The sequence below is a fragment of the Klebsiella ornithinolytica genome (assembly GCF_030505655.1).
GTDB lineage: Bacteria > Pseudomonadota > Gammaproteobacteria > Enterobacterales > Enterobacteriaceae > Klebsiella > Klebsiella ornithinolytica.
Genome location: NZ_CP130153.1, coordinates 3,187,971 through 3,244,355 on the forward strand (window position 1 = coordinate 3,187,971; position 56,385 = coordinate 3,244,355).

Annotated in this window: 53 protein-coding genes, 2 pseudogenes and 1 other annotated feature (2 of these 56 running past the window's edge); of the genes and pseudogenes, 27 read left to right on the top strand and 28 right to left on the bottom strand. The window is 56.3% G+C overall.

Translation table 11 applies throughout. The features are described from left to right. The 5 genes in view from sapA to sapF are tightly spaced (at most 1 nt apart) and all read left to right on the top strand, a layout consistent with a single transcriptional unit that may run on beyond the window. A protein-coding gene (gene sapA, locus Q1L34_RS15245) for an ABC transporter substrate-binding protein SapA (RefSeq protein ID WP_004861123.1) crosses the window boundary here: on the top strand, nucleotides 1-1,426 show its 3' portion. It extends 218 nt beyond the left edge of the window; the window shows 1,426 of its 1,644 coding nt (coding positions 219-1,644); the start codon falls outside the window, past its left edge; its stop codon occupies nucleotides 1,424-1,426. Then, nucleotides 1,423-2,388, top strand: a complete 966-nt coding sequence (gene sapB / locus Q1L34_RS15250) for a putrescine export ABC transporter permease SapB (protein ID WP_004861121.1) — start codon at nucleotides 1,423-1,425, stop codon at nucleotides 2,386-2,388. Before sapA ends, sapB begins: the two co-directional genes overlap by 4 nt. Further along, the gene (sapC, locus tag Q1L34_RS15255; RefSeq protein ID WP_004861118.1) at nucleotides 2,375-3,265 is read left to right on the top strand and encodes a putrescine export ABC transporter permease SapC; all 891 of its coding nucleotides are present in this window, start codon (nucleotides 2,375-2,377) and stop codon (nucleotides 3,263-3,265) included. Before sapB ends, sapC begins: the two co-directional genes overlap by 14 nt. Further along, nucleotides 3,265-4,257 (top strand): putrescine export ABC transporter ATP-binding protein SapD, encoded by a 993-nt coding sequence (sapD, locus tag Q1L34_RS15260; protein WP_004861115.1) that lies wholly within the window; start codon nucleotides 3,265-3,267, stop codon nucleotides 4,255-4,257. Before sapC ends, sapD begins: the two co-directional genes overlap by 1 nt. A 1-nt stretch (nucleotide 4,258) precedes the next feature. Next, nucleotides 4,259-5,068 carry a peptide ABC transporter ATP-binding protein SapF gene (gene sapF / locus Q1L34_RS15265; protein WP_004861112.1) on the top strand — a complete coding sequence of 270 codons (810 nt, stop codon included), beginning with the start codon at nucleotides 4,259-4,261 and terminating at the stop codon, nucleotides 5,066-5,068. A 30-nt stretch (nucleotides 5,069-5,098) separates the two neighbouring features. Here the strand turns inward: sapF and Q1L34_RS15270 are convergent, their stop codons facing one another. Genes Q1L34_RS15270 through Q1L34_RS15295 form a run of 6 tightly spaced genes read right to left on the bottom strand, consistent with a single transcriptional unit; the run spans nucleotide 5,099 to nucleotide 11,225 of the window. After that, complete coding sequence (locus Q1L34_RS15270) at nucleotides 5,099-6,526, bottom strand: purine-cytosine permease family protein (protein ID WP_004861109.1); 1,428 nt, start codon at nucleotides 6,524-6,526, stop codon at nucleotides 5,099-5,101. A 55-nt stretch (nucleotides 6,527-6,581) separates the two neighbouring features. Then, on the bottom strand, nucleotides 6,582-8,102 hold the full coding sequence (locus Q1L34_RS15275) for an HAL/PAL/TAL family ammonia-lyase (RefSeq protein ID WP_015584559.1): 1,521 nt from the start codon (nucleotides 8,100-8,102) through the stop codon (nucleotides 6,582-6,584). After that, nucleotides 8,099-8,893 carry an ABC transporter ATP-binding protein gene (locus Q1L34_RS15280; RefSeq protein WP_004861098.1) on the bottom strand — a complete coding sequence of 265 codons (795 nt, stop codon included), beginning with the start codon at nucleotides 8,891-8,893 and terminating at the stop codon, nucleotides 8,099-8,101. The genes Q1L34_RS15275 and Q1L34_RS15280 overlap by 4 nt, the downstream gene beginning before the upstream one ends. 1 nt (nucleotide 8,894) lies before the next feature. Further along, on the bottom strand, nucleotides 8,895-9,626 hold the full coding sequence (locus Q1L34_RS15285) for an ABC transporter permease (protein WP_004861096.1): 732 nt from the start codon (nucleotides 9,624-9,626) through the stop codon (nucleotides 8,895-8,897). A gap of 9 nt (nucleotides 9,627-9,635) precedes the next feature. Further along, entirely contained in the window at nucleotides 9,636-10,355 is a 720-nt protein-coding gene (locus Q1L34_RS15290) for an ABC transporter permease (RefSeq protein WP_032717294.1), read from the bottom strand. 12 nt (nucleotides 10,356-10,367) lie between these two features. Then, nucleotides 10,368-11,225 carry a transporter substrate-binding domain-containing protein gene (locus tag Q1L34_RS15295; protein ID WP_015584562.1) on the bottom strand — a complete coding sequence of 286 codons (858 nt, stop codon included), beginning with the start codon at nucleotides 11,223-11,225 and terminating at the stop codon, nucleotides 10,368-10,370. A gap of 216 nt (nucleotides 11,226-11,441) precedes the next feature. Between Q1L34_RS15295 and Q1L34_RS15300 the strand changes: the two genes are divergently transcribed. The 7 genes from Q1L34_RS15300 to osmB all read left to right on the top strand — a co-directional run bounded on the left by Q1L34_RS15300 (nucleotide 11,442) and on the right by osmB (nucleotide 18,141). Then, a complete protein-coding gene (locus Q1L34_RS15300; protein ID WP_015584563.1) occupies nucleotides 11,442-11,990 on the top strand; it encodes a HutD/Ves family protein in 549 nt (182 codons plus the stop codon). A gap of 220 nt (nucleotides 11,991-12,210) precedes the next feature. Next, nucleotides 12,211-12,999, top strand: coding sequence for an enoyl-ACP reductase FabI (gene fabI, locus Q1L34_RS15305; protein ID WP_004861084.1), 789 nt, complete (start codon nucleotides 12,211-12,213; stop codon nucleotides 12,997-12,999). Nucleotides 13,000-13,248: 249 nt separating this feature from the next. After that, the gene (locus Q1L34_RS15310) at nucleotides 13,249-14,406 is read left to right on the top strand and encodes a carboxymuconolactone decarboxylase family protein (RefSeq protein ID WP_004861081.1); all 1,158 of its coding nucleotides are present in this window, start codon (nucleotides 13,249-13,251) and stop codon (nucleotides 14,404-14,406) included. A gap of 80 nt (nucleotides 14,407-14,486) precedes the next feature. Continuing rightward, the gene (locus tag Q1L34_RS15315) at nucleotides 14,487-16,421 is read left to right on the top strand and encodes an exoribonuclease II (protein WP_004861077.1); all 1,935 of its coding nucleotides are present in this window, start codon (nucleotides 14,487-14,489) and stop codon (nucleotides 16,419-16,421) included. A 192-nt stretch (nucleotides 16,422-16,613) separates the two neighbouring features. Continuing rightward, the gene (locus Q1L34_RS15320; RefSeq protein ID WP_004861074.1) at nucleotides 16,614-16,796 is read left to right on the top strand and encodes a YciZ family protein; all 183 of its coding nucleotides are present in this window, start codon (nucleotides 16,614-16,616) and stop codon (nucleotides 16,794-16,796) included. A 72-nt stretch (nucleotides 16,797-16,868) separates the two neighbouring features. After that, nucleotides 16,869-17,618: a DNA-binding transcriptional regulator YciT gene (gene yciT, locus Q1L34_RS15325; protein WP_004861071.1), complete on the top strand. Its 750-nt coding sequence runs from the start codon at nucleotides 16,869-16,871 to the stop codon at nucleotides 17,616-17,618. Nucleotides 17,619-17,922: 304 nt separating this feature from the next. After that, entirely contained in the window at nucleotides 17,923-18,141 is a 219-nt protein-coding gene (osmB, locus tag Q1L34_RS15330; RefSeq protein WP_015584565.1) for an osmotically-inducible lipoprotein OsmB, read from the top strand. Nucleotides 18,142-18,248: 107 nt separating this feature from the next. Here osmB and yciH read toward each other — a convergent pair whose 3' ends face one another. The 5 genes from yciH to pgpB all read right to left on the bottom strand — a co-directional run bounded on the left by yciH (nucleotide 18,249) and on the right by pgpB (nucleotide 21,890). Then, the gene (gene yciH / locus Q1L34_RS15335; protein ID WP_004861065.1) at nucleotides 18,249-18,575 is read right to left on the bottom strand and encodes a stress response translation initiation inhibitor YciH; all 327 of its coding nucleotides are present in this window, start codon (nucleotides 18,573-18,575) and stop codon (nucleotides 18,249-18,251) included. After that, nucleotides 18,575-19,312 carry an orotidine-5'-phosphate decarboxylase gene (gene pyrF, locus Q1L34_RS15340; RefSeq protein ID WP_004861062.1) on the bottom strand — a complete coding sequence of 246 codons (738 nt, stop codon included), beginning with the start codon at nucleotides 19,310-19,312 and terminating at the stop codon, nucleotides 18,575-18,577. Before pyrF ends, yciH begins: the two co-directional genes overlap by 1 nt. A gap of 190 nt (nucleotides 19,313-19,502) precedes the next feature. Further along, complete coding sequence (gene lapB / locus Q1L34_RS15345; RefSeq protein ID WP_004861056.1) at nucleotides 19,503-20,672, bottom strand: lipopolysaccharide assembly protein LapB; 1,170 nt, start codon at nucleotides 20,670-20,672, stop codon at nucleotides 19,503-19,505. A 6-nt stretch (nucleotides 20,673-20,678) separates the two neighbouring features. Continuing rightward, a complete protein-coding gene (locus tag Q1L34_RS15350; protein ID WP_004861050.1) occupies nucleotides 20,679-20,987 on the bottom strand; it encodes a LapA family protein in 309 nt (102 codons plus the stop codon). 135 nt (nucleotides 20,988-21,122) lie between these two features. Continuing rightward, nucleotides 21,123-21,890: a phosphatidylglycerophosphatase B gene (gene pgpB / locus Q1L34_RS15355; protein ID WP_004861047.1), complete on the bottom strand. Its 768-nt coding sequence runs from the start codon at nucleotides 21,888-21,890 to the stop codon at nucleotides 21,123-21,125. Nucleotides 21,891-22,053: 163 nt separating this feature from the next. Here pgpB and ribA point away from each other — a divergent pair, with 163 nt between their 5' ends. Next, on the top strand, nucleotides 22,054-22,644 hold the full coding sequence (ribA, locus tag Q1L34_RS15360) for a GTP cyclohydrolase II (protein WP_004861045.1): 591 nt from the start codon (nucleotides 22,054-22,056) through the stop codon (nucleotides 22,642-22,644). A 43-nt stretch (nucleotides 22,645-22,687) separates the two neighbouring features. On the opposite strand, the gene acnA is transcribed toward ribA, so the two are convergent. The 4 genes from acnA to topA form a co-directional block, all read right to left on the bottom strand. Further along, entirely contained in the window at nucleotides 22,688-25,360 is a 2,673-nt protein-coding gene (acnA, locus tag Q1L34_RS15365; RefSeq protein WP_048024423.1) for an aconitate hydratase AcnA, read from the bottom strand. Nucleotides 25,361-25,751: 391 nt separating this feature from the next. Continuing rightward, the gene (locus tag Q1L34_RS15370; protein WP_004861039.1) at nucleotides 25,752-25,919 is read right to left on the bottom strand and encodes a YmiA family putative membrane protein; all 168 of its coding nucleotides are present in this window, start codon (nucleotides 25,917-25,919) and stop codon (nucleotides 25,752-25,754) included. 244 nt (nucleotides 25,920-26,163) lie between these two features. Beyond that, entirely contained in the window at nucleotides 26,164-27,138 is a 975-nt protein-coding gene (gene cysB, locus Q1L34_RS15375) for an HTH-type transcriptional regulator CysB (RefSeq protein WP_004861036.1), read from the bottom strand. Between the two features lie 327 nt (nucleotides 27,139-27,465). After that, nucleotides 27,466-30,063: a type I DNA topoisomerase gene (gene topA / locus Q1L34_RS15380; protein WP_004861033.1), complete on the bottom strand. Its 2,598-nt coding sequence runs from the start codon at nucleotides 30,061-30,063 to the stop codon at nucleotides 27,466-27,468. A gap of 413 nt (nucleotides 30,064-30,476) precedes the next feature. On the opposite strand from topA, the gene Q1L34_RS15385 reads away from it, so the two are divergent. After that, the gene (locus Q1L34_RS15385; protein ID WP_004861030.1) at nucleotides 30,477-30,728 is read left to right on the top strand and encodes a YciN family protein; all 252 of its coding nucleotides are present in this window, start codon (nucleotides 30,477-30,479) and stop codon (nucleotides 30,726-30,728) included. Nucleotides 30,729-30,822: 94 nt separating this feature from the next. Here the strand turns inward: Q1L34_RS15385 and sohB are convergent, their stop codons facing one another. Then, nucleotides 30,823-31,869 (bottom strand): protease SohB, encoded by a 1,047-nt coding sequence (sohB, locus tag Q1L34_RS15390; protein ID WP_015584568.1) that lies wholly within the window; start codon nucleotides 31,867-31,869, stop codon nucleotides 30,823-30,825. A gap of 254 nt (nucleotides 31,870-32,123) precedes the next feature. On the opposite strand from sohB, the gene Q1L34_RS15395 reads away from it, so the two are divergent. Both Q1L34_RS15395 and cobO read left to right on the top strand, forming a co-directional pair. Beyond that, nucleotides 32,124-32,885: a YciK family oxidoreductase gene (locus Q1L34_RS15395; RefSeq protein WP_004861022.1), complete on the top strand. Its 762-nt coding sequence runs from the start codon at nucleotides 32,124-32,126 to the stop codon at nucleotides 32,883-32,885. Next, a complete protein-coding gene (cobO, locus tag Q1L34_RS15400) occupies nucleotides 32,882-33,472 on the top strand; it encodes a cob(I)yrinic acid a,c-diamide adenosyltransferase (protein ID WP_004861019.1) in 591 nt (196 codons plus the stop codon). The genes Q1L34_RS15395 and cobO overlap by 4 nt, the downstream gene beginning before the upstream one ends. Here the strand turns inward: cobO and Q1L34_RS15405 are convergent. The 7 genes from Q1L34_RS15405 to rnm all read right to left on the bottom strand — a co-directional run bounded on the left by Q1L34_RS15405 (nucleotide 33,444) and on the right by rnm (nucleotide 41,405). Further along, on the bottom strand, nucleotides 33,444-34,418 hold the full coding sequence (locus Q1L34_RS15405; protein ID WP_015584569.1) for a helix-turn-helix transcriptional regulator: 975 nt from the start codon (nucleotides 34,416-34,418) through the stop codon (nucleotides 33,444-33,446). The two genes, cobO and Q1L34_RS15405, sit on opposite strands and share 29 nt — an antisense overlap. A 24-nt stretch (nucleotides 34,419-34,442) precedes the next feature. Next, on the bottom strand, nucleotides 34,443-36,794 hold the full coding sequence (locus tag Q1L34_RS15410) for a beta-glucosidase (RefSeq protein WP_327204140.1): 2,352 nt from the start codon (nucleotides 36,792-36,794) through the stop codon (nucleotides 34,443-34,445). Between the two features lie 16 nt (nucleotides 36,795-36,810). After that, nucleotides 36,811-38,172, bottom strand: a complete 1,362-nt coding sequence (locus Q1L34_RS15415) for an MFS transporter (protein WP_032717284.1) — start codon at nucleotides 38,170-38,172, stop codon at nucleotides 36,811-36,813. 180 nt (nucleotides 38,173-38,352) lie between these two features. Further along, on the bottom strand, nucleotides 38,353-39,234 hold the full coding sequence (gene rluB, locus Q1L34_RS15420; RefSeq protein ID WP_004861010.1) for a 23S rRNA pseudouridine(2605) synthase RluB: 882 nt from the start codon (nucleotides 39,232-39,234) through the stop codon (nucleotides 38,353-38,355). 284 nt (nucleotides 39,235-39,518) lie between these two features. Beyond that, nucleotides 39,519-39,704, bottom strand: a complete 186-nt coding sequence (locus Q1L34_RS15425) for a diguanylate cyclase (protein ID WP_048024428.1) — start codon at nucleotides 39,702-39,704, stop codon at nucleotides 39,519-39,521. Nucleotides 39,705-39,905: 201 nt separating this feature from the next. After that, nucleotides 39,906-40,526, bottom strand: a complete 621-nt coding sequence (locus Q1L34_RS15430; RefSeq protein WP_004861005.1) for an L-threonylcarbamoyladenylate synthase — start codon at nucleotides 40,524-40,526, stop codon at nucleotides 39,906-39,908. Between the two features lie 15 nt (nucleotides 40,527-40,541). Then, nucleotides 40,542-41,405 (bottom strand): RNase RNM, encoded by an 864-nt coding sequence (gene rnm, locus Q1L34_RS15435; protein WP_004861003.1) that lies wholly within the window; start codon nucleotides 41,403-41,405, stop codon nucleotides 40,542-40,544. A gap of 159 nt (nucleotides 41,406-41,564) precedes the next feature. Next, nucleotides 41,565-41,660 (top strand) — a sequence feature (Trp leader region). 34 nt (nucleotides 41,661-41,694) lie between these two features. Between rnm and Q1L34_RS15440 the strand changes: the two genes are divergently transcribed. From Q1L34_RS15440 to trpA, 5 genes are read left to right on the top strand one after another with little or no spacing between them, the layout of a single operon-like run. Further along, a complete protein-coding gene (locus tag Q1L34_RS15440) occupies nucleotides 41,695-43,257 on the top strand; it encodes an anthranilate synthase component 1 (RefSeq protein WP_004861001.1) in 1,563 nt (520 codons plus the stop codon). Further along, nucleotides 43,257-44,852: a bifunctional anthranilate synthase glutamate amidotransferase component TrpG/anthranilate phosphoribosyltransferase TrpD gene (gene trpD / locus Q1L34_RS15445; protein ID WP_004860999.1), complete on the top strand. Its 1,596-nt coding sequence runs from the start codon at nucleotides 43,257-43,259 to the stop codon at nucleotides 44,850-44,852. Before Q1L34_RS15440 ends, trpD begins: the two co-directional genes overlap by 1 nt. Before the next feature lie 3 nt (nucleotides 44,853-44,855). Next, nucleotides 44,856-46,214, top strand: a complete 1,359-nt coding sequence (trpCF, locus tag Q1L34_RS15450) for a bifunctional indole-3-glycerol-phosphate synthase TrpC/phosphoribosylanthranilate isomerase TrpF (protein WP_327204141.1) — start codon at nucleotides 44,856-44,858, stop codon at nucleotides 46,212-46,214. Between the two features lie 9 nt (nucleotides 46,215-46,223). Next, complete coding sequence (gene trpB / locus Q1L34_RS15455; protein ID WP_004860995.1) at nucleotides 46,224-47,417, top strand: tryptophan synthase subunit beta; 1,194 nt, start codon at nucleotides 46,224-46,226, stop codon at nucleotides 47,415-47,417. Further along, nucleotides 47,417-48,226 (top strand): tryptophan synthase subunit alpha, encoded by an 810-nt coding sequence (trpA, locus tag Q1L34_RS15460; protein WP_032724694.1) that lies wholly within the window; start codon nucleotides 47,417-47,419, stop codon nucleotides 48,224-48,226. Before trpB ends, trpA begins: the two co-directional genes overlap by 1 nt. Before the next feature lie 34 nt (nucleotides 48,227-48,260). Here trpA and Q1L34_RS15465 read toward each other — a convergent pair whose 3' ends face one another. After that, nucleotides 48,261-48,716 (bottom strand): MarR family winged helix-turn-helix transcriptional regulator, encoded by a 456-nt coding sequence (locus Q1L34_RS15465; RefSeq protein ID WP_032717281.1) that lies wholly within the window; start codon nucleotides 48,714-48,716, stop codon nucleotides 48,261-48,263. 75 nt (nucleotides 48,717-48,791) lie between these two features. Between Q1L34_RS15465 and Q1L34_RS15470 the strand changes: the two genes are divergently transcribed. Further along, nucleotides 48,792-49,739, top strand: a complete 948-nt coding sequence (locus Q1L34_RS15470) for a quinone oxidoreductase family protein (protein WP_327204142.1) — start codon at nucleotides 48,792-48,794, stop codon at nucleotides 49,737-49,739. Between the two features lie 164 nt (nucleotides 49,740-49,903). Here the strand turns inward: Q1L34_RS15470 and Q1L34_RS15475 are convergent. Further along, nucleotides 49,904-50,796 (bottom strand): annotated as a pseudogene (locus Q1L34_RS15475) (LysR family transcriptional regulator). Between the two features lie 120 nt (nucleotides 50,797-50,916). Here Q1L34_RS15475 and Q1L34_RS15480 point away from each other — a divergent pair. Beyond that, nucleotides 50,917-51,618, top strand: a complete 702-nt coding sequence (locus Q1L34_RS15480; RefSeq protein WP_151333762.1) for an SDR family NAD(P)-dependent oxidoreductase — start codon at nucleotides 50,917-50,919, stop codon at nucleotides 51,616-51,618. 89 nt (nucleotides 51,619-51,707) lie between these two features. Here the strand turns inward: Q1L34_RS15480 and rcnR are convergent, their stop codons facing one another. Next, a complete protein-coding gene (rcnR, locus tag Q1L34_RS15485; protein ID WP_004860981.1) occupies nucleotides 51,708-51,980 on the bottom strand; it encodes a Ni(II)/Co(II)-binding transcriptional repressor RcnR in 273 nt (90 codons plus the stop codon). Nucleotides 51,981-52,099: 119 nt separating this feature from the next. Here rcnR and Q1L34_RS15490 point away from each other — a divergent pair, with 119 nt between their 5' ends. Next, on the top strand, nucleotides 52,100-53,215 hold the full coding sequence (locus tag Q1L34_RS15490) for a nickel/cobalt efflux protein RcnA (RefSeq protein ID WP_004860978.1): 1,116 nt from the start codon (nucleotides 52,100-52,102) through the stop codon (nucleotides 53,213-53,215). Nucleotides 53,216-53,400: 185 nt separating this feature from the next. Here the strand turns inward: Q1L34_RS15490 and Q1L34_RS15495 are convergent. Further along, a pseudogene (locus Q1L34_RS15495) lies at nucleotides 53,401-53,569 on the bottom strand (ISL3 family transposase); the annotation flags it as partial. Between the two features lie 555 nt (nucleotides 53,570-54,124). Between Q1L34_RS15495 and Q1L34_RS15500 the strand changes: the two are divergent. Beyond that, nucleotides 54,125-54,298, top strand: a complete 174-nt coding sequence (locus Q1L34_RS15500; RefSeq protein ID WP_155117242.1) for a hypothetical protein — start codon at nucleotides 54,125-54,127, stop codon at nucleotides 54,296-54,298. 319 nt (nucleotides 54,299-54,617) lie between these two features. On the opposite strand, the gene ompW is transcribed toward Q1L34_RS15500, so the two are convergent. Beyond that, on the bottom strand, nucleotides 54,618-55,253 hold the full coding sequence (gene ompW, locus Q1L34_RS15505; RefSeq protein ID WP_015584581.1) for an outer membrane protein OmpW: 636 nt from the start codon (nucleotides 55,251-55,253) through the stop codon (nucleotides 54,618-54,620). Between the two features lie 271 nt (nucleotides 55,254-55,524). Between ompW and Q1L34_RS15510 the strand changes: the two genes are divergently transcribed. Continuing rightward, nucleotides 55,525-55,938: a YkgJ family cysteine cluster protein gene (locus Q1L34_RS15510; protein WP_004860973.1), complete on the top strand. Its 414-nt coding sequence runs from the start codon at nucleotides 55,525-55,527 to the stop codon at nucleotides 55,936-55,938. Nucleotides 55,939-55,963: 25 nt separating this feature from the next. After that, a protein-coding gene (locus Q1L34_RS15515) for a YciC family protein (RefSeq protein ID WP_004860970.1) crosses the window boundary here: on the top strand, nucleotides 55,964-56,385 show its 5' portion. It continues 322 nt past the right edge of the window; 422 of the gene's 744 nt are visible here — the first part of the coding sequence; it begins with the start codon at nucleotides 55,964-55,966; the stop codon falls past the right edge of the window.

The window sequence follows — 56,385 nt, forward strand, 5'->3', positions numbered from 1 at the left end:
TCCCTATACCTACCGTCTGGTCCCTGAGCTGGCCGAAAGCTGGGAAGTCCTGGATAACGGCGCGACTTACCGCTTCCATCTGCGTAGCCACGTCCCTTTCCAGTCGACATCCTGGTTTAAACCCACCCGCGCCTTTAACGCTGACGATGTGATTTTCACCTTCAGTCGTATTTTTAACCGCGACGATCCGTGGCACAGCGTCAACGGCAGCAGCTTCCCCTATTTCGACAGCTTACAGTTCGCCGACAGCGTCGAAAGCGTGCGTAAGCTGGACAACCAAACCGTCGAATTTCGCCTGAAGCGCCCGGATGCCTCGTTCCTCTGGCACCTGGCCACCCACTATGCGTCGGTCATGTCTGCGGAATACGGCGCGCAGTTGACCAAAGCCGATCGTCCGGAACAGCTTGACCGTCAACCGGTCGGTACCGGTCCGTTCCAGCTGGAAGAGTACCGCGCCGGGCAATACGTGCGCCTGCAGCGCCATCCGGATTACTGGCGCGGCAAACCGCTGATGCCGCAGGTGGTGGTCGACCTCGGTTCCGGCGGTACCGGCCGCTTGTCGAAACTGCTCACCGGGGAGTGCGACGTTCTGGCCTGGCCTGCCGCCAGCCAGTTGACCATTTTACGCGACGATCCCCGTCTGCGTCTGACGCTACGCCCGGGAATGAATATCGCCTGGCTGGCGTTCAATACCGCCCGGCCGCCGCTGGATAAACCGGAAGTTCGCCATGCGCTGGCGCTGGCTATCAACAACCAACGCCTGATGCAGTCTATTTATTACGGTACGGCGGAAACCGCCGCGTCGATGTTGCCGCGCGCCTCGTGGGCCTACGATAACGACGCTAAAATTACCGAATACAATCCGAAAGAAGCGCGCGAGCGGCTCAAAGCGCTGGGGCTGGAAAAGCTGACGCTCAAGCTCTGGGTGCCCACCAGCTCACAGGCCTGGAACCCCAGCCCGCTGAAAACCGCCGAGCTGATTCAGGCGGACATGGCGCAAATTGGCGTGAAGGTGATTATTGTGCCGGTCGAAGGCCGTTTCCAGGAGGCCAGGCTGATGGACATGAACCACGATCTGACGCTCTCCGGTTGGGCCACGGACAGCAACGACCCGGATAGTTTTTTCCGCCCGCTGCTGAGCTGTGCGGCCATTGCCTCACAGACCAACTTCGCCCACTGGTGCAATCGCGAATTTGACGAGGTATTGCAAAAGGCCCTGCGCTCGCAGCAGCTGGCGTCGCGCATTGAAGCCTATAAAGAGGCGCAACATATCCTGGCCCGCGACCTGCCGGTGCTGCCGCTGGCGTCATCGCTGCGTCTGCAGGCCTACCGCTATGATATGAAAGGTCTGATACTGAGTCCGTTTGGCAACGCTTCCTTTGCGGGCGTCTCGCGGGAGAAAAAAGACGAGGTGAAAAAACCATGATTATTTTTACCCTGCGCCGCCTGCTGCTGCTGCTGGTCACCCTCTTTTTCCTGACCTTCGTCGGCTTCAGCCTGAGCTATTTTACCCCCCACGCCCCGCTGCAGGGCGCGTCGCTGTGGAACGCCTGGCAGTTTTGGTTCAGCGGGCTGTTGCACTGGGACTTCGGGGTCTCCAGCATTAACGGTCAGCTGATTTCCGAACAGCTGAAAGAGGTTTTCCCTGCCACCATGGAGCTGTGTATCCTCGCGTTTGGCTTCGCGCTGCTGGTGGGTATCCCCGTCGGTATGCTGGCGGGGATTATGCGCAACAAGTGGCCCGATACGCTGATCAGCGCCCTCGCGCTGCTTGGCTTCTCGATTCCCGTGTTCTGGCTGGCGCTGCTGCTGACGCTCTTTTTCTCTCTGACCCTCGGCTGGTTCCCGGTCTCCGGGCGCTTCGACCTGCTGTACGAAGTGAAAACGGTTACCGGTTTTGCGCTGATTGACGCCTGGCTGTCCGATTCGCCGTGGCGCCATGAGATGATCGTCAGCGCCGTTCGCCATATGGTGCTGCCGGTACTGACGCTGGCGGTCGCCCCCACCACCGAAGTGATCCGCCTGATGCGCATCAGCACCAGCGAAGTGTATGACACCAACTACGTGAAGGCGGCGGCTACCCGCGGCGTGTCGCGACGTACGATTTTACACCGCCACGTGCTGCACAACGCTCTGCCGCCGGTGATCCCACGTCTTGGGCTGCAGTTTTCAACCATGCTGACCCTGGCGATGATCACTGAAATGGTGTTCAGCTGGCCGGGGCTCGGTCGCTGGTTGATAAACGCGATTCGCCAGCAGGATTACGCCGCCATTTCGGCCGGCGTGATGGTCATTGGCGCACTGGTGATTACCGTCAACGTGATATCAGATATTCTGGGTGCGATGGCTAACCCGCTGAAACATAAGGAATGGTATGCCCTACGATAGTGTGTATCTGGAAAAGCGTCCGCCCGGGGCGCTGCGTACCGTCTGGCGAAAATTCTACGGCGACACGACTGCGATGATCGGCCTGTACGGCTGCGCGGGTCTGGTGCTGCTGTGCGTCTTCGGCGGCTGGTTTGCCCCTTATGGTATCGATCAGCAGTTTCTTGGCTACCAGCTGTTACCGCCGTCATGGTCGCGCTATGGCGAAGTGTCGTTCTTCCTCGGGACCGACGATCTCGGTCGCGATGTATTGAGCCGTCTGCTGAGCGGCGCGGCGCCGACCGTCGGCGGCGCTTTTGTCGTCACCTTCGCGGCGACGCTGTTTGGCCTGGTGCTCGGCGTCGTCGCCGGCTCAACCCATGGCCTGCTGTCGGCGATGTTGAACCATATCCTCGATACCCTGCTGTCGATTCCGTCGCTGCTGCTGGCCATTATTGTCGTGGCTTTTGCCGGGCCGCATCTGAGCCACGCGATGTTCGCCGTCTGGCTGGCGCTGCTGCCGCGTATCGTGCGTTCGGTCTACAGCATGGTGCATGATGAGCTGGAAAAAGAGTACGTCATCGCCGCCCGTCTCGACGGCGCGTCGACATTAAATATTCTCTGGTTTGCGGTGCTGCCGAATATCGCCTCCGGGCTGGTCACGGAGATCACCCGCGCATTATCCATGGCGATTCTCGATATCGCTGCCCTGGGCTTTCTCGACCTCGGCGCCCAGCTTCCCTCCCCGGAATGGGGGGCGATGCTGGGCGACGCGCTGGAGCTGATTTACGTCGCGCCATGGACGGTAATGCTGCCCGGTGCGGCGATTATGATTAGCGTCCTGTTGGTCAACCTGCTGGGCGACGGGATCCGCCGCGCCATTATCGCCGGGGTGGAATAATGCCGTTACTTGATATTCGCAACCTGACCATTGAGTTCAAAACCAACGAGGGCTGGGTCAAAGCCGTCGACCGCGTCAGCCTGACCCTTGCGGAAGGTGAGATTCGCGGCCTGGTGGGCGAATCCGGCTCCGGTAAAAGTTTAATTGCCAAAGCGATCTGTGGCGTCACCAAAGACAACTGGCGGGTCACCGCCGACCGTATGCGTTTCGATGATATCGATCTCTTACGCCTTTCCAGCCGCGAACGCCGCAAGCTGATTGGCCACAACGTGTCGATGATTTTTCAGGAGCCACAGTCCTGTCTCGATCCGTCGGAGCGTATCGGCCTGCAGTTAATGCAGAATATCCCCGGCTGGACCTTTAAAGGCCGCTGGTGGCAGCGTATCGGCTGGCGAAAACGCCGGGCCATCGAACTGCTGCATCGTGTCGGGATTAAAGATCACAAAGACGCCATGCGCAGTTTTCCCTACGAATTAACCGACGGGGAGTGTCAGAAGGTGATGATTGCCATCGCCCTCGCCAACCAGCCGCGTCTGCTGATCGCCGATGAGCCGACCAACGCCATGGAACCGACAACCCAGGCGCAAATCATCCGCCTGCTTACGCGTCTGAATCAGAACAATAACACCACCATTTTGCTGATCAGCCACGATATGCAGATGCTCAGCAAATGGGCGGATAAAATCAATGTCATGTACTGCGGACAAACGGTAGAAACGGCGCCCAGCGAAGAGCTGGTGACAACGCCTCATCATCCGTATACCCAGGCATTAATCCGCGCGATCCCGGATTTTGGCAGCGCGCTCCCGCATAAAAGCCGCCTGAATACGCTGCCGGGAGCCATCCCTCTGCTCGAGCAGCTGCCGATCGGCTGCCGTCTTGGACCGCGGTGCCCCTACGCGCAGCGTGAATGCATTGAAACGCCGCGCCTGACCGGAGCCAGAACGCATCTGTACGCCTGTCATTTCCCGCTAAACATGGAGAAAGAGTGAAATGGTCGAAACATTGCTCGAAGTCCGTAATCTGAGTAAGACCTTTCGCTACCGTACCGGCTGGTTTCGTCGTCAGATGGTGGAAGCGGTGAAACCGCTCAGTTTTACGCTGCGCGAGCGCCAGACGCTGGCGATTATCGGCGAGAACGGTTCAGGAAAATCGACCCTGGCGAAAATGCTGGCGGGCATGATCGAACCGACATCCGGCGAGCTGTTGATTGACGATCATCCGCTGACGTTTGGCGACTACTCTTTCCGCAGTCAGCGTATCCGCATGATCTTTCAGGACCCGTCGACCTCGCTGAACCCGCGGCAGCGTATTTCGCAGATCCTCGACTTCCCGCTGCGCCTGAATACCGACCTCGAACCGGAGGCGCGGGAGAAGCAGATTATTGAGACGCTGCGAATGGTCGGCCTGCTGCCGGACCACGTGAGCTACTATCCACATATGCTGGCTCCCGGCCAGAAGCAGCGTCTGGGCCTCGCGCGCGCGCTGATTCTGCGTCCGAAAGTGATCATCTGTGATGAAGCCCTGGCGTCGCTGGATATGTCGATGCGTTCGCAGCTGATCAACCTGATGCTGGAGTTACAGGAGAAACAGGGGATTTCGTATATCTACGTGACCCAGCATCTGGGGATGATGAAGCATATCAGCGACCAGGTTCTGGTGATGCATCAGGGCGAGGTCGTCGAGCGCGGCAGTACTGCCGATGTGCTGGCGTCACCGCTGCACGACCTCACCCGACGTCTGATTGCCGGCCACTTTGGCGAGGCGCTGACCGCCGATGCCTGGCGCAAAGACGGTAAATAACCGTCCGCGCCGGCAGCAGCTCCATCGGCCCTAGTCCGGGAACACGCTCTGCGTCGGCAGCACGCGACGATCAAAACGACGCAGCGCGTAGTAAAGAGCCCCGGTCCCGAACCAGCCGATAATCCAGGAGACATCGTTGCCGGCAAACAGCCACGTCAGCGAGCCGTGATACAGCGGGTTCTCAATAAACGGCAGCTGGATAAGCACGCCGGCCACATAAACGACAATCGCGTAGATGTTCCAGTATCCGTAACGCTGTTGCGGATCGGAGAGCGCGGGAATATCCACGGCGCCTGCGGAAATCAGATAGTAGTCGGTCAGACTGATGGCACTCCACGGAACGAAAAACGCCAGCAGGAAGAGCAGAAAATGGGTGAAGTTCTTTAAGAACGCCGGCTCGCTCAACAACGCAATCACGCATGAGATAGCCACCATCAGCACCACGAAGAGAATACGCGCCCGCTTCGACAGCGAAGCCTGACGGCGAAATCCGGAAACGATGGTGCTCAGCGACATAAAGCTGCCGTAGGCGTTCAGGGTGGTAAAGGTGATTTTGCCAAAGCAGATCGCAAAGTAAATCACCATCGCCATCAGCTGGCTTTTGCCTAACCCGACGATAAAGCTCACTTCATGGCCGGAAAACGCGCTGCCGGCGATAGCCGCCGTCAGAACGCCTAGCGTCATCGATGCCTGAGTCCCCAGCACCGTACCGCTGAAGACGCACAAAAACGTTTTCGCGCCCGAGACATTGCGCGGCAGATAGCGAGAGTAATCGGAAACGTAGGGGCAGAACGCAATCTGCCACGACGATGATAACGACACGGCCAGTAAAAACATCGGCAGAGAAAAATGGTTATTCTGCGCGATCGCCGGCAGATTGGCGGACAGCAGCAGCGTCACGAACAGATAGACAAACGCCAGCACCCCGACCACGCTCGCCACTTTGCCCAGCTTATGGATGACCCGATAGCCCAGCACGGCAATCACAATAATAATCGCGCTGAACAACAACATGCCGGCCACGTCAGAGATCGACAGCAGCCTTGCCATTGCCTGACCGGCCAGTACGGTACCGCTGGCCGAAAAGCCGACATACATCACGCACACCAGCACCAGCGGCACCACGGCACCAAACACGCCAAACTGCGCCCGGCTGATGATCATCTGCGGCAACCCCAGGCGCGGCCCCTGTAGCGCATGCAGGGACATCACCGCCGCGCCAAGCACCTGCCCCACCAACAGCCCAATCAGCGACCAGACAACATCGCCCCCCAGCACCACCGCCAGCGCACCGGTGACGATGGCGGTAATCTGCAGATTACCGCCGAACCACAGCGTAAACTGGCTAAAGGGATGCCCGTGGCGTTCGCGGTCAGGAATATAATCGATCGACCGCGTTTCCGTTAACCCCTGTTCGCGCTGGGTTGACTGCCGGTCGGCTGGTGAAAAAGAAGACATTATTTCCTCGCTATAGATTATTGTTATTGTTGTGTTTTATTTTCTTATTCTGTTGCTATTGACCGTTCAGGCGCGATGCCATCCAGTCAGCCCGATGGCTTTTGATGGTCGCCACCGCTTTGGCGATTTCTGGCGCCAGCCAGCGATCGTCTTCCCATGTCGCCACGCGCTGTCGCAGCAGCGCCAGCGCGTGACGCGTGCCGGCTGCCAGCATGTCCTGAGCATGAAACTCCAGCCCCTGAGCGGCCAGCAGATACTCGATCGCCATAATTTGATACAGGTTGGCCAGCAGGCGCTGTAGCTTGAGCGACGCGCCGGTCCCGAGGCTCAGGTGATCTTCCTGCAGCGCCGAGGTCACAAAATTATCAAGCACCGCCGGCTGCGCCAGCTGCTTGTTCTCCGCACAAAGCGAGGCCGCGACGTACTGGGCGATCATCATCCCGGAGTTCACTCCGGGTTTGGCCACCAGGAACGCCGGCAGGCCGCTGATTAACGGGTTGACCAGGCGATCCAGACGCCGCTCGGCAATCGCGCCCAGTTCGGCCATCGCAATCGCCAGCACATCACAGGCCATGGCGACCGATTCCCCATGCGGATGCGCCTGCGACACCACTCGCCAGTTCTCGAGGGTACCGAGAATCAAGGGATTGTCCGTACAGGCATTCAGCTCGGTGTTAATTTGCCGCTCGGCATGATCGAACTGATCGCGGCAGGCGCCGTGTACCTGCGGCATAGATCGCAGACTGAGCGCATCCTGGGTACGTATCCCCTGGCTGGCGCTCAACAGTGGACTGTCGGCCAGCAGCTGGCGTAATCGGGCGCCGCTGTGCTGCATGCCAGGACTGGCCTTCAATGCCAGGATCTCGGCGTCAAACGCCACGATCTGTCCGCGCAGCGCTTCAAAACTCATCGCACCGGTGACGTCGGCCCAGTCCAGCAGTTGGCTGGCGTCGTCGAGGGCCAGACAGGCCATTCCGGTCATACACGGCGTCCCGTTGACCAGGCTTAATCCCTCTTTTGCCCCCGGCGAAATGGCGGATAGTCCCGCCTGCGCCAGCGCTTCGGCAGCAGGAACCACCCGCCCCTGCCAGCTCACCTCGCCGATCCCCATCAGCGCCAGGCCGATATGCGCCATATGCGTCAGATAGCCCACCGAACCTTGCGAAGGCACCTGCGGCGTGATTTGCTGATTCAGGAAGGCGAGCAGCTGTTGCACGATGGCGCAGGAAATCCCGGACTTACCATGGCTGTAGTTGGCGACGGCGGCGCACATAATGGCCCGCGTCTGGGCGTCGTCCAGCAGAGGGCCGACGCCGCAGGCGTGGCTCAACAGCGTATTGCGCGATAGCTGGCTCAGCTGCTCTTCAGGCAGAGTGATATTGCACAAGGCTCCGAGGCCGGTATTAATCCCGTAGGCTATCTGCCCCGCGTCGATAATATGCTGAACAATCGCTCGCCCCTGTGCGATGCGCTCCCAGGCGCCGGCGCTGAGCGCCAGCTGCGCCTGGCCTCTGGCGACCTGCACAACCTCCTGCCAGCATAACGGGGCGTCGCCCCACAGCACCTGTTGGTTCATACGGATTGTCCTGGTTGGTGATGGCTGGAAATAAACTGTTGAAAACGCGGCGACCCATGCGCGCCGAACAGCGCCTCCGGCGCACCGTCGCAATCAATCGTGCCTTGATGCATAAACACCACGCGGTTGGAGACATGGCGGGCAAAGCCTAGCTCATGCGTGACCACCAGCATCGTGCGCCCCTCTTCCGCCAGGCTGCGCATCACTTTTAATACTTCGCCCACCAGTTCCGGATCTAACGCCGACGTCGGCTCATCAAAGAGCATCACCTCCGGATCCATCGCCAGCGCCCGGGCTATCGCCACGCGCTGTTGCTGACCTCCGGAAAGCTGGGCCGGGTAAAAATCCTTGCGGTTCAGCATGCCGACGCGGTCGAGCAGCTGCTCGGCCTGTTCAATGCACTCCTGCTTACTGCGTTTGAGGACGTAATGCGGCCCTTCAATCACGTTTTGCAGCACCGTCATATGCGACCACAGGTTAAAGCTTTGGAACACCATCCCCAGCCGCGAACGCAGACGTTCGATCTGCTTAGGGTTGGCCGCTAAACGGTGGCCGCGCGCATGGTGTTTCATCTCAATGGTTTCCCCCCCCACGCTGACCACGCCCGCATCGGGTGTTTCCAGCAGGTTGATGCAGCGCAACAGCGTACTCTTACCTGAACCGCTGGCGCCCAGAATCGAGATCACATCGCCTTTTTGCGCCTGGATAGAAATTCCCTTCAGCACATCAAGTGAACCAAAGGATTTATGGATATCGCTGACGGACAGCGTCACGGGACGGGGATCGTGCATACTATTCTCCTTTGGCGGCCGGTTTGAGTGCGACGGTGGCCGGGGTTTGCCGGGTATGCGGCGTCAGACGACGCTCAAGCAGCGCATAAAGCTGTACGATGATAAAGTTGAGCAGCAAATAGATAACCGCGGCGCAGAGAAAGACCTCCATCGTCCGGTAGGTTCTCTGGATAATTTGCTGCGCCACGCCGGTCACATCCCACACCGTCACCAGACTGGCCAGCGCGGTGGATTTCACCAGCAAAATCGCCTCGGTTGAGTAGGCCGGCAGCGCATAGCGCAGCATCACCGGGGCGATGATGCGGCGCAGCAGCAGAAAACGGGACATCCCGCATGCCTGTCCGGCTTCAATCTGGCCAGAGGGCACCGCCAGCAGCGCGCCGCGCAGGATTTCCGCGGTGTAGGCGGCGGTACACAGCGCCAGCGCCAGCACCGCGCAGATAAACGGCTCGCGCAGCAGCGGCCACAGAAAACTGTGGCGAATCACGCCAAACTGCCCCAGCCCGTAATAGATAAGAAACAGCTGGATCAGCAGCGGCGAACCGCGAAACACCAGAATGTAACCTTTGGCAACACTGCTGAGCAGCGGCCAGCGGCTCATGCGCAGCGCCAGAACCCCCACCGCCAGTACGCCGCCGCAGAGAAAGGAGCAGATAAACAGCCCCAGCGTGACCGGCAGCGCGGCACAGAGCTTGAGGAAGGTATCGCTGAGAAAGGCAACGTCGATAAACATAAATTCTCCTTAAGCCTGAGCCGCGGTACGGCGCAGCCAGGCGCGATTCAGGCGAAGTTCCGCCCGAATAAACGCCCGGTTGGACACCAGGGTGAGTATCAGGTAGCAGCCGCCGCCAATCACATAGAACAGGAAGTATTCGCGGGTGGAGCCAGCGGCGATCTGGCTGGCGCGCATTAGCTCCGCAATCCCCGTCACCGAGACCAGCGCCGAATCTTTAAGGCTCATCTGCCAGACGTTTGACAACCCAGGCAGCGAATAGCGGGCAATCTGCGGCAGCATGATGCGCTGAAAAATCCGCCAGCGCGGCATGCCGATTGCCGATGCCGCCTCGACTTCACCGGGCATCAGCGCCAGGCGCGCCGCGCGGTAAACTTCAGCCTGATAAGAGGCGGAAATTAAGCCGATAGCCAGCGAGCCAATCAGAAACGGCGGGACCTCGATAAAGCCGTCGGCGCCAAACAGCTGACCAATCGCCGAGACCAGTCCAGACCCGCCAAAATAGAACAGGTAAATGACCAGCAGCTCAGGAATGCCGCGGAATACCACCGAATAGGCGGAGCCGAACCAGCGCACGGGGGCGTGCGGCGACAGCTTTGCTGCGGCAATCATGCCGCCGACCACGGCGCCGACCGCTAACGCGGCGAGAGACAGCAGCAGCGTGGTCAGCGTCGCGCTCAGGATGAGCGTTCCCCAACCGTTCTCACCAAAACTCAGCAGACTAAGCATCTTCAACCTCACTTATGGCGTGACATCGCTTTTAAACCATTTTTCGCTCAGCTTTTTCACCGTTCCGTCCGCCAGCGCGGCCTGAATCGCGGTATCCAGCTTCGCTTTTAAATCGACATCGGCGTGACGAACGCCCATCGCTTCGCCCTCGCCCCAGATGGGGCCGCTCAGCTGCGGGCCGCTGAAGTTGAGGTTGCTGTTTTCCGGACGCGCAAGGGTGGTGTTGGCGAAGGTAATATCGTCGAAGACGGCATCAATACGTTCGGCCTGGAGATCCAAAATAGCGTCCGCTGAATTGCTGTATTCACGAATATCGGCCACATCTTTGAAGTATTTGTCGATGAACGGGGTATAAACGGTGCCGGAAGCGATACCGATCGTTTTTCCTTTCAGGGCCGCTTTTAATGGCGCAATCGCCGCCTGAATCTCTTTTTCATCATCGTTAAGCTTGATGGTGTGGTTGGCTCCGGTCGCCGGCGGCAGCAACGTGCCTTTTACCGCGATAAATGACGCCGGTGTTGCGGCATAGGGGACCGTGAAGGAGACCACCTGTTTTCTTTCCGGGGTGATGACGATGGCGTCCATAATCACATCGTATTTCCCGGCGTTGAGTCCGGCGATCATCCCGTCCCAGTTTTGCACCACCAGCTTGCACTCAATGCCCATGCGCTGGCAGAGATTAGCCATCAGTTCTGGTTCGAAGCCGCTGAGCTTGCCGCCCGGCAGCGTCAGGTTCCAGGGTTCATAACCCCCTTCCGTTGCGATGGTGATGGACTTCCACTCTTTGGCATTGACCGTACTGCCGCAGAGCAAAAGTCCTGAAAACAGGGTTGTCAGACAGACCTGGCGAAAAGTGATGCTCTGCTTCATGATAATTCTCCTGATTTCATTTAAGTCATGCCGCTCTGGCGGTGCCAGCCGGACGTAAAATTCAGATGACAGAGCATGTATATACAAGCATTGACAAATCAGCACACCCTCCTGATGATGGATTTGTGAGCTGCACTGTAAATAATTTGTAATCGAATTGAAAATTGTGTGTAGCTAAAACTTTACACAAAGCGACAAAGCGATGGTGAAACTGCGATGATAACGCCCTTTAACTTCTCTTCCCTGCCGAGGACTCCGTGGAAAAACGGCGGCGGCGAAACCCGCGAAATTGTCAGCGTGCCCTCGCCTGACGCCGATGCCCCGTTTCTGTGGCGAGCCAGCATTGCCACGCTGGAGCACGACGGACCGTTTTCCCGGTTCAGCGGCATTGACCGGATCATTACCTTAATTGAGGGCCAGCCGCTCTGGCTTCGCGGCGAGGGGATTCATCATCATCTGAGACGCTGGGAGCCGTGGGCATTTTCCGGCGAATGGGCGCTGGGTAGCGAAGGCATTTCCGCACCGGGGCTGGATTTTAACATTATGACGCAACGCACCCGCGCGGCTGCGCAGGTCAGCGTGGTCTCCGGTGAACAGCATCCCGGTAACGAAGGCATCGCCTGGGTACTTCAGGGATGCTGGCAGCTTGCCGGCGAACGCTATGACGCGCGCTCAGGGCTCTGGTGGCAGAGCCAGTCGCCCGGGGCCCTGATTCCACTCTCGCCTGATGCCCGGCTTTTGCTGACCGGTATCACCCGTCGTTAGCCCGCACAACGCCGGGCAAGAGGCGTAAAACGAGCCTGATATCCGGTGATATACTGGAGTGTGTCTGGTCGTCATTACGTGTTAAGGCACGAAAATATCGTGACACAAGGGGTCGTCAGTGGGATATAATTCTCGGCTAAATTTGAGTTATTTTGAAATAACAACCTTAACCCCATGATTGTTAAAGTAAAAATAAGCAATAACGATAAGGATTAAAGCTATGGGTTTTCTTTCCGGTAAGCGCATTCTGGTCACTGGCGTTGCCAGCAAACTGTCCATCGCCTACGGTATTGCGCAAGCAATGCACCGTGAAGGGGCTGAACTGGCGTTCACCTATCAGAACGAAAAACTGAAAGGTCGTGTGGAAGAATTTGCCGCGGCACTGGGTTCTGACATCGTACTGCCGTGCGACGTGGCTGAAGATGAGAGCATCGACTCTCTGTTCGCTGAACTGACTAAAGTCTGGCCGAAATTTGACGGCTTCGTTCACTCAATCGGTTTCGCACCGGCTGACCAGCTGGACGGCGACTACGTCAACGCGGTCACCCGCGAAGGTTTCAAAATCGCTCACGATATCAGCGCCTACAGCTTCGTGGCGATGGCGAAAGCCTGCCGCGGTATGCTGAACCCGGGTTCCGCGCTGCTGACGCTCTCCTATCTGGGCGCAGAGCGTGCGATTCCTAACTACAACGTTATGGGTCTGGCAAAAGCGTCTCTGGAAGCGAACGTGCGCTACATGGCAAACGCGATGGGTCCGGAAGGCGTGCGCGTTAACGCCATCTCTGCGGGTCCAATCCGTACGCTGGCAGCGTCCGGCATTAAAGATTTCCGTAAAATGCTGGCGCATTGCGAAGCGGTTACCCCGATTCGCCGTACCGTGACTATCGAAGACGTGGGTAACAGCGCAGCCTTCCTGTGCTCCGACCTGTCTGCCGGTATCTCCGGTGAAGTCGTTCACGTCGATGGCGGTTTCAGCATCGCGGCAATGAACGAGCTGGAACTGAAATAAGTTCCTTTCCCTCCTCACCCCGTGAGGAGGGATTGCCTTCGCGGCATCCCGTTCTTCCCTGCATTTCCTGCATTTCCTGCATTTCCTGCATTTCCTGCATTCCAGAAACCTACATTCACCCCTGTTATTCCAAACAGCTATTTGTTAGCACGTATCAATATTTTCTCCCGCTCCAGGGTTACGCCAGGATAGTTATGCATATATGGCCGACGGAAGTGCGGCTCGCCACATACCGATCAAGGAACGCCCATGGAGCAACGCCGCGTGTATGGCAAAAACCACTGGTATCATGAAACCCAGTCAACAATCTGCCCGGTGGATGTGCTGCCGCTCGTCCCTGAAGCCGCCCATGTCGAAGATCGCTTTTTACTCGATCTGACGTTACCGGAAGAGTGGCTTCACGCCCATGCGGGCTGGCTGACGCCAGCGCGATGTCTGGCCGACGCGCTCTTCCCTGCCTCCGTCGTCGTCAATCGCTTACAAACCGTTAGCGCTTATGACCGACTGAGCACCGCGCTGACCGTCGCTCAGGTGTATGGCGTGCAGCGGCTGTGTAATCACTATGCCGCCCGGCTGGCGCCGCTGCCGGGACCGGACTCTTCACGTGAGAGCAATCGCCGACTGGCGCAAATGACCCAATATGCCCGCCAGCTGGCCGGTTCGCCTTCGGTCATTAACACCCTTTCCCGCAGCCAGCTGGATGAGGTCGGGTTAACCAGCCGCGATATGATCCTCATTAATCAGATTGTCGGTTTTGTCGGTTTCCAGGCGCGCGCAATTGCCGCGTTTCACGCCGGCCTCGGCTTTCCGGTGCGCTGGATGCCGGGAATGCCGCAGCAGGAAGATGCGCCGGCAGACGATTTTACGATCGGTCAGCTGACCTGGACACCCGACATCAACGATACCGATCTCCGCTATGCCAATGACGAACGCCAGGTGCTGCTGGCCGACTGGCTACCGCATCCTGGCCTGTCCGGGCTGGCGCCGCTGCTTGCAGCCCACGAAACAATACTCAAAGCCCAACATCAATTACTCACCCAATTAAGCGTGAATCAGCCTTTTGCTTCGCTGGTGGCGCTGATGACCGCGCGCATCAACGGTAGCGCCAGCTGTTTTAACGCCTGGGCCGAAAGCGGATCCGTTTCCCCGCAGCTTGCTGATGCATTACGCCACGATGAGCGTACGCCAGAAGCCTGGGAACCAAGCCATCCCACCGAGCGCGTCATCTTGCAGGCGGTACAGCTTTTGACCCGGGCGCCCGACCGTTTCAGCGCGGCGCAATTAACGCCCCTCGCTGAACAGGGGCTTTCCCATGCGCAGATTATCGATATTCTGGCGTGGAGCGGTGCGTGTGGTTGGATGAATCGTCTGAAAATCGCCCTCGGCATCGTTCGTCAACAGACGTAAAATGCCAAACATCGCTTGCTGCAACAGGCATTATCGCGTAAAAATGTCAGCCGCTCTTTTAGCCACGAAAATACCTAATTATGTTTCAGGACAACCCGCTGCTAGCGCAGCTTAAACAGCAACTGCATTCCCAGACTCCTCGTGTTGAAGGGGTCGTGAAGGGGACGGAAAAAGGTTTTGGCTTCCTCGAAGTTGATGCGCAGAAAAGCTACTTTATTCCGCCGCCGCAAATGAAAAAAGTGATGCATGGCGACCGTATCAGCGCCGTGATCCACACTGAAAAAGAACGTGAAAGCGCCGAGCCGGAAGAGTTGATTGAACCTTTCCTGACCCGTTTCGTCGGTAAAGTGCATAAGAAAGATGACCGACTGTCCATCGTTCCCGATCATCCGCTGCTGAAAGACGCTATTCCCTGCCGCGCCGACCGTAGCGTGAGCCATGATTTTAAAGAGGGTGACTGGGCCGTTGCTGAAATGCGCCGTCATCCGCTGAAAGGCGACCGCGGTTTTTATGCCGAATTAACCCAGTTTATTACCTTCAGCGACGATCATTTCGTTCCGTGGTGGGTCACGCTGGCTCGCCACAATCTGGAAAAAGAAGCCCCGGACGGCGTGGCGACCGAATTGCTGGATGAAGGTCTGGAACGTCGTGACTTAACGGCGCTGGACTTCGTCACCATCGACAGCGCCAGCACCGAAGATATGGACGATGCGCTGTATGTCGAAGCCGCCGCCGACGGCAAGCTGCATTTGACCGTCGCTATCGCCGATCCGACCGCCTGGATTGCCGAAGGCAGCAAACTGGACAAAGCGGCAAAAATTCGCGCCTTCACCAACTATCTGCCGGGCTTTAATATCCCGATGTTGCCGCGCGAGCTGTCTGACGACCTGTGCTCTCTGCGCGCCAACGAAGTGCGTCCGGTCCTCGCCTGCCGCATGATCCTGACGGCTGACGGCACGATTGAAGACGATATCGAATTCTTCGCCGCGACTATTGAGTCAAAAGCCAAGCTGGCCTACGACAACGTCTCCGACTGGCTGGAAAATACCGGCAGCTGGCAGCCTGAGAGCGAGTCTATCGCTCAGCAGATCAAACTGCTGCAGGATGTCTGCCTGCGCCGCAGCGAATGGCGTAAAACCCATGCGCTGGTATTCAAGGACCGTCCTGACTACCGTTTCGTGCTGGGTGAGAAAGGCGAGGTGCTGGATATCGTTGCCGAACCGCGCCGCATCGCTAACCGCATTGTCGAAGAATCAATGATTGCGGCAAACATCTGCGCGGCCCGCGTTCTGCGCGACAAGCTGGGCTTTGGTGTTTATAACGTGCATACCGGCTTTGATCCGGCCAACACCGAACAGCTGGCAACGTTGCTGAAGACTCACGACGTCCACGTTGATCCGGTTGAAGTGCTGACCCTCGAGGGTTTCTGCAAACTGCGTCGCGAGCTTGATGCCCAGCCGTCGGGTTTCCTCGACAGCCGCATTCGTCGCTTCCAGTCCTACGCGGAAATCAGCACCGAACCGGGTCCGCACTTTGGCCTTGGCCTTGAAGCCTATGCCACCTGGACCTCACCGATTCGTAAATATGGCGACATGATTAACCATCGCCTGCTGAAAGCGATCATCAAAGGTGAAACGGCAACGCGTCCGCAAGATGAGATTGCCGTACAGATGGCCGAGCGCCGTCGCCTGAACCGCATGGCCGAACGCGATGTTGGTGACTGGCTGTACGCCCGTTATCTGAGCCCGCAGGCCGGTACCGATACGCGCTATGCCGCGGAAATTATCGATATCAGCCGCGGCGGGATGCGCGTTCGCCTGGTGGATAACGGCGCCGTCGCCTTTATCCCGGCACCGTTCCTGCACGCCGTTCGTGATGAGCTGGTCTGTAGCCAGGAAAACGGTACCGTGCAGATCAAAGGCGAAACCGTCTACAAAGTGACTGACGTTATCGACGTCAAGATTGCCGAAGTCCGTATGGAAACCCGCAGCGTCATCGCGCGTCCGTTCGCCTGATAGCCGTCGTCAGCGGCTCCCGTTATCGGGGGCCGCTTATTTTTTCCCCGCGTTGTCTGATATTGTCCCGTTTTTCCTCGTTTTCCTGACTATCTATCGCAGATGATTTACGTTGTGCGTTTTTTTCTCTTCTCTTTTTCATCTGTTTTTAGCATCATTGATTTCATTCGTTTTTGTAACCAGGATAATGCTATGTCTGATCTGAATGCCCGCCTGCTCGCCCAACGTATCGATACCGTGCTGGATATTCTGGTTGCCGGAGATTATCACTCTGCGATTCATAATCTGGAGATCCTCAAAGCGGAGCTTCAGGCGCTTTCTGCCGATGAGCCTGAAGCGAAACCCGGCCAACCTAAAGCGCCCTGGGAAATCTGATCGCCCACATCGCCACAATCGATCAATGATGTCGATTGTCAGCCAAAATAGTCCCCTAACTGTGATGTTGCTATGAACGCCCGACAACAAAGTATTTTGCAAACGGTCATCGATAAAGGCCGCATGAGCGTGGCCGATCTCGCGAAAATGACCGGTGTCTCTGAAGTCACGATTCGTCAGGATTTGAATTTACTGGAAAAGCAGAGCTATCTGCGCCGGACTCATGGTTTCGCCGTACCGCTGGATAGCGAAGATGTCGAAACCCGTATGATGACCCATTTCTCGATCAAACGTGAACTGGCTACGCGCGCCGCAGAGCTGGTCAACGCCGGTGAGACGGTATTTATCGAAAACGGCAGTTGCAACGCCCTTCTCGCCCGTACGCTTGCCGAGCGCGGCGATATTACCATCATCACCGTCAGCAGCTATATTGCGCATCTGCTTAAAGAGACGCCCGGGGAGGTCATTCTGCTCGGTGGAATCTACCAGAAGCGCAGCGAAAGTATGGTCGGTCCGCTCACGCGGCAGTTTATTCAGCAGGTCCACTTCAGCAAAGCGTTTATTGGCATCGATGGCTGGCAGCCGGAAACCGGGTTTACCGGCAAGGATATGATGCGCGCGGATGTAGTCAATGCCGTCCTTGAAAAGGGCTGTGAGGCGATTGTCCTGAGCGACAGTTCGAAGTTCAGCGTCGTGCACCCTTATCCGCTCGGTCCGGTAGCGCGTTTTAGCCGCATCATTACCGACAGCAGTCTGCACGATGATGCGCGCCAGCAGCTGACAGAAAGCGGGCTCACCGTCGATATTGTCAGTTTTTCCTGAACTCATCCCGACTCTCTTTTTCGCCCAGCGTTTCTCTTCCCCCGCCGCCCACTCATGTGGGCGCAGACCGCATGACTCGCTGTCTGAGAGTTTTCCGAGCCCGCAATTAAGAGTTTTTACCTGCCGGTAAAATATAAAAAAAGTAGAATTAATGTTAGCGATATAACAGGAAGTGACTATCACCCGCGTGATTAAAGTAACACCTGCGCAACTTAAGTTTCATGGAATAGCCCTTAAAACCCGGCATCACGCTATGCTTTAAGGAAGTTGTATCCATGAATAGATTATTCAGGAGAAAATTATGATGACTTCAATGAGCAAAAAAATGGCTGCAGCTGTGCTGGCCGTTACCGTAGTAATGTCTCTGAGCGCATGTTCCAACTGGTCTAAACGCGATCGTAATACCGCAATCGGTGCAGGCGCGGGCGCACTCGGCGGCGCAGTATTAACCGATGGCAGCGCGCTGGGGACCCTGGGCGGCGCAGCGGTTGGCGGGATTATCGGTCACCAGGTTGGTAAATAAGGCCTGAACCGGATCAACGATAAAAAATAATCCGCATCGGTAGACTTACAGACTTACGCACCGGCAAAGAATCAAGGCCACGGCATTTACCGTGGCCTTGTTGTTTATTAACCGCCGGCCAGCTTAACTTTCATGCCTTTGGCTTCCAGCAGTGATTTGAGCAAATCGCGCTTATCGCCCTGAATTTCAATCACGCCATCTTTCACCGACCCGCCGCAGCCGCACTTCTTTTTCAGCTCAGCGGCCAGTTTTGTCAGCGCATCATCATCCAGGTCAATACCGGCGATCAGACATACGCCCTTCCCCTTGCGGCCGCTGGTCTGACGCTGAATGCGCACCACGCCATCGCCTTTAGGCCGCTCAACCACCGCCCTGGGTTCGTCAATACGGCCGCTTTCCGTCGAGTACACCAGACGACTATTAGAATCGGTCATTATGCCCCCTTATTTAGTGACGCATTGATACTGCGTAAGGTCGCCGCCGGATCCGCAGACTGAGTCACCGGACGACCAATCACCATGTAGTCTACGCCAGCTGCCTGCGCCTGTTCCGGCGTCATGATGCGGCGCTGGTCTCCGGCATCGCTGCCCTGCGGGCGGATGCCGGGCGTCACCAGCTTAAAGGCCTGCCCCAGCTCCTGCTTGAAGCGAGCCGCTTCCTGCGCAGAACAGACCACGCCGTCCAGTCCGCAGCGCTGCGTTAATGCCGCCAGTTTTGCCGCATGATCGGCGGGAGAAAGCGTAATCCCCAGATCCTGGAGATCGCTGGCTTCCATGCTGGTCAGGACGGTCACGGCAATCAACAGCGGCGCATCCTGGCCAAACGGGAGCAACGCTTCACGTGCCGCGGTCATCATTCGCGCACCGCCAGAGGCATGAACATTGACCATCCAGACACCCAGCTCTGCCGCAGCGGCTACCGCCCGCGCGGTGGTGTTCGGGATATCATGAAATTTCAGGTCAAGGAAGACCTCAAAACCACGCTGATGCAAGTCGCGAACAAACTGTGGCCCGAGCAGCGTAAACATCTCCTTGCCCACCTTCAGGCGGCAGTCGCGTGGATCAATGCGGTCAACAAAGGCCAGCGCTTTGTCGCGGTTATCATAATCGAGCGCAACAACAACGGGAGAGGATGTGACAACGCGAGGCGAAGATGAAGCAGTAGACGTCATGACCAGACCTTAATTGTTGATGGGCGCCGTTTTGGCGCAAAAAAGGTAAACGGGCAGCATTCTACCTGCGATGAAGGGAAATTGACAGGCTGCTTTTACCGCCTGGCGGACGATGGCAGCGCTGACGTTAAAGCGGGCAAACGCTAAAAACCGATAAGTATGTTGTAACTAAAATGCGATTTTTTAAAAACTATTGTCCGTCGAGGCCGCGGATCGGTTTAATCGTTGACCACGAACGGCAGGACGGGCAGTGCCAGTACAGAGTGTGGGCGGTGAAGCCGCACTTTTGACAGCGGTAGCGCGGTTTACTGCGGACCTGCTCCCCCACCATATTGCGCAGAACGCCAAGGCTCTCCTTCGCGCGCCCCTCTTCGGCTTCATTAAGGTGGTAGTCCATCAGCTTATGGAAGACCCGCATCGTCGGATGACGCTCCAGCTGACGGGTAACATAGCTCTGCGCAGCCTCCACGCCTTCGCGCTGTTCGAGAATTTGCGCCAGCATCAGCTCCGCGGTTGCCCCGGTGTTTTCATCGACGCAACGGCGCAGGAAGAGCTCCCATTCATCGGGTTTACCCAGCTGCTGATAGCAGGTCTGCAGCATCTCGAGCGTTTCACCCACCAGCTCTTTATCCTGATTGATGACCCGTTCCAGGCTCTCTACCGCTTTCGCGTAATCGCCCTTTTCCATCCATACCCGACCCATCATAATCGACACGCGGGCGCTGTTGCGGTCAGCCGAGGCCCCTTTTTTCAGCAGCGACATCGCTTTATCCATATCGCTGTTCGCCATCTGCTGCAGCGCGAGCTCGCACCAGAAGTTGGCAATATCGCCCCGGTGTTTTTCTTTGCCCAGCTTCACTAAACGCTCGGCAACATCAATGGCGGACTGCCAGTCGCTGGTGGCCTGATAAATTTGCAGCAGCTGCTGCAGCGCGCTGAGGCGAAAATCGGTTTCATCCACCAGCTGCTTGAACATATCTTCCGCGCGATCGTAGAGACCGGCGGCCATGTAGTCGCGCCCCAGCTGCTGCACGGCCAGCAGCCGCTGATCGTAGGTCAGCGAGGCGCTTTCCATCAGGCTCTGGTGAATACGGATAGCCCGGTCAACCTCGCCACGGGAGCGGAACAGGTTTCCCAGCGTCAGGTGGGCCTCAACGGTACCGGTATCCTCTTTCAGCATGTCGAGGAACAGATCCACCGCTTTATCCTGCTGGTTGCTCAGCAGGAAGTTCACCCCGGTCACGTAGTCACGCGACAGGCGGTTAGCGTCGTCCTGTTTGGACTGTTGTGCACTTCTGCGCCCCATATACCATCCGTAAGCAGCGGCAACGGGCAAAAGCAGAAACAACAACTCCAGCATAAATGATTATTCCTTCACCGCAGGAACACCTGCGTCGGCCGGCGCGGCGTTGGTTGGCGCAATCTGATGTTCAAGACGCTTTATTTTACGTTCAGCGCGAACCAGAGAAACGCGAACCCGCAGCCAGAAAAGGCCGCAAATCAGCCAGCCAATAGCAAACCCTGCGGCAAAGAGCACTGCCAGCAACGTCGAAATACGGAATTCACCCTGCGCGAGCAAATAGTTGAACGTGACCAGTTGATCATTCTGTGCACCTAACGTCACGGAGATGACGAAGATGGCTAATACCAGTAAGAAAATCAGTAAATATTTCACACTACTTCCCGTTTTGTGGGTTGAGCGAAAAAATCCCGCGTTCAGCCCTATAAAGTATCATTTTCGCTGCAGCGGTGAAATGGAAAAGCATGACACCCTGTCAGGATATGCGTCCGTCAGGCGCGAAAATCAACGTTATCCCTGATTTATCGTCCGTGTCTTAATCTCCTGCGCCTCTTCTCCCGGCGGCGTCAGCGGGCCGCACAGCCGCTGGGTGAGCCAGGTGGCCAGCGTCACCAGCAGCCAGGAGATAAGCGTGGCGACCAGCAAATCTTGCGGCCAGTGCATGCCAAGCGCCAGCCGGCTGCCCATCACGGCCGTCGCCCACGTCAGCAGCGCGGCGATGGTGACCCAGCGTCGCCGCGGCCACAGCAGTCCGACACCCAGCAATGCCCAGCTGGCTGCAAACATCGTGTGCCCGGACGGAAAAGCAAAACCGGTCTCTTTCTGCCAGTGCTTGCGCAGGAAGCGAGGAATATCCTGCTCTTGCGCCAGCTGCTCATGCACCAGTTTAGCGCGTTCTTTGCGTTTTAACGCGTAGAATTGATCGACAGGCACCTGCCGGCTCTTTTCCAGCCAAACCACAAAAGGACGCGGCTCCTGAACCTGCTCTTTGATCCAGGACTTTATGCCCTGCCCCAGCAGAATCGCCGCCCCCAGAATCACAAACAGCATCACGGCGGCGCGCAGACGAAAACGCAGACACCACAGAAACCAGCCGCATAAAACCGTATGGGTGATGATGCCCCACGGCTGGGTCACGCTTTCAGTCACCCAGTAGAGCAGTTTTAACCATGCTTGCGGAAGGTCTGGCTGCCACTTCCAGCCGGATACCCACACCACCCCGGGCATAATCATAAGCAATGCCGCACCGATGGCGGTTCGTCTGGCGATCGACAGCATCTTATCTCCTTATCTCTTCTTCCGACTATCATAACGGAAAGTGGTACGTTTGTGCGCTTTACGCGCAGGCAGCCGTGCGTAATTAGGAGAACGTCGCGCCACTGTGGCAAAATAGCGCCAAACAGAAAGCACATTCAGGTGCTGACAGAATCTGGAGAATCACATGCAGCTTAAACGTGTGGCAGAAGCCAAACTGCCAACCCCCTGGGGCGATTTCCTGATGGTGGGATTTGAAGAACTGGCAACCGGGCAGGATCATGTCGCGCTGGTCTTCGGCGACATTTCGGGCCAGTCCCCCGTCCTTGCACGCGTACATTCTGAGTGCTTAACGGGCGACGCCCTTTTTAGTCTGCGTTGTGATTGCGGTTTTCAGCTCGAAGCGGCGCTGTCGCATATTGCCGAAGAGGGGCGCGGTATCCTGTTGTACCATCGTCAGGAAGGCCGCAACATTGGCCTGCTGAATAAAATTCGCGCCTATGCCTTGCAGGACCAGGGCTATGACACCGTGGAAGCCAACCATCAGCTGGGCTTTGCGGCAGACGAGCGCGACTTTACGCTGTGCGCAGATATGTTCAAACTGCTCCACGTCGACCAGGTGCGTCTGCTGACCAACAACCCGAAAAAAGTGGAAATTCTCAGCGAAGCCGGGATTAATATCGTTGAGCGCGTGCCGCTGATTGTCGGGCGCAACCCGAAAAACGCCCACTATCTGGACACCAAGGCCGCCAAAATGGGGCATCTGTTGAATAAATAAATCGGCAGAAAAATGAAGGGCCAGCGCTTGCTGGCCCTTTTTTTTACAGCATGTTGCGGATCACATAATGCAGAATACCGTCATTCTGATAGTAGGTCAGTTCGGTGGCGGTATCGATGCGACAACGGCAGAGGATCACCTCTTGTTTACCGTCCGCCCGCGTCAGGGTCACCGCAACCGTTGCGCCAGGCTGCAAGGCCTGCAGGTTGCTGATATCTATCCGCTCTTCCCCGTTCAGCCCCAGCGTTTTACGCGTGACGCCCTGCGGAAACTCCAGCGGCAGGATCCCCATCCCGATCAGGTTGGAACGGTGGATACGCTCGAATGATTCGGCGATCACCACCCGCACGCCCAGCAACCGCGGGCCTTTCGCCGCCCAGTCGCGGCTGGAGCCTGATCCGTACTCTTTCCCGGCCACCACCGCCAGCGGGATCCCCTCATTTTTATAGCGCATTGCCGCGTCATAAATCGCTATCGGCTCGCTGCCCGGCAGATGCCGGGTCATCCCACCTTCCACGCCCGGCACCATTTCGTTGCGAATACGGATGTTGGCAAAGGTCCCGCGCATCATCACTTCATGGTTGCCGCGGCGGGAACCGTAGGAGTTAAAATCAGCGCGCGCGACGCCGTGTTCCTGCAAATAGCGTCCGGCCGGGCTGTCCTGCTTGATACTCCCGGCCGGAGAGATGTGGTCCGTGGTGACCGAATCGCCGAGCATCGCCAGAATACGCGCGCCGTGAATATCTTCCACCGGCTCAGGCTGAACCTCCATCTGGTCAAAGAATGGCGACAGACGGATATAGGTCGAATCCTCCTGCCAGTCGTAAGTATCGGAGCGATCGACGTGAATGGCTTTCCATTCAGGCGTTCCTTCAAATACCTCCGCGTACTCTTTGTGGAACATCTCGGTCGTGACCTGCTCAACCGCCTGGGCGATCTCAAGACCGCTCGGCCAGATATCCTTCAGATAGACCGGCTGACCATTTTTGCCGGTGCCAAGCGGATCGCGGGTCAGATTGACGTTCATGTTCCCGGCCAGGGCGTAGGCCACCACCAGCGGCGGTGATGCCAGCCAGTTGGTTTTCACCAGCGGATGAATACGCCCTTCGAAGTTACGGTTACCGGACAGCACCGCGCCGACGGTTAAATCCCCTTTCTTGATCGCCTCTTCGATCGGTTCCGGCAGCGGGCCGGAGTTACCGATACAGGTGGTACACCCGTACCCGACCAGGTTGAACCCCAGCGCATCGAGATACGGCGTCAGCCCGGCGTGGGCCAGATAATCGGACACCACTTTAGATCCTGGCGCCAGAGAGGCTTTGACCCACGGTTGCGGCTTCAGGCCCAGCTCAACCGCTTTTTTGGCCAGCAGACCGGCGGCCATGAGCACGCTGGGGTTAGAGGTGTTGGTGCAGGAGGTGATGGCGGCAATCGCCACCGCGCCGTCGGGTAGCGAATAGCGATGCCCGTTCAGCGTATAGTCGACCGGCTGGCGCTGTTTTTGCGTCAGGTTGACCTCCAGCTCGCTGCTGGCGGCAAAGGCTTTCGGGACATCCCCCAGCGCAACGCGATCCTGCGGCCGTTTTGGCCCGGCGAGACTCGCTTCGACAGTTCCCATATCTAACGCCAGCGTACTGGTAAAGACCGGCTCATCGCCCGTCTGACGCCACATTCCCTGCGCTTTGGCATAGGCCTCCACCAGCGCCACCTGTTCATCGCTGCGGCCGCTCAGACGCATATAGCTGAGGGTTACCGCATCAATCGGGAAGAAGCCGCAGGTAGCACCGTACTCAGGCGACATGTTGGCGATGGTCGCGCGGTCGGCCAGCGGGAGCGAATCCAGGCCATCGCCGTAAAACTCAACAAACTTACCCACGACGCCGTGCTGCCGCAGCATCTGGGTGACGGTGAGCACGAGATCGGTGGCGGTAATGCCTTCGCGGAGTTTACCGCTCAGTTTAAAGCCCACCACATCCGGGATCAGCATCGAGACCGGCTGGCCCAGCATCGCGGCTTCCGCCTCAATGCCGCCGACGCCCCAGCCCAGTACGCCCAGGCCGTTGATCATCGTGGTATGCGAATCGGTACCGACCAGCGTGTCGGGCCAGGCAACCCATTCGCCGTTTTGCTCTTCACTCCAGACCGCTTTGCCAAGGTATTCGAGGTTAACCTGGTGGCAAATACCGGTACCCGGCGGCACGACGCTGAAGCGGCTGAACGCCTGCTGTCCCCAGCGCAGGAAAACGTAGCGCTCGTGGTTACGTTCCATCTCAAGGCGCACGTTTTCCTCAAACGCATCGTCATTGCCGAAGCGATCGACGGTGACCGAATGGTCGATAACCAGGTCCACCGGCGACAGCGGGTTAACCTTCGCCGTATCGCCTCCCAGCCGTTTGACCGCCTCACGCATTGCCGCAAGATCCACCACCGCGGGCACGCCGGTAAAATCCTGCATCAGCACGCGCGCCGGACGATAGGCAATTTCCCGGTCAGCATGAGCATGTTCAAGCCAGCCTGCCAGCGCATGAATATCTTCGGCGGTGACCGAGTCACCGTCCTGCCAGCGCAGCAGATTCTCCAGCAGGACTTTAAGCGATTTGGGCAAACGGGTCAGATCGCCCAGTTCTTTAGCGGCCAGCGGTAAGCTGTAGTAGTGGTAGGTTTTATCTTTGACCTGTAGCGTATCCTTACTGGCTGCTCGTAGGGTTGACGACATAGCTCCTCCTTTATCACAGGGATGGCATGCCCTGATCCTCCTCAGGGTTAATATTAAAGATAACACATACCAGGCATAACACTTTGATAACAACCCAAATTGCTAAAATCGGTTAAATGTTTTAAAGCAAAAAATCTGAATGATTATACGAGAAAATATCGAATGAATTTGATAGAGGGGAACTGGCAGCAGGATAACTGTACGAGTACATGAGTACAGAAAGAACTAATCGCCAGTTAATTGACGATTAGTTCACAGGAAGGGATGTTTGTTTATACACAAAGTGTCGCGAAATATATCCTCCTTGTCACCGCGGGTTATTAGCTTAAATAATTTCTCACGATTTCGCCGTCATAAAAATGACACATACAGCCATCCAGAAAATGTACGCTCAGCTGATGATCCAAACGTTACAGACTACGAGCGCGATGATACTCCAGAACATCGCCAGCCCAACGAGCACGGCACTCCAGGCGCGGCTCCTCAACACAGGATCAATCTCCGTTTTGTCACTTTCCTGTGACATCGCCAACTTCATATAATCGATATCACTAATCATTTTATCACCACCAATCGCTAAAATTATCAGGTACAGTTAAAGCTTAATTATAGCTAATGAATTAATCCAGTGAATTCTTCCCTCTGGATATTATCTTTAACTATTATTTTGATCGGAGCGGGTATATTTGCAATCGTGTTAATAGAAATAACGATTTTTGTGATTCAGGCGAGGTTTACAAATTTAATTCGGGGCCATTATAAGTATTGGCATCCCCGACAGGGATGCCAGATTGTTGGTTGAATCACTTTTCCGGTAGTTTAATATCTTTGAACATTGCCTCAATATCTTCATTCGAACGCAAAGCCACCGCGGTATCCACCACATCTCGCGTCAAATGCGGCGCAAAACGCTGAATAAAATCATACATATAGCTGCGAAGGAAGGTGCTACGGCGGAAACCTATCTTCGTGGTGCTGTGGCTGAAAATACCGTTAGCATCAAGTTTCACCAGGTCAGGATCGGAGACCGGATCCACCGCCATGCTGGCAATAACCCCAACGCCAAGGCCAAGACGGACGTAGGTTTTGATAACGTCAGCATCGGTGGCGGTGAAGACGATACGCGGCGTCAGCCCGGCGCGGTTAAAGGCGGTATCCAGCTCGGAGCGGCCGGTAAAGCCAAAGGTATAGGTGACCAGCGGGTACTGCGCCAGCTCTTCAATCGTCACCGAACCACGGGAGGCTAGCGGATGTTCAGGCGTCACGACAATCGAGCGGTTCCAGTGATAGCACGGCAGCATGACCAGATCATCATAGAGATGCAGCGCTTCGGTGGCGATGGCGAAATCAGCATTCCCCTTTGACACGGCTTCCGCAATTTGCGTCGGCGATCCCTGATGCATATGCAAAGAGACGCGCGGGTAGCGCTCAATAAAACCTTTTATCACCCCGGGCAGCGCATAGCGGGCCTGAGTATGGGTGGTGGCCACATACAGCGAGCCTTTGTCGGGCCAGGTATGTTCCCCTGCGACCGACTTAATCGCATCGACCTTCGACAGGACTTCGCGGGCGATGCGGATGATCTCCTGGCCCGCCGGCGTCACCTGAGTTAAATGTTTGCCGCTGCGGGCGAAAATCTGAATACCGAGCTCATCTTCCAGCATGCGTACCTGCTTGCTGATACCGGGCTGTGAGGTATACAGGCCTTCGGCAGTCGAGGAGACATTCAGATTATGATTAACAACCTCAACGATGTAGCGGAGCTGCTGTAGTTTCATGGCTGATATCCGTTAACGCGTAAAATGAATTCGTTCATACATTTTACGTTCAGGCCGCCTGTCGGCAAGCTGCGCGTTTGCCGTCCCTGCGACTCGCCGTTATGGCGCCACAAAGCATCCTGAACACGATGATGTATAAGACGATTTAATAATAAAAAAGAGATTAGCTATAACCACTATATCATTTATATCTACAGTGTATAGATACTAACGAAAAATAATAAGCTGGTTATAAGGCCGCCGTCCGGCGTCAAAGAATGGCGAATAAGGCAGGGAAATCAGTGAGAAAAAGGGCCGCATCGCGGCCCTTCACAGAGAGTACTACGCTTACTTCTTCGCTTCAGTCCATTTACCGTCGATATAGAAGGCGGACCAACCGGTCGCTTTGCCATCTTTCTCTGACGCGACGTACTGCTGCTTCGTTTTACGGCTAAAACGCACCAGCGTTTTGTTACCCTCGGGATCCTGCTGCGGCGCGTCGGCCAGATAACGCAGTTTCTCCGGCAGGCGATCGCGGAAGCGGTACAGCTCTTCCACCAGCGGCGCACGAGTTTCACGCGATTTCGGGAAGGTGTTTGCCGCAAGGAAAACACCTGCCGCACCATCACGCAGGACGAAAAAGGCGTCCGACTTCTCACACGGCAGCTCCGGTAACGGAACCGGATCTTCCTTCGGCGGAGCGACTTCGCCGTTACGCAGAATTTTGCGCGTATTCTTACATTCGTCGTTGGTGCAGGCCATGTACTTACCAAAACGCCCCATTTTCAGGTGCATTTCAGAACCACATTTTTCACACTCAACCACCGGGCCGTCGTAACCCTTGATGCGGAACTCGCCCTCTTCGATCTCATAGCCGTCGCAGGTCGGGTTGTTACCACATACGTGCAGCTTGCGCTTAGGATCGATAAGGTAGCTGTCCATCGCCGTGCCGCACTTCTGGCAACGACGCTTGGCACGCAGCGCGTTGGTTTCGGCATCGTCGCCTTCCAGCACGTTGAGCACTTCGTTTTCCGGCACCAGGTTAATGGTGGTCTTGCAGCGTTCTTTCGGCGGCAGCGCATAGCCTGAACAGCCCAGGAATACCCCGGTGCTGGCCGTGCGAATCCCCATCTGGCGACCGCAGGTCGGACAGTCGATGCTGGTCAGCACCATCGGGTTCGGCTGCATGCCGCCCTCTTCCGGATCCTTCTCCGCCGTTTCCAGCTGAGTCGTGAAGTCACCGAAGAAGTGGTCCAGTACCTGACGCCACTCGGCCTGATGATTCGCCACCTGATCGAGGCGATCTTCCATTTGCGCGGTAAAATCGTAGTTCATCAGATCGCGGAAGTTCTCTTCCAGGCGATCGGTGACAATCTCACCCATTTTCTCGGCGTAGAAGCGGCGGTTTTCCACCCGCACGTAGCCGCGATCCTGAATGGTCGAAATGATCGACGCATAGGTAGACGGCCGGCCGATACCCCGTTTTTCCAGCTCTTTGACCAGCGAGGCTTCGCTAAAGCGCGCAGGCGGTTTGGTAAAGTGCTGTGCCGGAGTCAGTTCGACCAGGCTCAGGCTCTCGCCCTGGTTGACGACCGGTAACGTCCGATCTTCATCGCCTTTACGCAGCGCCGGCATCACTTTGGTCCAGCCGTCAAACCGCAGGGTACGGCCGCGCGCTTTGAGTTTAAAGTCGCCGGCTTTGACGGTCAGCGTGGTGGAATCGTACTGCGCCGGCGTCATCTGACAGGCGACGAACTGGCGCCAGATCAGCTGATACAGTTTCAGCGCGTCGGCTTCCATCCCTTTAAGATCTTCGGCCATCACGTTCACGTCAGAAGGACGAATCGCTTCGTGCGCTTCCTGTGAGTTTTCTTTGCTGGCGTACTGGTTGGCGTTCTCTGGCAGATATTTTTTGCCAAAGTTATCGCCGATATAGCCGCGAACCATGCTCAGCGCATCCTGGCTCAGGTTCGTTGAATCGGTACGCATATAGGTGATGTAGCCGGCCTCATAGAGGCGCTGCGCCATCATCATGGTTTTCTTCACCCCAAAGCCCAGGCGAGTGCTGGCTGCCTGCTGCAAGGTCGAGGTAATAAACGGCGCGCCAGGCTTGCTGCTGGTCGGTTTGTCTTCACGCTCCAGCACGCTGTAGCTGGCTTTCTCCAGCAGCGCAACGGCAGCCATAGTTTCATCGCGGTTTACCGGACGGAACGGCTTGTCGTGCTTATGCGTCACCTGCAGCGGCAGAGCATCGCCGCCCGGCGTGGTAGTGCTGGCGTCGATTTCCCAGAACTCTTCCGGCACGAACGCTTTAATTTCGCGTTCACGTTCCACGACCAGGCGTACGGCAACCGACTGAACGCGGCCTGCGGACAGACCGCGGGCAATTTTTTTCCACAGCAGCGGGGAAACCATGTAGCCCACGACGCGGTCCATAAAGCGACGCGCCTGCTGGGCGTTAACACGATCGATATTCAGCTCGCCCGGCTTGTCAAAAGCCTGACGGATCGCATTTTTGGTGATTTCGTTGAACACCACGCGGCTATAGCGTTTTTCATCTCCACCGATCACTTCCCGCAGGTGCCATGCAATAGCTTCCCCTTCGCGGTCAAGGTCGGTTGCGAGATAGATGTGGTCGGCTTTTTCCGCCAACTGTTTGAGTTCTGAAACTACCTTTTCTTTACCCGGAAGTACTTCATACTGAGCATCCCAGTCATGCCATGGGTCTACACCCATACGATTGACCAGAGCGCTACGTTCATCCTTTTTAGGCTTTTTAGCCCCTTTGGTGGAGGTAGAGTCGGCGCTCTTTTTGGAAGCTGAGCCACTGGTCGGCAAATCGCGGATATGACCCACGCTGGATTTCACCACGTAGTCATTACCCAGATACTTATTGATCGTTTTGGCTTTTGCCGGGGACTCAACGATAACGAGAGCTTTACCCATATTCACCTTTACCTAATTTGATTCATCCAGGAATACATCGCACATTTTGATTCACCATCCGCTGACGACGTACGTCAAATGTTGCGACGCCGTCGATGGATATCAACCCTTTGCACGTCCAGTTTCACATCCATAAAACCAGATAGCTGAGTTTACTGACTTTTGCTCGTCAGGTGACATAGCACGAAGAATTTTTGGCCGAATGTCAAGCAAATCTGTTGCCAGATCGCCGAAAGCGTCACACTGTACCTGATAAAATTCGTTACGCAACTTTATTAGCATGCAAAAGCAAATCCCGCCAGTAAAGTCATGTTTCTTAGAGCTTTGCCATTAACCCTGTACTCTGAATGGAAAATTTGCCCCATCTCGCCGCGCGGCGTAAACTAGCGGACGAAGAATCACAGGAGTCACTTATGCAAGGTACAACCCAACCTATCGATCGCCAGTCGCTGCTTGAAATAGCCAACAAACTCATTCGTGAACATGAAGATACGCTAGCCGGGATCGAAGCTACCGACGTCGCTCAGCGTAACGGCGTGCTGGTATTCAGCGGCGAGTTTTATCTTGATGAGCAAGGCCTGCCAACGGCGAAGAGTACGGCGGTATTCAATATGTTCAAATACCTCGCGCACGCGCTGTCAGAGAAATACCATCTGACCGATTAAGCCCTCTTATTATTTAGCGGGCATCAATTATTTATCGGGCATAAAACGCCAACGCGAGGCAGTTGCCTCGCGTTGTTTTGTTCACGTACGCTGATTACATCAGCGGCTTTTCCCCTCGCTGCCACCAGCGTAGCAGCAGACGGTCGGCGCTTTCGGCGGCGCTGCCGGTAAAACGGTCGAGCATTTTTTTACGCTGCTGGTAACGAACGCCGATCACATCGTGATTGTCGATCAGCCCCAGAAGCAGTTCGTCACTGGTTTCCACCAGGTCCACCAGCCCTTTCTCCAGCGCCTGAACTCCGTACCAGTGTTCACCGGTTGCAACGGCCTCAATATCCAGCGACGGCCGCATCTCGTGGACAAAATCTTTGAACAACTGGTGAGTCTCATTCAGGTCTTCACGGAACTTACGCCGGCCTTCGTCAGTATTCTCACCCAGCATCGTTAAGGTGCGTTTGTACTGCCCGGCGGTATGCAGTTCGATATCGATATCTTTGTTCTTCAGGAAGCGATGCAGGTTAGGGATCTGCGCAACCACGCCGATAGAGCCCAGGATGGCGAACGGCGCAGCCACTATTTTGTTCGCCACGCAGGCCATCATGTAACCGCCGCTGGCCGCGACTTTATCCACCGCTACGGTTAAGGGAATTTGCTTATCACGCAGCCGCTGCAGCTGTGATGCCGCGAGGCCGTAGCCGTGAACCACACCGCCGGGGCTTTCCAGACGGAGGATTACCTGATCGCGCGGTTTTACCGCCGCCAGAACCGCGGTGATCTCTTCGCGCAGGCTGGCGACTTCGTGGGCGTCCATACTGCCTTTGAAATCCAGCACCCAGGCACGCGGCTTGCTGTTTGGCTCCGTAGACCCGAGCTTAGCCCGCGCCCTGGCCGCTTTCGCCTCCTGCTTGTGCTTTTTCTTTTGCGCTTTGTGCCACACCTTTTGCTGCGGACCATCAAGCAGCGCAACCGCCAGCTCTTCCCGCATCTCTTTGTATTGCTCGCTGAGATTGGTTACCCGCAGTTCCCCGCGCTGTTTCTTCCGCTGGGTCAGGTTAACGATGAGGGCGGTAATAACCGCAATGGCGACGACAACGGTCGCGATTTTGGCCAAAAACAGGCCATATTGAGCAAGTAATTCCACGTATTCACCTTGTGCAAACCACTGACGTTGAAGCACAGTGTACATCAGCCTGCGTGACGAAGTCTCTGCGCTTTGTGTGGTGCGCGAGGCCCCTTCCCGTTTTTTTCAGCGACGATGAAATCGTTGCAAGATGTTCATTCCGCAAAGAGTTTCCCTTTCGCTGATTGCAATGCCCGGCTGTTTCAGGCATAAAACGCAAAAGTATGAGACCGAATACAACGCGCGATCGTCAGCAGATTGCCTAAGGAGTCGCCGTGCACTATCAACCGCAGCATCATTTATTAAAAGATCGCATTATCCTGGTGACCGGCGCCAGCGACGGTATTGGCCGCGAAGCCGCATTGACCTATTCCCGCTACAGCGCAAGCGTGGTGCTGGTCGGTCGTAACGAAGAGAAACTGCGCAGCGTGGCGCAAGAAATAGACCAGGCCGGCGGGCTTCCGGCACGTTGGTTCACGCTGGATCTGTTAACCTGCACGCCGCAGGAGTGCCAGCAGCTGGCGCAGCAGATCGGCGTCCACTACCCGCGCCTCGATGGCGTACTGCACAATGCCGGTTTGCTCGGCGATGTCTGTCCGATGGATCGGCAAAAGCCGGAAGTCTGGCAGCAGGTGATGCAGGTCAACGTCAACGGCACCTTTATGCTGACCCAGGCACTGCTTCCTTTATTACTCAAGTCGGAGTCGGGGTCGCTGGTCTTCACCTCTTCCAGCGTCGGCCGCCAGGGACGCGCCAACTGGGGCGCCTATGCGGCCTCCAAGTTTGCCACGGAAGGGATGATGCAGGTGCTGGCCGAAGAGTACCAGAGCCGTCATCTGCGGGTTAACTGTATCAATCCAGGCGGAACGCGCACCAAAATGCGCGCTAACGCTTTCCCGACGGAAGATCCGCAAAAGCTCAAAACCCCCGCCGATATTATGCCGGTTTATTTATGGCTGATGGGCGATGACAGCCGTCGCAAGACGGGAATGACCTTCGATGCCCAGCCAGGGCGTAAACCAGGAATTGCACAATGAGTGATGAACGCTACCGTGAACGCCAGCAGCGGGTAAAAGACAAAGTTGATGCCCGCGTGGCGGCAGCGCAGGAAGAACGCGGTATTGTTATCGTGTTCACCGGTAACGGAAAAGGCAAAACGACGGCCGGTTTTGGTACCGTCACCCGCGCTATCGGACATGGGAAAAAAGCGGGCGTCATCCAGTTTATCAAAGGCACCTGGCCCAACGGCGAGCGTAACCTGCTGGAGCCGCACGGCGTCGAGTTTCAGGTGATGGCCACCGGATTTACCTGGAATACCCAGGATCGTGAAAGCGATACGGCGGCCTGCCTTGCCGTCTGGCAGCACGCGCAGCGGATGCTGGCCGACGAATCCCTGGATATGGTGCTGCTGGATGAGCTGACTTATATGGTGGCGTACGACTATTTGCCGCTCGAGACGGTTCTCACCGCACTGCGCAATCGCCCGCTACAGCAGACGGTGATTATCACCGGGCGCGGCTGCCACCGGGAGATCATCGAGCTGGCCGATACCGTCAGCGAACTGCGGCCGGTTAAGCACGCATTCGATGCCGGTATCAAAGCCCAGATGGGGATTGATTACTAAGCGTCAGCCGCGCCAGCAGCGCATGATTCAGCGGCAGACACAGGCAGTCCTCTCCCAACGCCAGCGCGCTTTCAATCATGTTCTGCCGCGAAACAAAGCGCTTACGGTATTCCGTCGGCGTCAGACCACAGTATTTATTGAAGGCGGCAATCAGGTACTTATGTTCCTGGAAGCCGCAGCTGTGGCTGATTTCGGTAATTGGCGTGCGGGTATCGCGCAGTAGCGTTCTCGCCTTATTCAGCCGGACCAGGGTGAGATACTCTTTGAAATTATGCCGGCTGACCTTTTTGAACAGGCGCGAAAACCACGAATAGCTCATACCGCTATGATTCGCTACCTCGCTCAGGGTCAGCGGCTGGTCGAAGTGCTGATTAATAAAATCGATCCCTTTCTTGATCATCGCCTCTTCGCGCAGTGAACTCTCCACCTGGGTGGCCGGTTCTCCGGCCTGTACCAGCGCATCGAGCAGCAAATAGGTCATCGCGATACGCTGGAACGGCGCGCGGTTATCAATCAGCTGAGCGAGCAGGTCGCAAAGGCACTGCAGGACCTGTCGGTCTGCCGCGCTCTGGCTGCGCCCCCGGGTACACCAGGTCAGAACCGGCGCCGGGTGCAGCTCATCGAACAAACCGGGGGAAAACTGGACGGTCACCAGCGAACTCCCCGCCACTTCCGCACGCAGCGAGTGCACCGCCTCGGCGTTGATGTAGAGCATGTCTCCCTCAACCATCTCCACGCTTTGCTGGCCGACGACAATAGAAAACCGCCCGCTCAGAACGGTGATAAGCTCTGGTGCCGGGTGCCAGTGAGGTTCGCAGTAGCGTACCTCGGCCGCAAAAACATTGAGCTTTTCAGCATCAAAGGCAATCAGCTCATAGCCGCTGTTCGCCGTATGCCGCCCGGTCTCTGTCGCCGAACGTGGATGTGTCACGGAAAATGGAAACACGCATCATCTCCTGTCGCGGGACGATTATTCCGTCCCTTTAAGCGCGGCATTCAGCTCATCGCGGTCAATATCAAGCGCTAAAAACTCGGTCAGCGCGATCAGCAGCCCGCAGAACAGGTCCGGCGCCAGTTGGATCAGCCGTTCGCGGATTTGCGCCGGCGGCCGCTGGCTCTTACGGGCAATCAGCGCCACCACCCGCGCGAACGCCTCCGGCTGCTGGATTAACTGCTGCAACGAGTTATCATCACTTAGCGGAACATAGCGCGGCGGACAGTCCACCTCGACCTGGGCACTCAGCGCCAGATCGCGAGAGGAGCTCCCCAGGCGAATCTGCCAGCGCCCGGGCGTTACCACCCAATCCGCCAGCCCGGGATGATAGCAGGCAAGCTCAGCGACAGGCAGCTGGAGCGTGACGCGGCGAGTTTCTCCGGCAGCGAGCGACACTTTACAGAACCCTTTCAGCGCCTGCTCTTCACGAATCAACTCCCCGACCGGCGCGCTGACGTACAGCTGCACAATCTCTTTGCCTTCGCACTCGCCGCAGTTGGTCAGTTCGAAAGAGACGGTGAGGGTCTCATCGGGCCCGACGCGCGACGCCGAAAGCTGGATATCGCGCCAGGCAAAGCGGGTGTAGCTCAGGCCGAACCCAAACGGAAACCGCGGCGTCATGCGGCGTTTATCATAATAGCGATAGCCGACAAACAGCCCTTCTCCGTAATGATGACGCAGGTTTTCCCCGGGATAATGCAGCCAGGCGGGCGTCTCTTCAAGGGTCTCAGGTACGGTGACCGTGAGCTTGCCGCAGGGATTACGTTTACCGAACAGAATCTCGGCCACGGCGCGGCCCATCCCCTGCCCGGCGAAGAAGGTTTCCAGCAGCGCTTTACATTCGGAAAGCCAGGGCATCACCACCGCATCGCTGTTCGCCAGCACCACCACGATATTGGGTTGAACCGTTGCCACTTCCCGAATCAGCTGCTCATGTACCGCCAGAATATTCAGATCCTGACGATCGCCGTTTTCACCGTCTTCGCCGACGGCGGTACTGACAAAGATAATCGCCACGTCCGCCGCCTGAGCCACCGCTCGCGCTTCTGCCAGCGCCTGCGGATCGCTGCGCAGGTCGTCCGGGGCGCCAATGGCCCAGGAGACGCTGAACTCATCCCCGGCGAGGTCAAAAATTTCATCGAGCGGGCGATCCAGCAGCCAGGGTACCGTGGTCGCGCAGCCCGATCCTTGAATCACCGGCTCCTGCGCCGGTTTGCCGAGAACGGCAATCCGGCGGGTACATTCCGCCCGCAGCGGCAGCAGGTTATCGTCATTCTTCAGCAGAACGATAGATTCCGCCGCCAGCTGCTGCGCCAGCGCGTGATGCGCCGGGAAATCGGCCTGCGTCTGCGGACGACGATGGCGCTGAACCTTATCCAGCAGCGTCAACATCCGCAGACAGGCGCGATCGACTACCGCCATCGGCACTTCACCGGCGTGAATCGCCGCCATCAGCGTCTGCTTATCGCGGCGGGTTTCCGGCATGGCCAGATCGTTCCCCGCCAGCAGGGATGCCGGCCGGTCCTTAATGCCATACCAGTCGGACATCACCACTCCATCGTAGCCCCACTCATCGCGTAATACCTGAGTGAGTAAAAAAGGATCCTGCGATGTCTGCACGCCATTAAGCCGGTTATAAGAGGACATCACCGTCCACGGACGGGATTTGGCGATGGCCCGCTGAAAACCGGCCAGATAGATTTCGCGTAACGCCCGTTCGTCGATGATCGAATCCATTTCGGTGCGCCGGTATTCGGAATTATTCGCCGCAAAGTGTTTCAGACTGGCGCCAACCCCTTCCTGCTGCAGACCGTTGATTAGCGCTGCGGCAATATCCCCGCTGACTACCGGGTCCTCAGCATAGTATTCGTAGCCTCGTCCGGCCAGCGGCGTACGGCGAATATTGATTCCCGGCCCCAGCAGAATCCCTACGCCCATTTGCTGGCATTCACGCCCCAGCGCCTGCCCCATCTGATACACTAGATCGACGTCCCAGCAGCAGGCCAGGCTGGATCCGTTGGGAAAACAGGTCGCCGGCAACGACGAACTGAACAGCGCTTCGCTGCCGCCCTTTGCCGCGGGTTCTTCCCCGTTGACCCGGTCGGCGGTCTGCGTGATCACCGAGATAAAGTCGTCCATACTCCATTTTTCGTCGCCGTCGATCTGCGCGCTGCTGTAGCGCACGCCGTAGGTACCGTCGGTCATCACGATATCAGCGATGCCGTGCTGTGGCAGGGATGCCGTCCGCCACAGCCCGCTCCCGGTCAACAGCGCAACTTTCTCTTCTGCGGTCATCGCCGCGATAAGGGTATTCAATTCGGTATTCATCTCTGGCTCCCTGAGGTTAAAGCGCATTCTGTTTACGCAGGCTAATTTTCTGAACAATCTCGCGATACGTTTTTTCATCCAGCGAGTAACATCCGACAAATATCGCGCTGATGGCAAACATTGCGCCTGGGAATAACGTCATCAGAATATTAATCCCGTTAATTGCGCTGGCGCTAATATTGCCGGCATCATATTGATAGTAGTCCAGCATCCAGCCCGCACAGCCGCCGCCGATCGCCATCGCAATTTTGGTAATAAAGTTGAAAAAACCATAAATTGCGCCTTCTGTACGCACACCATGATGCCACTCGGCATATTCCACGGTATCTGCAATCATTGACCACATAGCGACAAATCCCATCCCCAGCGTAATACTGTAGAGACACACCCCGGTCATAATCAGCCACAGGTTATGCCCGGCAACAAAATATTGCATCAGCACCCCCAACGTACCGATCAGCAGTGCCACCAGCGTCATTCTCTTTTTGCCCATCAGCGCTATCGCTTTTTCTGAAATAACGGTACCGACAATATAGGCCCCTGACTGAATCAGGAAAAAGGTGGCGGTATAGCCTTCACTACCGATAATGTACTTAATAAAATAGATCGCAATCGCCATCCACACGGTATAGGCAATATAGAAGAACACGGTGAACAGCGATAAATTAAGCAGCGGCGCATTGCCCATCACCGCCCGCAGCATTTCCCGCAGCGATGGCGCCGGAGTCTCCTCCTCTTCGCCCACCCGTTCACGGGTCATGCCGAAACAGGCGAGGAACAAAAAGGTTGCCAGCAGCGCAAAGCAAGAGACCGCGAAGACATACCCTGATTGCTTATCCGTAAAGGGCGAGATCAGCATATCAGCGGTGGTTGAAACAATGAGATAACCGACAATCGCCAGCACAAACCGGTATACCGACAGCGATGAACGAGAAGCTTCATGTTGCGTCAGACGATTAGTTAGCGCCGAATAGGGGGTATTGACCGAGGTATACGCCAGGCAATAGAGCGTATAAGAGATCAGCGCAAAGTAAAATTTCGCCTCACCGCCAAAGGGGACAAAACACAACACCGTTAAAAACCCTAAAGGTATTGCTCCATATAATAACCAGGGACGTAGTTTGCCATACCGACTGTGCGTTTTATCAATAGCAAAACCGATCAGAATATTAAAAATGGCATCAATAACCCGGGCTATAACAAATATCAGACTGGCCTGCACCGCACTGATGCCGTAAATATTAGTATAAAAAAACAGTAAGAACAGAGAGACAAAACCGAAAGATAAATTGGAAGCAAAGTCACCAAAGCCGTAACCTATTTTCTCTTTCACGCCGATAACGACATAGCTTGCCGATAACTTTCCTGCTGTATCCATTTTTTGGCTACCTGTTTTTGTAATCAGTGTCGACAGTATATGGCGATAGCAGAAACCGTACTTTGCGTTATTTGTCCGGGCGTTTCCTGTTTTTTGTCTTTATGCAGAAGTGTGAAAGGAATCACATGCAAGGAGGGTAGCGCAGAGAAATCCGGCGGGTGCCCGCCGGATTTAATCAGATTAGCCGTTGCTACGACTTCCGCCCGAACGGCGGTTGTTGCTGTTCCCCACCTGAGAATGGCGTTTCACCGCGCGACGAATCTGATTCGCCTTCATACGGCGGCGATCTTTCTCTACCGCGACTTTCGAGGTGGTTTCTGCAGGCAGCTCAACCAGCTCACGCAGGTAGTTGGTTTGCGCCAGATCCAGCTCGGTATAACCACCGCGCGGCAGGCCTTTCGGCAGCGGAATATCGCCGTAGCGAACGCGAATCAGGCGACTGACCTGCACGCCAACCGCTTCCCACAGGCGGCGCACTTCACGGTTGCGCCCTTCGGTCAGCGTGACGTTGTACCACTGGTTAATCCCTTCGCCACCGGCAAACTTAATCGTTTTAAACGCCGCCGGGCCATCTTCCAGTTGCACGCCGCGCGACAGCTGACGCAGTTTGTCGTCATCAACCTGACCGAATACACGCACGGCGTACTCACGTTCCACTTCGCGGCTCGGGTGCATCAGACGGTTTGCCAGTTCGCCATCGGTCGTGAACAGCAGCAGACCGCAGGTGTTGACGTCCAGACGCCCCACCGCAATCCAGCGCGCGCCGCGCAGTTTCGGCAAACGGTCAAACACCGTCGGGCGACCTTCAGGATCGTTACGCGTACAGAGTTCGCCTTCCGGCTTGTAATAGGCCAGGACGCGGCAAATCTGCTCAGCGGACTCTTTCACCGAAATCAGATGACCATCGATACGAATTTTTAAACCAGGAACCACTTCTACACGATCGCCGAGGGTGGCGACTTTACCATCGACGCTGACCCGGCCAGCTTCGATTTTAGATTCAATTTCACGGCGGGAGCCGTGGCCAGCGCGGGCCAGCACTTTCTGTAATTTCTCGCTCATTGAGCTTCCTTAAGGTGTCGCCTTCCCAGGCGTCTGGTATACTTTATAAAACAACAGGTTAATATTTATAACCTATTGTTCTGTAGCTACTTTTTGCATCAAAGGCCGTCGCTATCTTCCGCAGAAGCCGGACGCGCCCGTATACGTGGGCGGCCATTCTACACTAACTTGAAAATGAATGCTTCTTCGCGTTTCAATCGCCTGGCGACATCTCTGCATATCGTCGGCACCTCGCCTCCATTATGCGCCAGATTGTCTCTTTTATCCTGCTGACCGCCGCCGTTTCAGGCAGATTTTTCCTCTTTCGCTCCGTCATTCCCCTCGTCATTCTGATAATAAAATACCCCCGTTTCACAGCGGAAACTGGCGAACTCCGCCGGCCGGTGAAAATAGTCTCCCTGAGCTTTCTGGCAGCCCAACTGCTGCAGCTTCACCGCTTCGTCTTCAATCCCCTCGGCAATCAGCGGCACGTGAATCTTCTTCCGGCTTTTTACGCCGGCCTTCAAGCACCCGACTGTGAGCGCGAGACGGATCGCTATACCGTAGCGAGGCTGGCAATATCATAGCGTTGATGCTAAGAATCCACCGCAACATGAATGTTATCTTCACATAAACATTGGGCGGGAGGCTGGGCCGGGCGGTCGCGAAAGTCCCGCCCGGAGAGAAGAGGTTTACAGGAATGGCTTCACATCGCCGACGCCTTCACGCAGCACCACCGGCGCATCTTCGGTCAGATCGATGACGGTGGTCGGCTGCTGGCCAAGATAGCCGCCGTGGATAATCAAATCCACCAGTTTCTCCAGCCGGTCTTTGATCTCTTCCGGGTCGGATTCGGTGAATTCGCTACCGGGCAGCATCAACGAGGTCGACAGCATCGGCTCGCCGAGCGTCTCCAGCAGCGCCTGTGCTATCGGGTTCGACGGCACGCGCATCCCGATGGTCTTACGCTTCTCCTGCAGCAGGCGACGCGGTACCTCTTTGGTCCCCTTGAGGATAAACGTGTAGTTGCCCGGGGTGTTATTTTTTATCAGGCGAAACGCGACGTTATCGACAAACGCGTAGGTCGACAGCTCAGACAGGTCGCGGCACATCAGCGTGAAGTTGTGGCCATCAGGCAGCTGACGAATGCGGCAAATACGCTCCATCGCACCTTTATCTTCAATCTTACAGCCCAGCGCGTAACCGGAATCCGTGGGATAAACGATCACCCCACCCTTACGCACAATCTCCACCGCCTGGTTAATCAACCGTGCCTGCGGGTTGTCCGGATGGATATAAAAAAACTGGCTCATACTTCCCTCTCAATTTTATTCTGCGGCCGTTTCCCAGCTGTGCCAGATCCCTTCCACACCAGCGGGTAGCCAAAGTTTGCGGCCCAGCTCGATCCACGGACAAGGCTGATGAAAATCAGAGCCTTGCGAACCCAGAAGACCAAACTGCACGGCGTACGCGGCAAGCTGCGTACGTTCATGGGGCGCCTGCTGACATTGCGCCAGTTCCATCGCATCGCCACCCTGCTCGCTGAAGTGGGCCAACAGCCGTTTCAGCCACTTGGCGGAGAGGTCGTAACGCCCGGGATGGGCGATAACCGCTTTGCCGCCAGAATGATGAATGACATCAATCGCTTGTTTTATTGTACACCACTGCGGCGGAACGTATCCGGTTTTCCCGCGGGCGAGATATTTTTTAAAAACGTCGGCAATATTGCTGGCATAGCCGGCTTCCACCAGGAAACGCGCGAAATGTCCGCGGGTTACCGCGCCGCCGTCGGCAAGCTTCATGGCCCCCTCCCAGGCGCCTGGAATCCGCGCTTTCTCCAGCCGTTCGGCGATCATCTGCGCGCGCAGCTGGCGACGCGCCTTCTGCTCTTCCAGAAGCGTGGTCAGCGCCGGGTGCGCAATATCAATATTCAACCCGACAATATGAATTTCGTGGTTTTCCCACAATGTTGAAATTTCCACCCCGGTCACCAGCGTGAGCGGTAAGCCGGCGCGGGCGATTTCGGCGCGAGCGGCGGGAATCGCCGCCACGGTATCGTGGTCGGTAATCGCCAGCGTCCCGACGCGCATCTGGTGAGCGCGATGAACCAGTTCTTCCGGAGTCAGCCGCCCGTCAGAGGCGGTGGTGTGGCTGTGCAGATCGTAAATCACTGCGTAATGGGTGTCGCTCAAAGAGACTCCTGCTGGACATGGACTTAAATTAGCGCATTATCATAACGACTCGCGGAGAAAATCTGCAAACAGGGGTTGACTTTATTCCTCTGGACTAGTTAACTAGTACGCAAGTTCACATGAAGGGGTATCACGATGAAAACGCAATTTATCACTCTGCACGGCTGGTGGCGCACCTCCTGATATCGGGCGGCGTGATCGCGTTTTGCACTCAGCATACAGATACCCGGCCCGCCAATGAGCGGGCTTTTTATTGGACAAATTATTATACCGAAAGGCGAGAACAATAATGCAAACATCAAAACCGGCACTCGAGCTTCTCACCAGCGACGCCATCTATCGCGAAAACCCCACGGCGCTGTTTCACCAGCTGTGCGGCGCCCGCCCGGCCACGCTACTGCTGGAATCGGCGGACATCGACAGCAAAGACGATTTAAAAAGCCTGCTGCTGGTTGACAGCGCGCTGCGCATTACCGCATTAGGTGACACTGTCACCCTGCAGGCGCTTTCTGCTAACGGCGCGGCCCTGCTGGATTTACTGGATAATACTCTGCCTTCGGGCATCGGCAATCAGCGCCAGCCCAATAGCCGGATCCTGACCTTCCCGCCCGTCAGCGCGCTGCTGGATGAAGATGCCCGCCTGTGCTCTTTATCCGTCTTTGACGCCTTCCGTCTGCTGCAGGAGCTGGTCACCGTTCCGCCGGACGAGCGTGAAGCGATGTTCTTCGGCGGCCTGTTTGCCTATGACCTGGTGGCCGGTTTTGAAAATCTGCCGCCGCTGGAAAGCGACACCGCCTGTCCGGACTACTGCTTCTATCTGGCCGAAACCCTGCTGGTTATCGATCATCAGACCAAAAACACCCGCATTCAGTCGAGCCTGTTCACCCCGCTGGAAAATGAAAAACAGCGTCTGATACAGCGGATTGCCCAGCTTCGCCAGCAGCTTAACGAGCCGCCGGCGCCGCTGCCGGTGACTAAAGTCGAATCGATGACCTGCGACTGCGATCAGAGCGATGAAGAGTACGGCGCGGTGGTACGCAAAATGCAGCGCGCCATTCGCGCAGGTGAAATCTTCCAGGTGGTGCCATCCCGTCGCTTCTCTCTGCCCTGCCCGTCGGCGCTGGCGGCCTACGACGTCCTGAAAAAGAGCAACCCCAGCCCGTACATGTTCTTTATGCAGGATAACGACTTCTCTCTGTTTGGCGCATCGCCAGAGAGCTCGCTGAAATATGACGCCGTCAGCCGCCAGATTGAGATCTACCCGATTGCCGGCACCCGCCCACGCGGTCGTCGCGCCGACGGGTCGCTGGATCGCGACCTCGACAGCCGTATCGAACTGGAAATGCGCACTGACCATAAAGAGCTTTCCGAGCATCTGATGCTGGTTGACCTGGCGCGTAACGACCTCGCGCGAATCTGTACGCCGGGCAGTCGCTACGTCGCCGACCTGACCAAAGTTGACCGCTACTCCTTTGTGATGCACCTGGTGTCCCGCGTGGTGGGCGAACTGCGTAGCGACCTCGACGTCCTGCATGCTTATCGCGCCTGTATGAACATGGGCACCCTGAGCGGCGCGCCGAAAGTACGCGCCATGCAGCTTATCGCCGCCGCCGAAGGCAAACGCCGCGGCAGCTACGGCGGCGCGGTGGGTTACTTTACCGCCCACGGCGACCTCGATACCTGCATCGTGATTCGTTCTGCCTATGTGCAGGACGGCATCGCCACCGTCCAGGCCGGCGCCGGTATTGTTCTGGATTCGGTGCCTCAGTCCGAAGCGGATGAAACCCGTAATAAAGCTCGCGCGGTGCTGCGCGCAATTGCTCAGGCCCACCACGCTAAGGAGACTTTCTGATGGCCGACATTCTGCTGCTCGATAATATCGACTCTTTTACCTATAACCTGGCAGACCAGCTGCGCGCGAACGGCCATAACGTGGTGATTTACCGTAACTCGGTTCCGGCACAGACCTTAATTGAGCGTATTGGTACGATGGATAATCCGGTACTGATGCTCTCTCCGGGGCCGGGGACTCCCAGCGAAGCGGGCTGCATGCCGGAGCTGCTGACCCGGATGCGTGGCAAACTGCCCATCATCGGTATCTGCCTCGGTCATCAGGCCATTGTTGAAGCTTACGGCGGCTACGTCGGCCAGGCCGGCGAAATCCTCCACGGCAAAGCCTCCAGCATCGAACATGATGGCCAGGCGATGTTTGCCGGACTGACCAACCCGCTGCCGGTGGCGCGTTATCACTCGCTGGTGGGCAGCAATATTCCGGCCGGGCTGACCATCAACGCCAACTTTAACGGGATGGTCATGGCGGTACGTCATGATGCCGATCGCGTTTGCGGCTTCCAGTTCCATCCTGAGTCGATTCTCACCACCCAGGGCGCACGTCTGCTGGAGCAGACCCTGGCATGGGCGCTGCAGAAACTCGAGCAGACCAACGTGATTCAGCCGATCCTCGAGAAGCTGTATCAGGCGGAAACCCTGAGCCAGCAGGAGAGCCACCTGCTGTTCTCTGCGGTGGTGCGTGGCGAGGTGAAACCCGAGCAGCTGGCTGCCGCGCTGGTGAGCATGAAAGTGCGCGGCGAACAGCCGCAAGAGATTGCCGGCGCCGCAACCGCCCTGCTGGAAAACGCCGCGCCGTTCCCGCGCCCGGATTACCTGTTCGCCGATATCGTCGGTACCGGAGGCGACGGCAGCAACAGCATCAACATTTCTACCGCCAGCGCCTTTGTGGCCGCGGCCTGCGGACTGAAAGTCGCCAAACACGGCAACCGCAGCGTATCGAGCAAGTCGGGCTCTTCCGATCTGCTGGCGGCGTTCGGTATCAACCTGGATATGAATGCCGACAAGTCTCGCACCGCGCTGGATGAACTGGGCGTCTGCTTCCTGTTTGCGCCGAAGTATCACACCGGTTTCCGCCATGCGATGCCGGTTCGCCAGCAGCTGAAAACCCGCACGCTGTTCAACGTGCTCGGGCCGCTGATTAACCCGGCGCATCCGCCGCTGGCGCTGATTGGCGTCTACAGCCCGGAACTGGTGCTGCCGATTGCCGAAACCCTGCGCGTGCTGGGCTACCAGCGTGCTGCGGTGGTTCACAGCGGCGGGATGGATGAAGTGTCGCTGCATGCGCCGACGGTGGTCGCCGAGTTGAATAACGGGGAAATCAAAAGCTATCAGCTGACGGCCAATGACTTTGGTCTCACCCCTTACCATCAGGAGCAGCTGGCCGGCGGCACGCCGGAAGAAAACCGTGACATTCTGACGCGCTTGCTACAAGGTAAAGGTGAAGCCGCTCACGAAGCCGCCGTCGCCGCCAACGTCGCCATGCTGATGCGCCTGTACGGGCATGAAGACCTGAAGGCCAACGCTCAGCGGGTGATCGACGTGCTGCGCAGCGGAGCGGCCTATGACAGAGTGACCGCATTAGCGGCAAGAGGGTAAATAATGCAGACCGTTTTAGCAAAAATCGTTGCCGACAAAGCGATTTGGGTAGAAGCCCGCAAACAACAGCAGCCGCTAGCCAGTTTTCAGAACGACGTCGTCCCGACTCAGCGTAATTTTTACGATGCGCTCGCCGGTACGCGCACCGCGTTTATTCTGGAATGCAAAAAAGCGTCTCCGTCGAAAGGACTGATTCGCCAGGATTTTGACCCGTCGACCATCGCCGGCGTCTATAAAAATTATGCCTCGGCCATCTCGGTCCTGTGCGACGAGAAATATTTCCAGGGCAGCTTCGACTTTCTGCCGATCGTCAGCGCCATCGCGCCGCAGCCGATTCTGTGCAAGGACTTCACCATCGATCCTTACCAGATCTACCTGGCGCGCTACTACCAGGCCGACGCCTGCCTGCTGATGCTGTCGGTGCTGGATGACGATAGCTACCGTCAGCTGGCCGCCGTGGCCCATAGCCTGAACATGGGCGTGCTGACTGAAGTCAGCAACGAAGAGGAGCTGGAGCGCGCCATTGCGCTGAAGGCTAAAGTGGTCGGGATTAACAACCGCGACCTGCGCGATATGTCGATTGATCTGAACCGCACCCGCCAGCTGGCGCCGCGCCTGGATCATGATGTGACGGTGATCAGCGAATCCGGTATCCATACTTACGCCGAAGTGCGCGAACTCAGCCATTTTGCCAACGGTTTCCTGATCGGTTCCGCCTTGATGGAACAGGCGGATCTCGATGCTGCGGTGAAGCGCGTGCTGCTCGGCGAGAATAAAGTTTGCGGCCTGACCCGGCCTCAGGATGCACAGATCGCCTGTGAATCCGGCGCAATTTATGGCGGGCTGATTTTTGTTCCCTCCTCGCCGCGCGCCGTCAACGACGCCCAGGCGAAAGAGATTATTCAGTCCGCTCCGCTGTGCTACGTTGGCGTCTTCCGCGACGCGCCCGTCGAGGCGGTCGCCGCCCGGGCAGAACAGCTTCAGCTGGCGGCAATTCAACTGCACGGCAGCGAAGATCAGACCTATATTGACGCCCTGCGTGCGGCCCTTCCGCAGTCGGTGCAGATCTGGAAAGCCCTCAGCGTCAGCGACACGCTGCCCTCACGTCACTTCACCCATGTCGATAAGTATGTTTTCGATAATGGCCAGGGCGGTAGCGGCCAGCGTTTCGACTGGACGCTGCTGCAGGGCCAGGACCTGCGTAATGTCATTCTGGCAGGCGGCCTGGGCGCCGATAACTGTGTAGAAGCGGCGAAAAGCGGCTGTGCCGGACTCGATTTCAATTCAGGCGTAGAGTCGCAGCCGGGTATTAAAGATCCCAGCAAACTGGCTTCGGTGTTTCAAACACTGCGCGCATATTAAGGAGCAATAATGAGCACTTTACTTAATCCCTATTTTGGCGAATTTGGCGGTATGTACGTCCCGCAGATTCTGATGCCCGCCCTGCGCCAGCTGGAAGAAGCGTTCGTCAGCGCGCAGAAAGATCCTGCCTTTCAGGCGGAATTTACCGACCTGCTGAAAAACTACGCCGGTCGTCCAACGGCGCTGACTAAATGCCGTAACCTGACCGAAGGGACCCGCACCACGCTGTATCTGAAGCGCGAAGATCTGCTGCACGGCGGCGCGCACAAAACCAACCAGGTGCTGGGTCAGGCGCTGCTGGCTAAACGGATGGGTAAAACCGAAATTATCGCCGAAACCGGCGCCGGTCAGCACGGCGTGGCGTCCGCACTCGCCAGCGCTCTGCTCGGCCTGAAGTGCCGCATCTATATGGGCGCAAAAGACGTCGAACGCCAGTCGCCGAACGTGTTCCGCATGCGATTAATGGGTGCCGAAGTGATTCCGGTGCACAGCGGTTCCGCCACGCTGAAAGATGCCTGTAACGAAGCGCTGCGCGACTGGTCTGGCAGCTATGAGACCGCGCACTATATGCTCGGTACCGCGGCGGGCCCGCACCCGTTCCCGACCATCGTACGTGAATTCCAGCGCATGATTGGCGAAGAGACCAAAGCGCAAATTCTTGAAAAAGAAGGACGTCTTCCGGATGCGGTCATCGCCTGCGTCGGCGGCGGATCCAACGCTATCGGTATGTTTGCTGACTTTATCGATGAAACCAACGTCGGTCTGATCGGCGTCGAGCCTGCGGGTCACGGGATTGAAACCGGTGAACACGGCGCGCCGCTGAAGCATGGTCGCGTCGGCATCTACTTCGGTATGAAGTCACCGATGATGCAAACCGCAGACGGCCAGATTGAAGAGTCCTACTCCATTTCCGCCGGTCTGGATTTCCCGTCCGTTGGCCCACAGCACGCTTTCCTCAACAGTACCGGCCGCGCCGATTACGTGTCGATCACCGATAACGAAGCGCTGGAGGCCTTCAAAGCGCTCTCCCGCCATGAAGGGATTATTCCGGCGCTGGAGTCCTCTCACGCTCTGGCACATGCGCTGAAAATGATGCGTGAAAACCCGGAAAAAGAGCAGCTGCTGGTGGTTAACCTGTCCGGTCGCGGCGACAAAGACATCTTCACCGTACACGATATTCTGAAAGCGCGAGGGGAAATCTGATGGAACGTTATGAGACGCTGTTTGCACAACTGAAAACCCGCCGGGAAGGCGCGTTTGTTCCCTTCGTCACCCTCGGCGATCCGAACCCTGAGCAGTCGCTAAAGATCATCGATACGCTGATTGAAGCCGGTGCCGACGCCCTGGAACTGGGGATCCCCTTCTCCGATCCGCTGGCGGATGGCCCGACGATTCAGGGCGCAACCCTGCGCGCCTTTGCCGCGGGTGTCAATCCAGCGCAATGTTTTGAAATGCTGGCGGCGATTCGCCACAAACACCCGACTATTCCGATTGGCCTGCTGATGTACGCCAACCTGGTATTCAGCCCGGGTATTGACGAATTTTATGCCCAATGCGAGCGAGTGGGCGTCGATTCGGTGCTGGTCGCCGATGTCCCGATTGAAGAGTCCGCCCCGTTCCGCCAGGCGGCGCTGCGCCATAATATCGCGCCGATCTTCATCTGCCCGCCTAACGCCGATGATGACCTGCTGCGCCAGATTGCCTCCTGGGGCCGCGGCTATACCTACCTGCTGTCACGCGCCGGCGTGACCGGAGCGGAAAACCGCGCCGCGCTGCCGCTGCACCACCTGGTGGAAAAGCTGGCCGAATATAACGCCGCACCGCCGCTGCAGGGCTTTGGCATCTCCGCGCCGGAGCAGGTGACCGCTGCGCTTGAAGCCGGAGCTGCCGGGGCGATTTCCGGTTCAGCGATCGTGAAAATTATCGAGCGCAATGTTAACGATCCGCAGACCATGTTGGCCGAGCTCAAAGCATTCGTGCAGAGCCTGAAGGCAGCGACTAAAGCGGCATAACTTGCCTCCGCCGCCTGGCGCCAGTGCCGGGCGGTTATTTCCGCTGCAAGCTGTCGGCGTATTTGCGCGTCAGACGAAACAGCGCCTCAACCTCTTCCTCACTCCACTCTGCCAGTACCTGATTCATCAGCCGTGTCCTCGCCACCGCGATGCGTTCAATCACGGTTTTTCCCTGCTCGCTCAAGGTGACTTCGCTGATCCGCCGATCGTGGATATTAGGCTGTTTGAGCGCCAGTCCCTGCGCCTCCAGTTTTTTTACCTGCCGACTGACGGTGGTGTAATCGCGCCCCAGACTATCCGCCAGCTCCACAACACCCACCGGCCCGTAGCGTCCGATGGCCACCAGCAGTGGAAACAGAATTTGATCGATTTGCACATCCGCGGCCTGAAGCAGCTGTTCATCGCGAACGGGCTGGTTCATCACGCTAATGATATCGAGCAGCGCGCCGTGGAAATCGGTAATATCGTAATTATTATGTGCATCTTGCATATATTTTTTAACCGGGTATAGTGCCGTTATCTATTATGTGCATTTTACACATAATTGCCTTCAGGAGATAACATTATGAAAGCAGCCGTAGTTTTCGATCTGCAACAGGGTCCTGTCTGGGCCGATTTTACCGATCCTCAGGCCGATGCCCGTCACTCCCTGGTAAAAGTGAATGCCGCCGCCATCAGCCATGTGGTGAAAGGTCGCGCCTCCGGTAAGCATTACAGTTTCGACGGCCGGCTACCGTTTGTGGTCGGCATTGATGGCGTTGGAACGCTGGCCGATGGGCAGCGGGTCTATTTTGCCTTCCCCACTGCGCCCTGGGGCAGCATGGCGCAGTGGGCGCCGGTCGCCGTCGAGAACTGCCTGCCTTTACCAGATAACCTGGATGATATTACCGCCGCGGCGATGGCAAATCCTGGCATGTCCGCCTGGGCGGCGCTCGTAAAGCGTGCCGGACTGGCTGCCGGAGAGAGCGTACTAATCAACGGCGCAACCGGCAGTGCCGGTCAGCTTGCGGTACAGATTGCCCGCTTCCTCGGCGCAAGGAAGATCATCGTCACCGGCCGGAATACCCAGATGCTGGCCGCCCTCGGCGCCGACGTCTGCATCGACTTAACGGCAGACGATCTGACGCTACAGGCACAATTCAGCGAACAGGCGGCGCAGCAGGTTGATGTGGTGGTGGATTATCTCTGGGGCCGCAGCGCCGAACTGATGCTGCCGGCGCTGGCGAAACACAGTCCAGGCAGCGCGCCGGTGCGCTACGTCCAGGTGGGTTCGCTTTCCGGCGCTGAAATTGCGCTCAACGGCGCGGTACTGAGAGCGGCCCCGCTGCAGCTGATGGGCAGTGGTATCGGTAGCCTGTCGATGCCGCAGCTGCTGGCGGCAACCGGTGAAATGCTGCAGGCTGCCGTTGCAGGTGGTTTTACCATCGCCACCACCCCGCTTGCGCTCAGCGAAGTAGCGAGCGCATGGCCGCGTGATAACAGCCAGAAACGGACCGTATTTCTGCTCAGCTAAAAAAAAACGCTTCCGCACAAAAGATGGGGTTGATATCTTAGATGAGAACCATTATCTTTCTCATTACCGAATAGTTGAGCAAAACACTCAGGTATTCGGTACGACATTGCTCACATTGCTTCCAGTATTTTTCGCCCGCACTTGTGCGGGCTTTTTTTTTGCCATCATGCCACCGGCCGACACACGCTCAACACCTGCTGGCGTAGCCAGGCATGACCGGGGGCAAGCTCCTGACGCGGATGCCACATCTGCGAGACGGTAATCTCCGGTGTGCTGACCGGCAGACGATGCCCTCCTGCAGGCCATGACGCAGGCAAGAGGCCGGGACCAGCGCCACCAGCTGCGAGCCTCGGGCAACCGCCAGCGCAGCGGTAAAACCCGGCACCACCGCCGCAATTTTGCGGCTCAGCCCCAATTCCGCCAGCGCCTGATCAACGGGTCCGTGCACCATCCCGTGGCGGGAAACAATCACATGTTCGCAGGCGGCATAACGCTCGCGAGTGATTTGTCCTCCCTGCGCCAGCGGATGTGTTTTAGCCACTACGCCAACAAAACGATCGCGAAACAACGCCTGCAGCCGAATTTCCGGTCCCATATTTTTCAGCACCCCAATCTCCAGATCCACGCTCCCGTCGCGCAGAAACTGCGGCCCTTTTTCACTTTTGGCGACGAAGTTAAGCTTCACTCCCGGCGCCTGCGCCGCGCAGGCGCAAATTAGTGCCGGGGCAAAAGCGTCAACAAATCCCTCGTTGGTACGCAGAGTAAAGGTTTGCTCCAGCGTCGGAAGATGAAGCGGCGCAGCGGCGTTGTTGAGCACCGAACGCATCTCAGACACCACGTTTTGCGTTCGCGCTTTTAAGTTTTGCGCATGCGGCGTTAAGACCATTTTGCGCCCGGCTCTCACCAGTAACGGGTCACCGGTGACCTCACGCAGACGGGTCAGGGTGCGGCTCATCGCCGAGGCGCTGAGACCGGAGCGGCGCGCCGCCCCCGCCACGCTCTCTTCCGCCAGTAAAATATCCAGCGCCACGAGTAAATTGAAATCGGGATCGGTCATTTAAGTTCCTGGGTTCAGTCATGGCGTCTGCTGCAGCATATTACTGCAAATGCTGCGCCTTCCGCCTGATATGTCCTATGACTATAGTCATGGACTCACGCTTTGCTCAGGAGTTTTATTATGACCACGACCGTTCGCCCTACCGTACTGATTGTCGGCGCTTCACGCGGCCTCGGCCACGCGATGGCTGCTGAATTTCTGCGCCATGGCTGGAATGTAATCGGCACCGTTCGCGATATTCAATCCACCACTCCGCTTCATCAACTCGCGCAGGAAAACCCCGATCGGGTACGCCTGGAAACGCTGGATGTGTGTGATGATGACCAGCTGGCCGCGCTGGATACAAAGCTCTCCGCTGACCGCCTGGCGATGCTGTTTGTTAATGCGGGAACCACCAATCGCGATCCGACGCAAACCATTGGCGAAGTCTTCACCGCGGAATTTGTTGAGGTGATGCTGACCAATGCCCTTGCGCCAATGCGGGTACTTGAACGCCTACAGCACCACGTGACGCCGCAGGGGCTGCTGGGCGCGATGTCCTCAGGCCAGGGTAGCCTGACCAATAATCTCCGCGGCCAGCGCGAGCTCTATCGCGGCAGCAAAGCAGCGCTGAATATGTTTATGCGCAGTTTTGCCGCCCGCTCGGCATCACGTCCGCTGGTGGTGATGGCACCGGGATGGATTCGAACCGCGCTGGGTGGCGATGACGCGCCGCTGAGTATCGAAGAGACGATTCCTCATCTGGTTACCGTGCTGCTGGCGAAACAGCAGAGGCCTGGTCTGGAGTACCTGGATTATCAAGGAAGAACCGTGCCGTGGTGATCGGTTTAATGGACGACGCACAACCATCCCGGCGTCCCTGACTCTTGTTTCAGGGCATGTAGCCGGTTTTATGATTCACGACCGGCTGCTTACTTGATATAGGAGTCGAGGACCTTGAGGACAACGTCCAGATCGGTTTCTCGCTTCGCCTCATCCCCTTCATGAACAATGTGCTCGACCAAATGGCCCTTAATGACCTCACGCATTAATCCATTGACCGCCCCGCGTATTGCGGCGATCTGTTGGAGTACAGCGGCACATTCATGCGGTTCATCGAGCATTTTTTTCAGCGCAATGACCTGCCCCTGTATCTTGTTGGTGCGGGCTTTAAGCTTTTTTTGATCGCGGATGGTATGCGACATGCTGCAATCTCCCATGGAAAAATCATGCTGATTATACCATTACGATTCTACTGGGGGGTAGTATTTGGTACTGGGGGGGAGTAGAATCCAGACACCCTCCACGACCCAGAATTCGACTCATGACCGACTTTACAACGCTGCTCCAGCAGGGAAACGCCTGGTTCTTCATTCCTGGCGCGGTGCTCCTTGGCGCGCTTCATGGACTGGAACCAGGACATTCAAAAACGATGATGGCGGCCTTCATCATCGCCATCAAAGGGACGGCCAGACAGGCTGCCATGCTCGGGCTCGCAGCCACTCTTTCACACACCGCCATCGTCTGGTTGATTGCTTTTGGTGGAATGTACATCAGTAACCGCTTTACCGCAGAATCAGCTGAGCCGTGGCTGCAGCTGGTTTCTGCCATCATCATTCTCGGCACCGCCGTCTGGATGTTCTGCCGAACCTGGAGGGGAGAAAAAGACTGGCTGGCCGCCCGACAGGAGAGCGAACGGCATCATCATGATGAATCAAAACTGATTGATACCGGTCATGGCACAGTGGAACTGTCCATTTTTGAACAAGGTCAGCCGCCGCACTGGCGCATACGCACGCTCAGCGGTAAAGAGTGGGATGCCGGTACTGTTTCGTTAGTGACGCAGCGAGAAACGCCCGCTGGTACGCAATCATTTGATTTTGTCGATTGCGGCAGCTATCTGCAGTCAACATCCCCCATTCCGGAACCACATGATTTTGTCGTTCGACTGTCGCTGGGACATCGCGGCCATGTCCATGATTACGATTTGGAATTTTGCGAGCATGAACATACGCACGATCATACGGAACTTGAAGGACTGGATATCAATTCCGCAGAGTACCGGGATGCTCACGAACTGGCCCACGCGCACGACATTGAAAAACGGTTCACCGATAAAGAGGTCACCAACGGGCAGATTTTACTTTTTGGCCTGACCGGCGGATTAATCCCCTGTCCCGCAGCCATTACGGTGATGTTGATTTGTATCCAGATCAAAGCCCTGGCGCTGGGCGCAACGCTGGTGGTGAGTTTTAGTATTGGACTTGCCCTGACGCTGGTGACGGTGGGGGTGGGTGCCGCAATCGGCGTCCGTCAGGTCGCCAGACGCTGGGACGGCTTTCATACCCTTGCCCGCAGAGCGCCCTATTTTTCAAGCCTGCTGATTGCCGTCATGGGGATCTATCTGGCTATCCACAGCGGGATCGTCCTGCTGCGCTAATCCTGTTCATCTTATTCCTCTTGTTCCTCTTCTTCCCGCTGAGTATCAAGAAGATGAACAGGCTGACTGACCATAACCCCGCGGATTAATAGCCGGCGGCTTTATTCGCCGCCTTTATCCGCTCGGTTCTCGCCACTTTTCCTTATGCTCCGGGCACGTGGATACACGCTGCTCTTATATAGCCAGCGATCATCCGTTAAGTCCAGCGCTCGCCCTTCTCGATCGGAAATCACCTTTATATACCGGTGTCCTTCGTAAAAACGACTTCGCCCACATGACATATGCATGGCCGATAACGTTTTTTGTTCTGGCAAGTCCACGTCTTACAGACCAGAACATTATGCCGTCAACCGCATAACATCCAGCTTCGATTATCTATAAGCATAAGTATTACAATAATGCTCATTCAACTGTATGATGTTACTCATCGAATAACCTTAACCGTAGGGAAAACAACATGCCAGATTTTTCTTTAATATTTTTTGGTGCCATTCTATTAAGCTTCCTGGTTTATGTGATAAGAAGCATAATGAAATCACACAATAAAAAAGAAACTATATTTGGTATTTTAATGTGGATAATACTAGCCTTTTCTATAGCATACATTTCTTTTTCAGATAATGCCGTTGAAGCCTTTCTTTACTTATCATCTATATCAGTAATCCTGTTCTTTACAGTAGTCATATTAAGCACCTTAATTGATTTTATACTGATCAAGACATGCATAGCGCGAGCTTTAAAAAAAATACACTCCCAAAAAAACTCGACATTCATGATATATTCAAGCTAAAAAAATCAATTTTTTACTCCAATAAAGCATGGTACATAGCATATTCAACAATCAATGGCTTCACTCTTATAGGCATAAACAAATTCAAAGACAAACCACATTCGAATAAACAGTTTAACATGAAAGCCTTAAGTGGTGAAAATTATCGCACCGACTCAATAGCACCCTTTCAGGAAGAAGAGATGGGTAAAGTCTCTTTCATTTGTCCCTTAAAAGAATTTTATGATTCCGGAAAAGCAAATAGAAAAATAGTTTATGATTATTTATTAAAATTAAAAAATGAAAAGTTCTAGTTTTTTTCTTCTGTCGTCACTATTGAAAACTTGTCCTGTAGAAAGCCCTCAGCGTTAACTGTGAGCTTTAGTCATCCCTGCGACTCAGAAATGCAGGTGTCACGGCGTTCGCTGGATAACAACAAGTCACGCTGCAGCGCGTCTTCGAGGCGTTTATACATCACGCTCTGAACGCCTCGATGTCAATATTCAGGCTAACAGCATAATACTGCCCGGGCATACCAGACAGGTACAGTGATTCTCGGGGGAAAGAGTGGAAAAACTGGCCGTATAACGACCAGCTTTGCAGAAGGGTTTTGCAGAAGTTTTGTAGAGGAACTCAGAACCGGTAGCCGGCAGAGAACATAAACACCCACGGGTCGATACGGGTACTGACTTTCTGGTCCACGCCGCCGGCTTTAAATTTCACATCGGTGTCGATATCCATGTACCACACCGACATGTTCAGCAACCAGTCGCGGTTAATCAGGTAATCCAGCCCCACCTGACCTGCCGCTCCCCAGGAGTCTTTAAGACTCAGATCGCTCAATCCGGCATTTTTACCGGTGTCATTAAAGTCTGCATTAAAGAAAGTGGTGTAGTTAATACCTGCCCCGATATACGGGCGCACTTTGCTCTGGGCATCGCCAAAGTACCATTGCGCCATCAGCGTTGGCGGCAGCTGATGCACGGTGGCGATGGTCCCGGTCGGGCCGGTGCCAACCTTGTGACGAAATGGCGTAGCCGCCAGCAGTTCAACGCCGATGTTGTCCGTCGCCATATAGGTGAAGGTCAAGCCCAGCTGCGTGTTATTACTGACGTTAAACCCACCCAGACTACCTAATACGTTATCAGAACCTTCCGTCGGTCGAACGGTGGCAGAACCCGCGCGAATAAAGAACTCCCCGGCTTCATGCGCCCAGACGCTGCCGGAAAGGGTACTCAAAATAATGCCAACCGCTGCTAACTTTTTCATATCCACTTCCTCATTATGGTTATTCAGCGCGGGCCAATATACCCATAACGAGTTACCTTTGATCCGTTCTGGATCACATAAAGTTGTAAGATTTAACATTTATTGATCCAGATTAATTTTTACTTTCATGGCGATACCAAAAAACTCACATTCGCATCAATTTTCACTGTTTGAGTCGCAAAAATTTTTTCCCGCCTCTTGCCGCCCTCGATGCGTCTGGATAATTTATCTGCCGACAATCTGTGTTGATGCGTTTTTATCAGGTGTAATCATGAGTGAAATCAACCCGTGCATGACGTGCGGTGCCTGTTGTGCGTATTTTCGAGTCTCTTTCTACTGGGCGGAAGCCGATGATGCCGGCGGCGTTGTGCCGACCAGGCTTACCGAGCCGCTCACCCCTTTTCTGCGCTGCATGAGCGGCACCAACCAACGACAAATCCGCTGCGCCGCCCTCAAAGGTGAAATCGGTGAATCGGTGCACTGCTCAATTTATCGGCATCGCCCCTCTCCCTGCCGCGAATTCAGCCAGTCCGGTGAAGGCGGCGAGGTAAACGAAGCCTGCAACCGGGCCCGCGCCCGCTACGGCCTGCCGCCGCTCATCCCTCTTTACAAAGATATACTTAGCCTGACAGCGGCAGAGGCTGCTACCTGCGAGGGATTTGCGGTACAATCGCCGGCTAGTTAACACCTGCAATACTCAAGGAGAGTGCATGTCTATCACGGCGAAGACCGTCTACCGTGACACGGGAAATTTTTTTCGTAATCAGTTTGTCACCATTTTGCTGATTGCGTTGTTATGCGCGTTAATTACGGTAGTCCTTGGCCATGCTTTTTCACCCAGTGAAGAGCAGCTCTCGATTCTGAGCGAAGGGGATAATCTGGCGGGGAGCGCCGGGCTGTTTGAGCTGGTACAAAACATGACCCCAGAGCAGCAGCAGATCCTGCTGCGCGCCTCGGCCGCATCGACCTTCTCCGGTCTGGTGGGTAATGCCATTCTTGCCGGCGGCGTGCTGCTGATGATTCAGCTGGTCTCCGCCGGACAGCGGGTCAGCGCGCTGCGCGCTATCGGCGCTTCTGCGCCGGTACTGCCAAAGCTGCTGCTGCTGATTCTGTTCACCACCTTTGTGGTGCA

What these genes read in the sequence shown, in the direction of transcription:
- sapB (WP_004861121.1), top strand. Translation starts at nt 1,423, where the DNA reads ATGATTATTTTTACCCTGCGCCGCCTGCTGCTGCTGCTGGTCACCCTC.
- sapC (WP_004861118.1), top strand. Translation starts at nt 2,375, where the DNA reads ATGCCCTACGATAGTGTGTATCTGGAAAAGCGTCCGCCCGGGGCGCTG.
- sapD (WP_004861115.1), top strand. Translation starts at nt 3,265, where the DNA reads ATGCCGTTACTTGATATTCGCAACCTGACCATTGAGTTCAAAACCAAC.
- sapF (WP_004861112.1), top strand. Translation starts at nt 4,259, where the DNA reads ATGGTCGAAACATTGCTCGAAGTCCGTAATCTGAGTAAGACCTTTCGC.
- Q1L34_RS15270 (WP_004861109.1), bottom strand. Translation starts at nt 6,526, where the DNA reads ATGTCTTCTTTTTCACCAGCCGACCGGCAGTCAACCCAGCGCGAACAG.
- Q1L34_RS15275 (WP_015584559.1), bottom strand. Translation starts at nt 8,102, where the DNA reads ATGAACCAACAGGTGCTGTGGGGCGACGCCCCGTTATGCTGGCAGGAG.
- Q1L34_RS15280 (WP_004861098.1), bottom strand. Translation starts at nt 8,893, where the DNA reads ATGCACGATCCCCGTCCCGTGACGCTGTCCGTCAGCGATATCCATAAA.
- Q1L34_RS15285 (WP_004861096.1), bottom strand. Translation starts at nt 9,626, where the DNA reads ATGTTTATCGACGTTGCCTTTCTCAGCGATACCTTCCTCAAGCTCTGT.
- Q1L34_RS15290 (WP_032717294.1), bottom strand. Translation starts at nt 10,355, where the DNA reads ATGCTTAGTCTGCTGAGTTTTGGTGAGAACGGTTGGGGAACGCTCATC.
- Q1L34_RS15295 (WP_015584562.1), bottom strand. Translation starts at nt 11,225, where the DNA reads ATGAAGCAGAGCATCACTTTTCGCCAGGTCTGTCTGACAACCCTGTTT.
- Q1L34_RS15300 (WP_015584563.1), top strand. Translation starts at nt 11,442, where the DNA reads ATGATAACGCCCTTTAACTTCTCTTCCCTGCCGAGGACTCCGTGGAAA.
- fabI (WP_004861084.1), top strand. Translation starts at nt 12,211, where the DNA reads ATGGGTTTTCTTTCCGGTAAGCGCATTCTGGTCACTGGCGTTGCCAGC.
- Q1L34_RS15310 (WP_004861081.1), top strand. Translation starts at nt 13,249, where the DNA reads ATGGAGCAACGCCGCGTGTATGGCAAAAACCACTGGTATCATGAAACC.
- Q1L34_RS15315 (WP_004861077.1), top strand. Translation starts at nt 14,487, where the DNA reads ATGTTTCAGGACAACCCGCTGCTAGCGCAGCTTAAACAGCAACTGCAT.
- Q1L34_RS15320 (WP_004861074.1), top strand. Translation starts at nt 16,614, where the DNA reads ATGTCTGATCTGAATGCCCGCCTGCTCGCCCAACGTATCGATACCGTG.
- yciT (WP_004861071.1), top strand. Translation starts at nt 16,869, where the DNA reads ATGAACGCCCGACAACAAAGTATTTTGCAAACGGTCATCGATAAAGGC.
- osmB (WP_015584565.1), top strand. Translation starts at nt 17,923, where the DNA reads ATGACTTCAATGAGCAAAAAAATGGCTGCAGCTGTGCTGGCCGTTACC.
- yciH (WP_004861065.1), bottom strand. Translation starts at nt 18,575, where the DNA reads ATGACCGATTCTAATAGTCGTCTGGTGTACTCGACGGAAAGCGGCCGT.
- pyrF (WP_004861062.1), bottom strand. Translation starts at nt 19,312, where the DNA reads ATGACGTCTACTGCTTCATCTTCGCCTCGCGTTGTCACATCCTCTCCC.
- lapB (WP_004861056.1), bottom strand. Translation starts at nt 20,672, where the DNA reads ATGCTGGAGTTGTTGTTTCTGCTTTTGCCCGTTGCCGCTGCTTACGGA.
- pgpB (WP_004861047.1), bottom strand. Translation starts at nt 21,890, where the DNA reads ATGCTGTCGATCGCCAGACGAACCGCCATCGGTGCGGCATTGCTTATG.
- ribA (WP_004861045.1), top strand. Translation starts at nt 22,054, where the DNA reads ATGCAGCTTAAACGTGTGGCAGAAGCCAAACTGCCAACCCCCTGGGGC.
- acnA (WP_048024423.1), bottom strand. Translation starts at nt 25,360, where the DNA reads ATGTCGTCAACCCTACGAGCAGCCAGTAAGGATACGCTACAGGTCAAA.
- Q1L34_RS15370 (WP_004861039.1), bottom strand. Translation starts at nt 25,919, where the DNA reads ATGATTAGTGATATCGATTATATGAAGTTGGCGATGTCACAGGAAAGT.
- cysB (WP_004861036.1), bottom strand. Translation starts at nt 27,138, where the DNA reads ATGAAACTACAGCAGCTCCGCTACATCGTTGAGGTTGTTAATCATAAT.
- topA (WP_004861033.1), bottom strand. Translation starts at nt 30,063, where the DNA reads ATGGGTAAAGCTCTCGTTATCGTTGAGTCCCCGGCAAAAGCCAAAACG.
- Q1L34_RS15385 (WP_004861030.1), top strand. Translation starts at nt 30,477, where the DNA reads ATGCAAGGTACAACCCAACCTATCGATCGCCAGTCGCTGCTTGAAATA.
- cobO (WP_004861019.1), top strand. Translation starts at nt 32,882, where the DNA reads ATGAGTGATGAACGCTACCGTGAACGCCAGCAGCGGGTAAAAGACAAA.
- Q1L34_RS15410 (WP_327204140.1), bottom strand. Translation starts at nt 36,794, where the DNA reads ATGAATACCGAATTGAATACCCTTATCGCGGCGATGACCGCAGAAGAG.
- Q1L34_RS15415 (WP_032717284.1), bottom strand. Translation starts at nt 38,172, where the DNA reads ATGGATACAGCAGGAAAGTTATCGGCAAGCTATGTCGTTATCGGCGTG.
- rluB (WP_004861010.1), bottom strand. Translation starts at nt 39,234, where the DNA reads ATGAGCGAGAAATTACAGAAAGTGCTGGCCCGCGCTGGCCACGGCTCC.
- Q1L34_RS15430 (WP_004861005.1), bottom strand. Translation starts at nt 40,526, where the DNA reads ATGAGCCAGTTTTTTTATATCCATCCGGACAACCCGCAGGCACGGTTG.
- Q1L34_RS15440 (WP_004861001.1), top strand. Translation starts at nt 41,695, where the DNA reads ATGCAAACATCAAAACCGGCACTCGAGCTTCTCACCAGCGACGCCATC.
- trpD (WP_004860999.1), top strand. Translation starts at nt 43,257, where the DNA reads ATGGCCGACATTCTGCTGCTCGATAATATCGACTCTTTTACCTATAAC.
- trpCF (WP_327204141.1), top strand. Translation starts at nt 44,856, where the DNA reads ATGCAGACCGTTTTAGCAAAAATCGTTGCCGACAAAGCGATTTGGGTA.
- trpB (WP_004860995.1), top strand. Translation starts at nt 46,224, where the DNA reads ATGAGCACTTTACTTAATCCCTATTTTGGCGAATTTGGCGGTATGTAC.
- trpA (WP_032724694.1), top strand. Translation starts at nt 47,417, where the DNA reads ATGGAACGTTATGAGACGCTGTTTGCACAACTGAAAACCCGCCGGGAA.
- Q1L34_RS15465 (WP_032717281.1), bottom strand. Translation starts at nt 48,716, where the DNA reads ATGCAAGATGCACATAATAATTACGATATTACCGATTTCCACGGCGCG.
- Q1L34_RS15470 (WP_327204142.1), top strand. Translation starts at nt 48,792, where the DNA reads ATGAAAGCAGCCGTAGTTTTCGATCTGCAACAGGGTCCTGTCTGGGCC.
- Q1L34_RS15480 (WP_151333762.1), top strand. Translation starts at nt 50,917, where the DNA reads ATGACCACGACCGTTCGCCCTACCGTACTGATTGTCGGCGCTTCACGC.
- rcnR (WP_004860981.1), bottom strand. Translation starts at nt 51,980, where the DNA reads ATGTCGCATACCATCCGCGATCAAAAAAAGCTTAAAGCCCGCACCAAC.
- Q1L34_RS15490 (WP_004860978.1), top strand. Translation starts at nt 52,100, where the DNA reads ATGACCGACTTTACAACGCTGCTCCAGCAGGGAAACGCCTGGTTCTTC.
- Q1L34_RS15500 (WP_155117242.1), top strand. Translation starts at nt 54,125, where the DNA reads ATGAAAGCCTTAAGTGGTGAAAATTATCGCACCGACTCAATAGCACCC.
- ompW (WP_015584581.1), bottom strand. Translation starts at nt 55,253, where the DNA reads ATGAAAAAGTTAGCAGCGGTTGGCATTATTTTGAGTACCCTTTCCGGC.
- Q1L34_RS15510 (WP_004860973.1), top strand. Translation starts at nt 55,525, where the DNA reads ATGAGTGAAATCAACCCGTGCATGACGTGCGGTGCCTGTTGTGCGTAT.